Origin of the sequence: Streptococcus sp. HMSC061E03 (assembly GCF_001813505.1) — a bacterium.
GTDB lineage: Bacteria > Bacillota > Bacilli > Lactobacillales > Streptococcaceae > Streptococcus.
The window spans coordinates 1,112,212-1,156,508 of sequence record NZ_KV812784.1; the positions used below are offsets into that span (position 1 = coordinate 1,112,212).

Consider the following 44,297-nt stretch of genomic DNA (forward strand, 5'->3'; position numbering starts at 1 on the left):
CTAGGACTTTTGTCCCAGCCTCTTTTTTATATGGTGGCTAAGCGTTGAATGGCTTCTCGATAGATTTCCATCGCAGCATAGAGATCTTCAATTTTTGCACGTTCATTGGCTTGGTGCTCGGTCTGTTCTGCACCTGGGAAAAGAGCCCCAAAGGCAACACAATTTTCCATGGTCCGCGCAAATGTCGCACCACCAGAAGACATAGCTGGCGTCTTATCCCCAGTTTCTTCCTGATAAACGGCCATCAAAGAGCTGACTAAAGGACTATCCAAAGGAACATATAAAGGAGCCAGATAATCAAACTCTTCATATTCCAACTGATAACTAGCTGCAATTTCTCGCAAACGAGCTACTAAGGCCTCCTTATCTGCTAAGACGGGGATCCGGATATCAATCCCGATTTCCGATTGTTCTTGATCGATCACAAGGGTCGCAAGATTAAAGGAAAGATCGCCACTTGGTTCATCTGTAATTTTACCAAATAGCGCTTCTCCCGTTGCATCCTCACCAACAGCATCTGCGATAAAGAGCAAAGCTGGATGGGGTTGGATGAGGGATAAACTTTCCGATAAACCGACAATGGCATTCACTCCTTCAGCTGCATCTTTGGAGTGCTTGGAAACACCCAAAACCGTTACAGAATCTTCAGTTTGGCTATACTGAACCCCACTTTGATCCAAAACAGGAAGCAACTCTTCCAAACGATGACCAGCATAGGTCGCCTTATCCGGAACAACATTGAGGGCCTGACCAGCCTGTAAGGGAAGATCATCCCAACCTGGACCATGCAATTTCACTTGTAATAAGCCTTTTTCAGCATAGGTTAATGGGAAAGAAGAATCCGGTGCAAATCCAAGATCTGCTTGCTCTTCGATTTGATTGTAGCGGTTCATACAGCGCCACAAGGTTTCTTCATCCGTCCCAAAAATAAAGCGGATTCGTTTGGTAAACTGGATGCCATCATCCAGTAAACTCTTAACTGCATAGAGGGCAGCGAGTGACGGCCCCTTATCATCCTGCACACCACGACCTACTAGATAGTCACCGACAATGGTCGATTCAAAAGGTGGCGTTTGCCAATCTTTTAGATCACCGGCTGGAACAACATCCAAGTGACAAAGAACGGCCAGGAGTTCTTCCCCCTGACCGATCTCTGCATATCCATAGTATCCTTCAGGATCTATATATGTTTGAAAACCTAATTCTCGAGCAAGCTCTAAGGTTTTTTCTAGGACATCTTGGATAGCTTGTCCAAACGGTGTTCCATTTTCCCCTTCATTTAATACAGAAGGGTAAGAAATGATAGTTTGAAGCGAGTTTAAAAACTGCTCTTTTACATCGTTCTTTATTCTATTTTTCATGAAACACCTACTTTATTCTATTGCAAGAATGGAACCACAGTTCCTAGTAGAAGAAGGGCAATGGTGATCACAACAATCGCTACGACCAATTTACCCATGAATTTCCACCATGCACTCAAGTCAACACGTCCAAGAGCAAGAGCTCCCATTACGATACCTGAAGTTGGTGCGATCAAGTTCAAGACACCAGATGCAGATTGGTAAGCTGTGACAATCAAGCTACCTGGTACATTGACGAATTTACCAAGAGGTGCCATGATACCCATTGTTGCACTGGCAAGACCAGATGATGATGGGATCAAGAATGACATTGGCAAGTAGAAAATGTAAGTCAAGACAATGAACAATTGAGATGAAAGACCTTTAAGTCCTTCTTCACCCCAGTGAAGAATTGTCGCAGTGATCATACCGTCGTTCATGATGACTTGGATACCACGTGCTACCGCTACGATAAGAGCAACACTCAAGAGGTCAGCTGCACCATTCATGAAAGATGAAATGATTTTATCTTCTTTCAAGCCATAAATGATACCAACGAGGATTCCCATGAAGGCAAAGAGCATAGCTGTTTGTGGGAAGTACCATGTACCAAGAGCATCTGTGTTACCGATCAATTGACCAAGTACTGGAATTTTATGGAGAGATTCGTTAAAGTTGTTAAAGAATGTAATACCCAAATCTTTGAATGGGATAAATCCAGCAACCATGATAACGAATGTTGAGATGAAGACGACCAAGACACGTTTTTGTTTCTTGTTCATTTGTGAAGGAATTTCTTCGCCACTATCAACATTGAAGTGTTTCAAATCTTCTTCACGAGTTGCATAGGTGAGAGATTTGGTTGGGTCTTTTTGAACCTTATCTGCATAACGGTATACATAGTATGTGCTAAGTCCTGTCAATACGATCCAGAAGATCACACGAAGTAAGAGACCTGAAGCACTTGAGATACCTGCAGTATCAGATGCGATAACTGTCGCAAATGGGTTCAATGTTGACGCCAAACATCCGATTTGTGATCCTAAAAGGATAATGGCTACCCCTGTCAAGCTGTCAAAACCAACGGACATCATAACAGGTACAAGAAGTGGATAGAAGGCCATGGTTTCTTCACCCATACCATAAGTTGTACCACCAAGGGCAAACAATGGCATCAAGATCAAAATCAACATTTTTTCGCGGCCTTTGTATTTACGAACGATAGAAGCAATCCCTACATCAAGGGTACCTGTTTCGTTCACAACACCAAGGAAACCACCGACCATTAAGATGAAGAAGGCTACGTCAATCGCTGCACTAGTTGGTGCTTTACCAAGCATGGCATTGATTGGGGCCATCAAGACATCCCAAATCCCTTGAGGATGTGCTTTTACAGATTCATAACTACCTGCAATGATAGCACCTGCATCGTCAACCTTGTATTGACCAGCTGGAATAATCCAAGTTAACACTGCCATAATAGCAATGATAATTAACAATACGGAAAAAGATGAAGGCATCTTAAATCCTTTTTTCGTTTTTTCACTCATTTGTCTTCCTCCTAACGCAACAAAGTGTGAGTGATGTTTTACAAGAGTCTCTTGTAAAACGCTTACCTATAGATTTATTCTATCACAATAAGCTTTAAAATACTAGTTTTTTCCTAATTATTCATTAGTCTTTTTGGATGATTGTTCCACTTTCAGACTCAATCAAAGCTCCAAGGTTTTCAAGTGATGTAATAACTGCTTTTCCTTCTGGGCGACCATTGACGAAGGCAATGGCAGCTTCCACTTTAGGAAGCATGCTTCCTGGTGCAAATTGGTCTTGTTTGATGTATTCTTCCAATTGAGCCACATTAACATGTTCCAATTTTGCTTGGTCTGGTTTGTTGTAGTTCACAAAGACATAATCGACACCAGTCAAGACGATGAAGAGGTCTGCTTCTACTAATTCAGCCAAACGTTGAGATGCAAAGTCTTTATCGATAACCGCTTCAACACCAGATAAGCTACCATCTGCTTCTTTCACAACTGGGATACCACCACCACCGGCTGCCACAACGACTTGACCGTCGTTCAACAAAGTACGGATGGTATTGATTTCTTTGATATCCACTGGTTTTGGTGAAGCCACGACTTTACGCCAGCCACGACCAGCATCTTCTTTGAAAGTTGCTCCTGATTTTTCAGCTTCTGCTTTTGCTTCTTCTTCTGAGTAGAATGGACCGATTGGTTTGCTGAGGTTGACAAAAGCTGGGTCGTTCTTATCAACAATGACTTGTGTCACAACAGAAGCCACATCTTTTTCGATTCCTTCTTCATGAAGAGCATTTTGAAGAGCATTTTGAAGCCAGTAGCCAATACTTCCTTCGGTCATAGCAACTAATGAATCAAGTGGGAAAGCAGGGTTTTTTTCAGAGTTTGCTGCCAAGTGTTGGAGCAAAAGGTTCCCTACTTGAGGACCATTTCCGTGAGTGATGATCAAGTCATCCCCGTTTTTGATTAATTTGACTAAGTGTTTTGCTGTTTCTACAAGTGCTTCTTGTTGAGCTTGAGCAGAAGGATCAGATGAGAGAATAGCATTTCCTCCCAAAGCAACGACGATTTTTCTTGACATAAATTTTCCCTTTCTATAAAAAATAGGGGCAGGACTAAAGCTAGCAGTCCAGCCCCTATAGCTGTTGGTATACGGTTATAAAGTCTTAAACTTTTGGAATGTACAAGTTACCAAGAGTAGCTGCCATAACCGCTTTGATGGTGTGCATACGGTTTTCAGCTTGGTCAAAGTGACGAGCATATTTGCTGCGGAACACTTCGTCAGTAACTTCCATTTCTTCTACGCCGAATTTTTCAGCAACATCTTTACCGTAAACAGTATTTGTATCGTGGAAGGCTGGCAAGCAGTGCAAGAAGATTAAGTCTTCGTTATCAGCTTTCTTAATCAAATCCATGTTTACTTGGTAAGGTTTCAAAAGGGCAACACGTTCTGCAAATTTGTCTTCTTCACCCATAGATACCCAAACGTCAGTGTAAAGTACGTCTGCACCTTTCACAGCTTCATCGGCATCTTCAGTGATCAAGATATGAGCGCCACTTTCTTTTGCATATCCTTCTGCCAATTCAACGATTTCTTTTTCTGGGAAGAGTTCTTTTGGTGAGAAGATGTGTACGTTCACACCAAGGATAGCACCTGTTACAAGAAGGCTGTTCGCAACGTTGTTACGTCCATCACCACAGTATACAAGTGTCAAACCTTCCAAACGTCCAAAGTTTTCTTGAACTGTCAAGTAGTCTGCAAGCATTTGAGTTGGGTGCCATTCGTCAGTCAAACCATTCCATACTGGAACACCTGAGAATTCAGCCAATTCTTCAACCATACGTTGGCTGAAACCACGGAATTCAATACCGTCAAACATACGTCCAAGAACTTTAGCAGTATCTTCTGTAGATTCTTTTTTACCAAGTTGGATGTCGTTTGCACCTAGGTATTCTGGGTGAGCACCAAGGTCGATAGCTGCTGTTGTGAAGGCAGCACGAGTACGAGTTGAAGTTTTTTCAAACAAAAGCGCAATGTTTTTACCAGCAAGATAGTGGTGTTCAATGTTGCGTTTTTTAAGGTCTTTCAAGTGAGCTGAAAGTCCGATAAGGTACTCTAACTCTGCACGTGTAAAGTCTTTTTCTGCCAAGAAGCTACGTCCTTGGAACACTGAATTTGTCATTCTATTTGTCTCCTATTTTCTTTCTAGTATTGATCAGTAAGAAGAAAGAGCTGATCCTCAAAGACCAGCTCTCGGTCTTCTCTATTAGATTTCTTCACGTTCAAATGGCATTGACATACAACGAGGTCCACCACGACCGCGAACCAATTCACTTCCGCGGATCTTAATCAAACGAAGTCCGTATTCTTCTAATTTCTTGTTTGTGACTGTGTTACGATCGTATACAACTACCACACCAGGTGCGATTGTAAGAGTATTTGATCCGTCGTTCCATTGTTCACGAGCAGCTGCAACCACATTGCCATCACCACAAGGGATCAATGTAACTTTTTCAACACCAAGGTTTTCAGCAAGTAATTCAGCCAAATCACCTTTTTCTTCAACAATCTTCAATGCTTCATTTTCATATGTTACAGAGAAGACGCGAAGGTTGCCTTGGATTTCTGGGTGGATGGTGAATTTATCGTAGTCCACCATTGTGAATACTGTATCCAAGTGCATGAATTTACGGTTGTTCGCAAATTCGAAGGCCAATACTTTCTTGAAGCCAACGTTCTTCTTGAAGATGTTTACCAACAATTTTTCAATTGATGCAGCGTCTGTACGTTGTGAGATACCAACTGCCAAGACATCTTTAGAAAGGACCAATTCGTCCCCACCTTCGATACGAGTATCTTCTTCACGGTTGTATACCAAATCTACATTACCACCATATACTGGGTGGTATTTGAAGATGTATTTACCATACAAAGTTTCACGGTTACGTGTATCTGCGTACATGTGGTTCAATGATACTGCATTACCAATTGTAGCAAATGGGTCACGTGTGAAGTACAAGTTTGGCATTGGGTCGATTGCAAATGGATAGTCAGATTCAACAAGGTCTGTCAATCCTTTTGCTTCTTCAGGAATTTCTGGAAGTTCAGCTTTTTGGAAACCAGCCATTGTTTTTTCAACCAATTCTTGGTTGTCTTCAATACCACGAAGGATTTCACGAATAGCGTTTTTAGTTTGGCGTCCACGAATGTTTGCTTCATCAAGATATTCTTCGATGAATTGTTCGCGAATTTCTGGAGTAGTCAATGACTCAGCTGCCAATTTTTCAAGATAAAGTACTTCGATTCCTTCGTTACGAAGCGCTTGAGCAAAATTGTCGTGTTCTTTTTGTGCATCTTCCAAGAATGGAATATCATCAAAAAGAAGACGCTCTAGATAGTCAGGCATCAAGTTTTCCAACTCTTTACCTGGACGGTGCAACATTACTTTTTTCAGTTTTCCAATTTCTGAGAAAACATGAATTGGTTTAGTTGACATCTGTCATCCTCCTTTTTTCTTTGAGCTTGTTCACAAGCTTATTACAATTGTTATTATATTCTTTATTGGTACCGCTTTCACAAAGGATTCTGCTTTTTGAATGTAAAGAATTTGGCGTTTTTTTGAATCCTTCCTATTTTTTAGTTAATATGAAGCGTTTTCTTTGCATATTTTGTCTTTTATATTATTTTTATGAATATATATTTTTTTGTAAAAAATAAAAAAAGATCAACAAATTAGTTGATCTCTTCAAAACTTTTTAAAAAGTAGGCTGTATCTAGAAAAGTTAGTTGTTTTCTCTCATACTGGATCTTATGAGAATCGATGAGTTTCTTTAAAACTTGATTGACAGTTTCTCGAGTTGTGGCTGCTAATTTGGCCATTTCCTTCATACTAATTGGAAATGGAAGTTGATTTCCAAGACTTTCATAGTCCTTGCACAGAATGGCTAAGGATTGAATCACACGCTCACTGGCACTAGCTGTCACGACATTGCGCAAGCGCAACTCTTGAAATTCTAGGATGGAGGAGAGCTTTCTCATAATAAAGAGCAACTGCTCCTTGCTCTCTTGGGCATATAATTCATAGAGATTGACGGGAATCACGAAACAACGCAAATCCGTCACCGCACTAGCTGTATAATGGTAACGCTCATCCTGGAACATCCCACCATAAGGGAACAGAGCCCCCTTCTTTATATAATCCATATAGGAGAATTGGTCCGACGAATCAAATTGCTCAATACGAGCAAAGCCTTTTGCCAGAAGAAAAATGCGCTCCCGCCTATCTCCTGCATAAAACAAAATTTGTCCTTTAGGGATATCCCTGGCATGAATTTCAACAGCTAATTTATCAAATAGCTCCACTGGTAGCGCAGAAAAGGCTGGATGAGAGCGGAGCAATTGGTAATCTTCCTTTGTAATCATGTCTATACTTCCTCTTATTACTATTATTAGTATAACATACTTTTTATAGAAAAGGGAAAGAAGTCTCTTTAGAACAGAAAACTAATTCGAAACACCAAGTCATTTTCATGATACTTTGTTAGAAGAAAAGGTCTGAGCAAAACTCAGACCTTTTGTCGATTATTCATTCATATTGACACGATGCCATTCATTGATAACATAAGCCAATTGTCCCAATTGATAAAGACCAACGCCACTGATTTCAGAACTTTCTGGAGTCGTACCTCCAAGTCCTGCAGTGTAAATGGCAACCAAATAAGGAGTCGATTCACGAACAATCGCATCCACATTAAGTGCTTCAGCAACATACCCTGGTTTTTGTTGAATCACCAAATCTGGCAAGAATTTCTTATAGTACTCACCTGGGAAAGACTCCCCGATCAGTTCTAGTAAATCTGCATATTTTTCTTGATGATTCCAAAGATATTCCAAGACATGGATGTAATAATCCGTTGTCGTTTTATTATCTTCGCTAAAGGTTTTGACTTCTGGTGAACGGGATTGACCATAACGACTGAATAACTTGCGCGCTTGCTCCATCCCCCCTAAACGATCTGCCAAAGCATAGGCTGGGGTATTTTCAGAGTAAACCAATGAATAGCGCTGCATATCAGGGATAGACATAGCTCCATCAAAGGCAGCAACGTAATTGTCATGCTCCCCTACATATTCATAGTAGGTGTTGGTAATGTCAAACCGGTCTGTTAAATTCAGTTTGCCCTTTGCGACTTCATCCACCACCAACATGTTCAACGGTAGCTTATAGGTACTACCTGCCGTCATTGGTTGAAGATCATTCATGGCAAATTGCTCTCCAGTAATGGCATTGCGATACGTGAAGGCAACTTGTGACGGATCAATTCCACTTTCCGCTAGGAAATCCTGGACAACCTCTACCAAACCTTTATTAGCATAATCATAGACAAGGCCATAAGCACTCATCGTTTCCATGTCTGCATCTACTACTGCTTGCTTAGCTTCAGGAGATTTGACACGTGGTTTTTTCGTCTCAGGGGTAGACTTTTCGATATCTTGTTCTTTTACTTCTTTTGTTTTCTTTGCTTTTTTTTCAATTGCTGATGCTGTTGGTTGCGTAACATGCAAGTAGCCCAGTGCGCTTGTTCCCACTAAGCACAATAAAATACTGACCGCAATCATGATCGAGCGTAGATTAAAATATTTTTTCATACGAGATTAATTATAAAAGATTCTACTGAAAATAACAAGAATTATCAGAAAGAGAAAACGGTTTCTTTTTAAAAAGTTTTTTTCTTTTCATAAAAGGGTTATTTCCGTTTAAAGGAGCCCATAATTAGCTTAGCGATCTCACGCGCAATCGTCCGGAATAAGGAACTTAAGAAGGAATCTTTTGCCTTTTCAAGACTAGATTTTCTTGGACGACCCGGACTGCGTTTTTGCTCTGCTTTTTCCGCCGCAGCTCGTTCTTTTGCTGCTTCTTTTTGCTCTTCTTCTTGTGCTTCCTTGCTTGCTTTAGCTGCTAATTTTTCATAGGCAGATTCCCGATCAATCGTCGTCGCATACTTTTGATGGAAAGGCGATGTCGTGATCAAGGCCAATTGTTCACTTTCATTTAAGAGGTCAAAACTCGATTGAGGAGAGAGAATATAAGCACGCTCAACCACACTAGGCTGTCCCTTTTCATTGAGGAAAGAAACTAAGGCTTCCCCTGTCCCTAACTCTGTGATCACTGTTTCTGTATCAAAATCTGGATTCGGACGAAAACTTTGGGCAGCCACCTTAATCGCCTTCATTTCTTTTGGTGTATAAGCTCGAAGTGCATGCTGAACACGATTTCCAAGCTGTGCCAAAACAGATTCTGGAAGGTCTTGAGGATTTTGGGTAATAAAGTAAATCCCTACACCCTTCGAACGAATTAGGCGTACCACTTGCTCAACCTTCTCAAGAAAGAGCTTGCTTGCATCCTTAAAGAGGAGATGCGCTTCATCAAAGAAGAAGACCAATTTTGGCTTTTCAGGATCCCCAACCTCTGGAAGTGTTTCAAAAAGACGAGACAGCATCCAAATCAAAAAGGTTGAGTACAATTTTGGTGAATGAAAGAGCTTTGTAGCCGAAAGAATATTGATATAACCACGACCAGATGCATCGAGTTGCATGAAATCATTTAAATCAAGTGCTGGCTCTCCGAAAAACTGATCTGCTCCTTCTTCTTCAAGAACCAAGAGACTTCTTTGGATGGCTCCGACAGATTGTTTGGTGATATTGCCATATTGGGCTGAATAGTCTGAACTGTGCTCATAGACTTCCTTTAAAAGGCTTTGCAGGTCCTTCAAATCAATTAAAGGCCAATCTTTCTCTTGGGCTACTTTAAAGACAATTGCGAGAATTCCTGATTGGGTTTCATTCAAATCAAGCAGACGAGAAAGAAGCAATGACCCCATCCCTTCGACAGTCGCCCGAACAGGATGACCAGCTTGGCCGAAAACATCCCACAATCGAACTGGGAATGCTTGTGGCTCAAACGGTTCTGTGATCCCAAGAAGCTTATAGCGTTCTTCCAGTTTTGGCGTCCATTGCCCGGCTTTGGCTAAGCCAGATAAATCTCCCTTGATATCGGCTAGAAAGACCGGAATGCCTTCTTTGCTTAATTTTTCTGTTAGGACCTTGAGAGTAACCGTTTTTCCTGTTCCTGTTGCACCTGCAATCAAGCCATGACGATTCAACATCCGCAAATAGATAGGCGTCTCAACGGCTCCTTTGGTAATAGTAATACTAGTCATTTCATTTCTCCCTGAATGTTTCAGTTTTCATTTTAAGGTTTATCTTTTCCTTGCCTAGGCCCTTCAAACCAGGCTTCAGACAAGTAAGACACACTCCTACTAGTGTATCATTTTCCTGACCAAACGCAAGAAATTATACTCCGATTTTCCGGATGCACATAAAAAAATCTATAAGAGCCAATACATGCTCTTATAGATTCCTTCATTTTATTATTTTGCTGCTGCAAACAATTCATTAACTTTATTCCAGTTGATCACTGAGAAGAAAGCTTTGATGTAGTCAGGACGTACGTTACGGTATTTCACGTAGTAGGCATGTTCCCAAACATCCAAACCAAGGATTGGTGTTTTACCTTCAGAGATTGGTGTATCTTGGTTTGCTGTTGAAGTTACTTCGAGTTTGCCTTCTTTGTTAACAACCAACCATGCCCAGCCAGAACCAAAACGTGTCGTTGCTGCTGCTGTGAAGGCTGCTTTGAAGTCTTCAAATGAACCAAATGTAGCATCAATCGCTGCAGCAAGTTCTGCTGAAGGAGCTGTTTGTTCTGGAGTCATCAATTCCCAGAAAAGAGCGTGGTTCAAATGACCACCACCATTGTTGATCACAGCTTGGCGAATATCAGCTGGAATGGATTCAACATCAGCTAACAAGCTTTCAAGGTCTTCTCCAATTTCAGGATGTTTTTCAAGAGCTGCATTCACATTGTTTACATATGTTTGATGGTGTTTATCATGGTGCAAATGCATGGTTTCTTCATCGATATAAGGTTCCAATGCATCATAAGCATATGGTAATTCTGGTAAAATGATAGCCATTTTATGGTCCTCTTTTCTTTATTACTGACTTGATGATAACGTAAACAGCTAAATTATTCAACTAATCTGCTTGCGATTTCATTCATCGTTAGACGCTATTAGCTACTTTCAACAGGGCCAAATCAAATAAGTAGTCTTTTTCATATGTTCCACTTTTAATCGCATAATCCGTCTCGATGAAGGTCATCATAGCTTGCTTCAAAAAGGACAAGGAAAGCCTGCGGCTATCCCGTAAGGCAAACTTCACCTGATAAGGATTGACCTTGCGTCCTGACAACTCCGACAAGCTCGCTACAATTTGGCTTTCGGATTGACCTTCTTCTGAGAAAATTTTAACTTGAGAAAACATTCGGAATTGTCCCAACAAAATAGCGATCAATTTTATTTCATCTTCTCCTTGTAAGCGGAGATCCTTAACCAAATTCCGGGCTTGATCGATTTGGCGTTTGAGAATCATCTGTGTCAGATCAAAAATATTATCTTGCAAGGACTTTGGAACAACCTCCTCAATATCTTGGAGGGTAATCTGACCATCTTCTTTATAAGCCTGCAACAGAGCGAGATTCTTCTGTAACTCTCCAAAATCATAGCCAGATTTTAAGAGTAGCTGGTCCAAGGAATCGCCCACAAACTGTATGCCCAATTCTTGTGCCTGACTTGCAAAATAACGCTTTAAATCTTGCTCTTTAGGTGTTGTTGCTTCAATGATCTGGGCATCCCGTTTTAGGAGTTTGACTAAGCGACGCTTACTATCTAATTTTCCTTCTGCAAATATCACCAAACGGGTTGATTCAGAAGGATTTTCCAGATAGTTTTCAAATTGCTTCAGATCTTCATCGGTTAAATTGCGTTTCTTGGCAGTGGTAAGATCCAATAAGTGATCCAAAATCACGATTTTTTCATCTGCAAAAAAAGGAAGACTGACCAAATCCAGCTCGACTTCAGCATAGGAGGCTTCCTTCATATCAAAATAAGAATAATTCAAATCTGAGGGATCATAGCCTATTTTTTTTAAAATGTCTTTTTTTAACCATTCAAATTGACCTACATCCTCCCCTGTCAAGACAAGAATAGGAGGCAGAGTTTGAACCGTCAGATGTTTAGTGTCGGTAATTGCTTGCATGAAACTCTCTTATCTTTTATCAGTTTAGTGGATTTCGTGTTCAGCAGCCATTCTTTGTTCCAATGGTGGTTTTTCATCAGACAAATCAGGTGCTGCTACAAAATTAGGGATTTGCTCAAACGAGTTGCCTCCAAAGCTCCCCCCTGTCGCTGTGACCTGTGGTTCAGAAGCCACTCCCATAGGAGTTTCTACTGGTTGTGGGAAGGTGTTTTTCCCTGGAAGCATCATGAGAATCAAGAGAGAAATAACTGTAATCCCCCAAAGAAATAGGAAAATATCTAGCCCCGTCAACAAATAGAGCAGAACCGGACCAAGGTTCAAAAAGATCCAAGACCAATGGATTCCCGCATCCCGCAAGCGACGTACACAAATGGCTTGACTGGGTACCAAAATGAGGAAGTAAAAGAATGCTAAGAAAGCGAGCGCCCATAAACCTGTCTTAGAATGAACAGTTGAAAAATTGAGCGTTTCTTGAGCATTTTGATGGGATAAAGAGGTCACGATGTAAAAAACCCAAAGAGGCAAAGAAATCAGGGAATTCCAGAAAAAAGCTAGCCAAAAATGGGCCCGACTGGTCTTACTTGAAAAATCTGCATACTGTATCCAAAATTGCTTAAATGCGTTCATACGATTCTACCTTTACATTGATTTCACTTTCTATAATAGCAATTTTCAGCATAGAAAGCAAACCTCTCCTCGTCTCTAGTGGACCGTTTCTACCCTCCAATGGTCCCACCCAATCAAGCGAATTGCTCCCCTTTCATCGGTACGAAGATAAGAAATAGAGCGTTCCTCTAGACGATCGAGCAATTCTTTATGGGGATGTTGGTAGCGATTTTTCTTTCCAACAGAGATCAAGGCCAACTGAGGATGTAACTGATCTAAAAACACATCACTAGAGGAACCTTTAGAACCGTGGTGGCCTACTTTCAAGACATCTACTTGTAATTGTGGATCGTTTTTCAATAGTTTTTTCTCTCCAGCTTCTTCCAAATCACCCGTGAACAAAAATCGTTTCTGAAAGAACTGCCCATAGAGGACAATCGAATCATCATTTTTACCATCCCCCACTTCATCAGGGGATAAGACTTCTAGATGATGATCAAAAATAGGTAGTTGATCTCCTCTCTGGACTACTTTAATCGGACTATGAAGCTGTTGCAATTTCTCTCGAAATTGAGAATTAGTTAGACTACCTGGACTGACATACACTTTTTTAACTGGGATTTGTTTGGCAACCTCCACCATATCACCCATATGGTCCTGGTCTGTATGAGTCAAGACCAAAGCATCAAGTTTTCCAACACCTCGACTCTTGAGATAGGGAATCAAGGTTTGATCCGCATTGGCAGATTGACTGCGCTCTTGCCACTTTTCTCCACTTTTAAAAGTGACACGTCCACCGACATCAATCAATATGGTTCTTCCTTTCCAATCGCGTAAAAAGATACTGTCTCCTTGACCGATATCCACCATGGTAATCTCATTTTCTAAGGGATGCTTGGTCCAACAAAAGATGAGTAGAATCATGACTATTAACAGGAAACGACGTTTTTTTTGCTTTCGAAGATCATACAAGATCCCTAAAAGAAGGAAGAGAGCGATCAGAGCTGGTCCCGTCGGCTGACCAAATACCAAAGGTAGCGACGTGAGCTTTGAAATCCAACGAATACACTCCTCTATAAGAAGAAAGAAACTGTTAAAAATTGTAAGGGGCTTTAGAATCGATAAGATAAATAGCACCGTTAAACCTGGAAGAAGGACAAGATCAAATAAGAAAGAAAAGAGGAAGGTTAAAGGGAGTGACCACGGTTGAAAGACACTAAAGTAATAGGTCAAAAGGGGCAAAATCCCCAGGCTAATCCAGAAACTTTCCACTAGTACCTTTTTCAGTCCTGAATAAGAACTGGTATCTACCAAGGTCAAAATAAAGGCATAGGCACAACTCAAGACCCCTCCAGCTGTCAGGAGAAACTTGGGCATGAGCAACATTAAGAGCAGCAAGGTCATCGCCATATTCTCCATCCCTCGGACCCCCTTTTGAGAGAGGATCTTCTGCAAGAGACTGCGAACCACTGAAACTGAAAAACCGGTCAAGCCAGCATAGACCAAAGAAATTGGAACCATCCAGATATCAACTGTTTCTTGCAAGATTCCTAGACGTAAGAGACCTTTCCGGATCCCATTGATGAAAAAGCCGACCTGCATCCCAGATAAGGCGAATAAATGGATGATTCCTAAACTCGTGTAAAGCTGATCCATCTCTTCAAAATCCGTATCTAAATAGCCAAAAAGAAGGCCGGTCATATACTGGTTCATCGGTTGCGGAAAGTGCTCCTTGCTCCAAACAATGGCTTGGCGCCTCCATTGAGATAGGCAATCGAAAACATTCCAAGTCTGTCTAGGAAGTGCGGATTGGATCGCTTCAATTTTTATTTGATAGTGAATCCCCTGTGTTTCCAAATAAGACCGATAGTCAAATCCTCTAAAATTTCGCTGCCCTTCTGGCTCTTCTATAGCACCTTTATACGTCAACTCCAACAAATGAGTTTGACTTTGCCACTGCTGTTTTTCTTTTTCTGATTTTAAAGTGTAGAAGACTTGGTAGGTCCTTCCCTGGTTTTTAGCACGAAAAGACAGGGCGTCCCCATTGATCTTGATGGTATCTGGAATCAGACGTAAGTGGGATGGAGGCTGACTTTCTGCTTGTACTGGATGATCCTGTATTCGCTGAAAGACAAAGAAGGCTGCAAAACAAAGGGTTGCTAAAGCAAGCCCTAGCAAACTTGAGCGCTCCCCTTTATAGTGATGAAGCGCTAAAACTCCCACTACTACTAGACCGCTGATCGAAAGCCAAGATGGTTGATAGATACTAAAATACAGCCATAGGAGCACAAAGGCGAGATGGACAAGCGAAAAAGGAAGGTCTTTAATCCACCGTGAAAGCATCTCTTAGTTTCTCCAGTGTTTTCTCTCCGATTCCTGAAACATTCTTCAGATCATCCACTGATCGAAAAGGACCATTTGCTTCGCGATAGGCGATAATGTCCTGGGCACGTTTCTGGCCAATGCCTGATACTGTCTGGAGATCTGATTCGGTTGCTCGATTTAAATGGACCTTGCCTGTTTTTTCTGCTGGCGCTGACGAAGTTGCAGGACTTTCTGAACTTCCAAGTACTGGAACATCCTCTCCTTCTTTAGCAACATAGATCACTGCTTCATCGGTGAGTTTTTGCGCCAAGTTGACCGATTGGCTATTGGCATCTGCTGTCATCCCGCCTGCCTTATAAATAGCATCGTGGACTCTGCTATTGGAGCGCAACTCATAGACCCCTGGTTGTTTGACGGCTCCTTTGACATCGACCGTAATGATCTCGGATGCGTCAGACACAGAAGTCGCCGTCTTTTCTTCTTTGAAACTATTAGTCTGCACCTTTTCTTTGCTCGAAGTTGAACTAGAAGACTGATAAAGATCCGGTATGGTGGATGCACTTGACTGAGGTCGATGAAAAAGAAAATACCCTCCAAGTAAGAGTCCGATAGCAGTAAGAGCTAAAAAGAGCTTATATTCTTTGATTTTTTCGATGATATCCTCCATAAAAAACCTCCTCTCACTTTTATTATTCGTAAAAATAAAAAAAAACTGAGAAAAACTCTCAGCTTTTTTACTTATTTTTCCGATGTTTGTCTGGATCCCATACAAAGCTGGCTAGGTAACTAAAGAGCAAGGTCAAGATGCCAACGACTAAGACAAGGGGAATCAAAAGGATTTTTAACAAACGAATCAAGATAAAAGGTTTTGTTGGGGTGTTGATCGCTTGTGCTTCCGCATCCAAGCGGTCAAACTCCTCTTGGATACGGCGGGCAACTTCTGCCACTCCTTCGTCATTCATCTTTTTAATATCCGAGATATCAATGGGATGTCCAAAGTTCATATCAATGCGTTCACCCGTTGCCAACCCTTTCAAGTCTCTTGGACCAGTATAAGTCACTGGCATGATTCGGACCTTAGCCATTTTGGCAATGATGGCAACACCGCCTTTGACGTCTTGAGAATGACGGCTTCCACTTGGGAACATAATCAAGGAACGGTTGCTCTTTTTCAGCATATTGACAGGATACTTAATGGCTTCTGCTCCTGGATTTTCACGGTCGATCGGAAAAGCCCCACACATGCGAATCCACCAGCCAAAAATACGATTGGTGAAGAGTTCTTTTTTCGCCATAAAAATAAACTGCTTTGGCTTGGTCGCGAAGGCCATATAGACCGGATCCCACCAAGTCCGGTGAGGGGATACCAAGATGTAGTTCTCTTCTTGATCTGGAATATTGTCCTTATGATGGTAATGGGCATTCCCATTTAAAACCCAAAGAATAAAGGCAACAAGGCCACGTAAATAGGTATAAAACATAGTTGTTCCTCAAATCCATTTCATTCGTCTCTCTACAAGATATTCCATCCTGTAAAAGGTTCTTTCTTATTATACCGTATCCTGATTTTGACCGCAAACCTTTTTTAGATAAAAAATGTCTCAGCGGACCGATTCTAGATAGTCTTTTTCTCAAAAAAATGATATCATATTGTCTATGGAAACTATTGATTTAAAGGGCTTGTCCCTCAGTGAAGTCCGCAAGAAAATGGATCGCGGACAAACCAATGATTTTACAACGAATACAAGTACCAGTACCTGGCAAATTATCAAGCGCAACGTCTTCACCTTGTTTAATACCTTAAACTTTGTGATTGCCGTGGCCTTGGCTGCTGTACAGGCCTGGAGCAATATGATCTTTTTTGCAGTCATTTGCTTCAATGCCATTACAGGGATCATGACCGAGATGCGCGCCAAGCGGATGATTGATAAGCTCAACCTCATGAGTCGTGAGCTAGTGACTGTCATTCGAGACGGGGAAAAAGATGCGATTCCACCAGAAAAGCTTGTTCTGGGTGATTTAATGCTCTTATCTTCGGGTGAGCAGATCCCTAGTGATGCCGAAGTCATGTCTGGTATCGCTGAAGCCAATGAGGCTATGCTGACTGGTGAGAGTGATCTGGTCTTAAAAGAAGTTGGCGATGAACTGCTTTCTGGTAGTTATATTGCCAGTGGTCAAGTCTATGCCCGTGTCAAGCGAGTTGGAGCAAACAACTATGCCAACAAACTGATGATGGAAGCTAAAACCTTGAAGCCTATCAATTCGCGTATTCTTTATAACTTAGCGAAAATTTCAAGCTTCACTGGTAAAATTATCATTCCATTTGGCCTTGCCCTCTTCTTTGAAGCATTGTTGATCAAGATGCTGCCAATCAAGGATTCTGTCGTGAATTCTTCCACAGCTCTCCTGGGAATGTTGCCAAAAGGAATCGCTTTACTGACAGTTACGTCTCTTTTGACAGCGGTTATTAAGCTCGGTATGCGCAAGGTTCTTGTCCAAGAAATGTACTCAGTAGAAACCCTGGCGCGTGTGGATACCTTGTGCCTTGATAAGACCGGTACCATCACCCAAGGGAAGATGACAGTTGAAACTCTCCATAGCTTATCTGATCATTTTTCTGAACAGACGATCCAAGTCATCCTCTCTGCTTACATGCAATATAGCGAGGACACCAATCCTACTGCTCAAGCTATTCGCAAGGCTTATGGGGAGTTGGAGCATGCTTATACTGCGGAAAACATTATTCCTTTCTCAAGTGATCGGAAATGGGGAGCCATGCACCTATCCAACCTTGGAACCGTCTTTCTCGGTGCTCCTGAAATGCTCCTTCAAGAAAATCCAGCTCCTGTCGTCGAAGCACAAGCTCGTGGATCGCGCGTGCTCGTCTTGGCTCACAGTTCAGAACTAATCAGCATGCAGGAATTGAATCTACCTGAAAATCTTGAAGGGATTGCGGTTATTGAGATTACAGACCCCATTCGGGAAGGGGCTTCAGATACTCTTGAGTATTTGCGCTCTCAAGGAGTGGATCTCAAAATCATCTCCGGTGACAACCCTGTGACGGTCTCTTATATCGCTCAACAAGCTGGCTTCACAAATTATGAGAACTACATCGATTGTTCAAAAATTTCTGATGATCAATTAGTGGATCAAGCAGAAGAAACAGCTATCTTTGGGCGTGTGTCTCCTCACCAGAAAAAACTACTCATCCAAACCCTGAAAGCAGCTGGTCGGACGACTGCTATGACAGGAGATGGTGTCAATGATATCCTTGCTCTTCGCGAAGCAGACTGCTCCATCGTGATGGCTGAGGGAGATCCAGCAACCCGTCAAATTGCCAATATTGTTCTTTTGAACTCTGACTTTAATGACGTTCCAGAAATTCTTTTTGAAGGCCGTCGTGTGGTGAATAACATTGGACGAATCGCCCCAATCTTCTTTATCAAAACGATCTATTCCTTCCTCTTGGCTATCATCTGTATTGCCAGTGCTCTCTTCTTTAACGTCAACTATTTGCTGATTTTCCCTTTCATCCCTATTCAAATCACCCTGATCGACCAATTCGTCGAAGGATTCCCACCATTTGTGTTGACCTTTGAACGCAATATCAAACCGGTTGAAAAACACTTCTTGAGACGTTCCCTTCTGTTAGCCTTACCAAGCGCCTTGATGGTCGTCTTTAGTGTCTTGTTTATTCGCCTTTGGGGAGCAAGCCATGGTTGGTCTGCAGCCGATATGTCTACTGTATCCTACTACTTACTTGGATCCATCGGTTTCCTATCCGTTATCCGTGCTTGCCTGCCACTAAATATCTGGCGGGCCCTCCTCATCGTCTTCTCTGTAGTAGGATTCTATGCATCTGCGGTCGTGTTGAAAAACTTAATCGAGATTTCCCTCCTTACAGCCACTACTTTCCCAGTTTATCTGGCATTGATGGCTATCTTTACAGGAGTCTTTATCCTCACTACGATTCTCCAAAAATATGAATTTGATTAAAAAAAGTTGAGAGAAAAAACTCTCAACTTTTTTTACGGTGCATCAAAAGCAACAATCGCAGGTTTTTCATTAAATGCAGCAAATGGTTTTATTTCAAGTTCTAATTTGCCATCCCCTTTTACACCAAAATGTTGTACAGCACCTTCCATTGATCGACCCGGTGAAATTGACCCCATTGTATTTGTATTAGGATAAGTCTCCATTTTATTTCCACCAACAAATAGATCAATGTCAACCCCAACTGCTAGATCACTATCTGATAGATTTTTTACATTATAAGTTACTTTTAATACTTTATCGGGATTTGTTTCATCAAAATCATTCCGTTCATCAGTCCATTCAACATTTGTAATAGTATACTCAGCTTGTTTCTCAAAAACAATCTTATCACCAATAGCATAGGTTGATTTCTTTTCACTACTCTTCTCAGTAGATGCCTTTTTCTCTGTTTTAGCTTCTTTTGAAGTATCATCAGACTTACTACTAGTATTTCCACAGGCTACTAGTATACTTGCTGAAAGCAATGTTACCCCCAAGCCAAACCATTTTTTCGTTTTGTTCATTTACAAAACCTCCCACTTTTTTAATATATAGTAACATATTTAAATAAGAAAAGAAAGCGTTTTTACAAAAAAATATTATTTTAATATATTAAAAATTATCATCTTTCCCCAGGCCTCTTTTCATGCTATAATAGAGCCATGACAGATATCGAATTAAAAGACGGCGAGCGCGTCAATCAACTTTTTTCAAGTGATGTGAAAATCATACAAAATCGGGAAGTCTTTAGTTACTCCGTGGATAGCGTCCTGCTCTCGCGCTTTCCAAAATTGCCCAAGCGGGGCTTGATCGTAGATCTCTGCGCTGGAAATGGGGCCGTGGGACTTTTTGCGAGTACTCGTACAGAGGCCCAGATCATTGGTGTCGAAATACAGGAACGTCTAGCGGATATGGCAACCCGCTCCATTGATCTCAATGGCTTGAACCAGCAAATGTCCATGATCACCGATGACCTCAAGCATCTCCCTCGACATATCAAGGGGAGTAAGGTGGATATTATCCTTTGCAATCCCCCTTATTTCAAGGTTGATGAGCATTCCAATCTCAATGAGAGTGAACACTACCTCTTAGCCCGGCATGAAATTACCACTAATTTAGATGAGATTTGCCATGTGGCCCAGCGGGTTCTCAAATCAAATGGTCGCTTAGCGATGGTCCATCGTCCAGATCGCTTTTTAGATATCATCGAAACCATGAAGCGTTACAATCTTGCACCTAAGCGGATCCAGTTTGTCTATCCAAAAGTGACCAAAGAGGCGAATATGTTATTGATTGAGGCGATCAAGGATGGCTCACTGGATGGTTTAAAAATTCTTCCTCCTCTCTTTATTCACAATGAAGATGGCAGCTATACAGACGAGATTCATGAGATCTACTATGGAAACTAAGGCTTACATGTATGTTTTAGAGTGTGCGGATGGCTCTCTCTACACTGGCTATACCACTGATGTCGAAAAACGCCTGAAGACTCACAATGCTGGAAAAGGGGCCAAATACACACGGGCTCGCCTCCCCGTTAAACTTCTTTACAAAGAATCCTATCCAGATAAACCCTCTGCGATGTCTGCCGAAGCTCTCTTTAAAAAGAAATCGCGCCAGGCAAAACTAAACTATATCAAAAAAAACCGTCGGACTCCATAGTCCAACGGTTTTTCATTTACAAAATGGTGATACGGTATTGGTGACTCTGTGTCTCTTGAGGAGCCAACTGGATCACACCTTTTTTATCTTCGAAGAAATCCCCCTCTTCTGCAGATGTAGAAATACCTGTCCAAGGCTCTAAGGCAATGAAGGGGCCCTTGTTATTGGTAGACCAAAGGACGAGATTCTCAAAATCTGCAAAGGCAAATTCCAAACCTTTACCGGATTTTTTCGAGAGGAGCTGCACAGATTTAGAGGCTAACTGATCTAAAATAATGGCATCTTTTTCAAATAGTTCATGTCGCAAAGGTAGGCTACGCTTATGATCGAAAAATGGCGTCCGCTGCAGGCGATCGACCAATCCAGTTTCTGTGAACAAGAGAGGAACGCTACAGCTTTCTTTTTTTTCAAAAATCAACTCGTAGTCTTCATAGTCTTCATCTGCTAAAAGAGGACAATTGAAGGCTGGATGCCCTCCAATGAAATAAGGCATGACTTGATCAGACTCTAGATTTTGTATACGATAGGTGATAGTGATTTCTTTCCCTTGTAATTCATAAACGATTTCAACTCGAAAATGGTAGGGATAATTTTGCAGGCTCTCTTCGTTAGAGGTGATTTCAAAGACAAGACGATTGTCTGTTTGTTCTTTAAGTTCAAACTCTCTCTTCCTAATGAGACCGTGTCTTGGCAGCTGACCTGTCTTCACTCCATCTTTTAGATGATACTGTACTTGGCCATTACGAACGCTGCCGCAAATTGGAAACAAAATAGGCGCTTGTCCCGACCAATACTCTGGATCCCCTTGCCAGAGATATTCTACGCCTTCTTTATTACGAATGGAGCTCAATTCCCCTCCAAATGTCTTACATTGTACTTCTAAATCATCGTTTTTTAATGCAATCACCATGGACGCCACCTCTTTATGATTAATATAGTTATTATATTCATTATAACCTTTTAGCTAAGATTGTCAATTTTTATTTTTGGTGAAATTTTTTTAAAAAATAAGAAAAAATTCTTGACAAAGCTTAGAAATAATTGTAGACTTAATATGTTAACAGAAACATTCCGTTTTAGGAATCCATTCTTTCTGTTTTCTGACTTTTTTAGGATGCTCCTTATCATGATACATTTTTTCTAAAAGAGTCAGTTATCATTTAGGTCTCCTTATAAATATACAAGGGTTAACAGCTAGTTAACCCTTGTATATTTGATTTTCATTAAAAAGACGGCCTATTGCTAGACCGTCTTTAGAATTTATTTATCCCCTTTATTGCGGATGACAAAGCCATTTTTCTTTTCATTGGAAGTGCGATGAGGACGTTTATTACCTTTGCCCTCAAAGTCTCGGCTATTTTTATTCGACTTGCGTTTGAAATCACGGCGTCCACCTTCACGGTCATCTCTGCGATTGCGGTCACGACGTTGGTCTCCACGACGGCCATTTCCACGGCCACCTTTGCCTTTTCCACCAAAGCCACCACCGGATGGTTTGAATGGCAATGGTTTTTCACGCGCAATTTCAACTTCTGGAAGGCTGTCTGGATCTTGAACGGTCAAGCTCAAAATATACATAGCCAATTCTTCAGGAGTGAATTCTGCAGCCAATTTGCGAGCATCCTTACCAAACTTCTCAAAGTTGGTCCGGATTTTTTCATCTTCAAAGTCTCGCTCAATTTTCTTCAGCGCTACTTGTTTTTTCGCTTGGAAGGCTTCTTCTGCTGTTGCAGGTTTCATTCCCTTCATCCGCTTTTTGGTCAAGTTCTCAATGATTTGCAAATAGCCCATTTCATTTGGCGAAACAAAGGTAATGGATTGCCCTGTTTTCCCAGCACGACCTGTCCGTCCGATCCGGTGAACATAGCTTTCTGGATCTTGTGGGATATCGTAGTTGTAGACATGGGTAACACCTGAAATATCCAAGCCACGTGCCGCAACGTCTGTTGCTACCAAGACGTCCAAGTTTCCATTTTTAAAGTCACGAAGGACTCGAAGACGCTTGTTTTGATCCAAATCTCCGTGAATTCCTTCTGCACGGAAACCACGAATCTTCAAGCCACGAGTCAATTCATCGACCCGGCGTTTCGTCCGACCAAAGACAATGGCAAGTTCAGGTTGCTCGACATCCATCAATCGAGTCATGGTATCAAACTTTTCGCCTTCTTTGACACGAATATAGTATTGATCGACCAAATCAGTTGTCAATTCTTTGGCCGCAATCTTAACGTGTTCGGGTTCTTTCATAAACTGAACACCAATGCGTTTGATGGCTTCTGGCATCGTTGCTGAAAAGAGAAGAGTTTGACGTGTTTCTGGAACACGGCTAATGATAGCTTCGATATCTTCCAAAAAGCCCATGTTGAGCATTTCATCTGCTTCGTCCAAGATCAAGGTTTCAATATGATTAAGTTTCAAGGCCTTGCGCTTGATCAAATCTAGCAAGCGTCCAGGGGTTCCCACAACGATATGAGCACCTGACTTCAAGGCTTTGATTTGCTTTTCAATGCTTGATCCACCATAGACAGAGCGGACTTTAACACCCTTGCTGCGTCCAAAACGGAAGAGTTCTTCCTGACTTTGAACCGCCAACTCACGCGTTGGGGCAATAACAAGAGCTTGGATCACAGTATTATCGACATCAATCTTCTCCAAAGTTGGAAGACCAAAAGCAGCCGTTTTACCGGTCCCTGTTTGCGCTTGGCCGATGACATCTTTTCCTTCAAGGGCCAAAGGAATAGTTTGTTCTTGGATGGGGCTTGCTTCTACAAAGCCAGCTTTTTCGATTTCTGCTAATAATTCAGCAGATAAGTTAAATTCATTGAATTTCAATTCTTTCTTCTTTCTAAAAAGTGGTGCGAAGCCACTTTATCAAACTTCTTTCAATGCGAATACGCACTGATTGCATAGGAAGTCATCTTCCCGGTTACCTGTCGCAAGACTCATCTAAAGAAAAACTAGTCCGTCTGTTTAAGACTACATTTTCTTTAGAGAAAAATGTTTTGCGTCCTAACGGATGTTGTTGACTAGAATCGTTTTTTCAAACAAATAGGCAACATGATCCTATTTGCGGGAGTCTTCTTTCGAACAGAAGCCTTCCATCTGTTCAGTCTCCCCACCATTTCTCTCATACAAGTTTGCAACTTATCTAGTATAACATAATGAAGAGGCAAATGATAGTCAAAGGAGATTAATTTTATTTTTTAGGAAAAAATCCTGGATCGCTTGAAATCAGAAAAGTGACGCAAAGCCAGGCCAGGACTGCTTTTCTTCTTGCGACCATCTAATATACTTCATCATAGGAGCATAAAAAATTCGGGAAAACTTTTATTTTTTTGGTAGCTCTTATCTTGCGTTTTTACAAATAAATATGTATAATACAGTTAGTATCTAAAATATTTCTGTATAAAGAAATAGGATCATTTTATCTGATTCAACGATTTATTCTAAGTTCTGATTTATTTAGAACCACTCAGTACTATTAAATCTACTCCTACTATTTCCAAGAAGATTTGTACAGTCGATGAACTATTCACACTGCCCCTTCTTTGGAGAGGAGGGCAGGTGTCTAGATGGTTCCTATTTCTCAGATTATTCTAGATACGAAGAGGCTCGGATTTCTCCAAGCCTCTTTTTTTTTATCTTTTTTTCACAATCCACCGCATGACCTTTGCCAAAATGAGCCATAATATAAAGCTACATACGGATACATAGATCCAAGCATTGGGATCCTCTGTCATCGGAAGAGGGATATTCATTCCAAAGAAACCGGTGATAACGGCTAAGACCGCCAACAAGGCTTCAAAGATGGTTAGGGTTGTCAAGTTGTCATTCAAGTTGTTGTTTAGGATATTGTTGTATGATCCAGACAACTGCTGTAAGACATTGGAAATCAACTCGGTCATTGAAACCAACTGACGCGCTTCGATCATGGCATCATCAAACTGCTCTTTTTCAACATCATTCATCCTGCGATAAATGACATGTGCTTTGATATGTTCTAGCAACATCCGATTTTGCTTGGCTGCCGCGACCAGATACACCATACCGGTCTCAAGGTCAGACAGGGCATAAAGATTCTTGGTCGTCGTTGTCTTTCGAAGCAAACGATTGAGTTCATCTTTGTGCTTATCTAAGCGATCAATAATCGGATAATAAGCATTACTGATCATTTCAAGACCTGCAAAAAGCAACTTATAGATCGACAGCTCCTCATGGCTTTCCAAATAACGAACCATTTGTTCAATGATATAGGCATTGTCCTGGTTACTGATGGTCACGAGTCGCGTATCTTGAACGATAAAGGTCATGGGGATGGTTTCGTAGTATTCCTTGTCCTTTTCTAAATCCAATACATTGTAGATAAAGGTGATCGTTCCGTTTTCTCGATTATAATCCATATGGGCACGTTCGTTCTTATCCATCGCGTACTCAATGGTTTCTTTGTCAATATCGTATTTTTTATAAAGATATGAATTTTCAGCAATCAAATCCGAGTCGATATTGATCCATTTCCGATCTTGACCCAATTGTTTATCGATAAACATTCCGTCTCCTTTCTCAACTGTTCTCTATCAAAATGATTTTTTTATTTAAAGACTGCACTGGCTAATGCTTGCTGGATTTCGATGACGCTGTTGTCACTCTTGAATTGTAACACTTCTGAAGGCTCCACTGCAGAAGAGACCCAGATTTTTAATTCAGCATCCAAATCAAAATGACCGGAAGTTTCCACTGAAAAACGAGAGATCGAGCGATAAGGAAGGGATTTGTAGGATGTTTTCTTTCCTGTTACTCCTTGCTTATCCACCAAAATCAAACGAAACTCTGTAAAGACGATTAAATCACGAATCAGGCTAAAAGCGAGAGTAACTTGCTCTCCAGGCACCAAGATATCTTCTAGATCTCTTTCTACTTTGTCAACATTTTTTTGAGAGGCATTGCCCATCAAACCACTTAATAATCCCATCATTTCTCCTTTAAAAGCGAAAACGGATCTTATCCGTTTTCTTATTCTATTGTTATGGATCGGTTTTGAAAACGTTCCTTATCCCATCTTTTCTTCCAACTCAACGTCTGGATACTTGTCCGCAAACCAGCGGAGGGCAAAGTCATTTTCAAAGAGGAAGACTGGCTGATCAAAGCGGTCCTTGGCCAAGATGTTTCGGCTGGAAGACATGCGCTCATCTAAGTCTTCTGGTTTGATCCAGCGAACGGTCTTTTTACCCATTGGGCTCATGACCACTTCTGCATTGTATTCATTTTCCATCCGGTGTTTGAAGACTTCAAGCTGAAGTTGCCCGACGGCACCCAACATGTATTCACCTGTTTGGTAGTTGGTATAGAGCTGGATAGCTCCTTCTTGCACCAATTGCTCAATCCCTTTGTGGAAGGACTTTTGCTTCATGACATTCTTGGCAGATACCTTCATGAAGATTTCAGGTGTAAAGGTTGGCAGTGGTTCAAATTCAAACTTGTTTTTGCCCACTGTCAAAGTATCTCCAACCTGATAAGTCCCGGTATCGTAAACCCCGATGATGTCTCCTGCTACAGCATTGCTGACATTTTCACGGCTTTCGGCCATAAATTGAGTCACGTTAGATAACTTAGCGCCCTTACCAGTACGAGGCAGGTTGACGCTCATCCCACGCTCAAATTCGCCAGATACGATCCGCACAAAGGCGATCCGGTCGCGGTGACGAGGATCCATGTTGGCCTGAATCTTAAAGACAAATCCTGAGAAATCCTTATCATAAGGATCGACAAGTTCCCCATCTGTCTTCTTGTGGCCGTGTGGCTCTGGAGCAAACTTGAGGAAGGTTTCCAAGAAAGTCTGCACCCCAAAGTTAGTCAAAGCTGAACCAAAGAAGACAGGAGTTAATTCACCAGCTAAAATCGCTTCTTCTGAAAAGTCATTTCCAGCTTCTTGCAAGAGTTCGATATCATCTTTTACTTGCTCATAGAATGGGTTGTTAGCAAAGAGCTTGTCTCCATCTTCTAGACTCGCAAAGCGTTCATCCCCTTTGTAGAGTTCCAAACGTTGGTTATAAAGATCGTAAAGTCCCTCAAAGGCTTTTCCCATTCCGATCGGCCAGTTCATTGGGTAACTGGCGATTCCCAAGACTTCTTCCAATTCTTGTAAGAGATCCAGTGGCTCACGACCGTCACGGTCCAGCTTATTCATAAAGGTAAAGACGGGAATGCCACGGTGTTTCACAACCTCAAATAATTTCTTGGTTTGAGCCTCGATCCCTTTGGCAGAGTCTACGACCATAACCGCCGCATCCACCGCCATCAAGGTCCGGTAAGTATCTTCTGAGAAGTCCTCGTGCCCTGGGGTATCAAGGATATTAACGCGTTTTCCATCATAGTCAAACTGCATGACAGATGAGGTTACCGAAATCCCACGTTGTTTCTCAATGTCCATCCAGTCGGATTTAGCAAAGTTTCCTGTTTTCTTCCCTTTGACAGTACCGGCTTCCCGAATCTCTCCCCCAAAGTAGAGCAACTGCTCTGTAATCGTCGTTTTACCAGCATCCGGGTGGGAGATGATGGCAAAGGTACGGCGTTTTTTGATTTCTTCTTGTACGTTCATGTTCCTAATTCTTTCTCTTCTTATTTTTTGATAAATTTACAAATTCATCTCTACATCGGATTTCTCCTCAATTTCTCTATCTGTCCTATTATAGCGAAAATAGGCACTTTTTTCAACGATGATTCTTCTTTGAGAGCAAAAAGAAAGACTAAAATCCGTAGATTCTAGTCTAATTCAATCATTTTTATTTTCTCACTTTCACCCGCTCACTTCTGCGACTGAAGAACTGATTAAAGAGTAATAAAGCAAGGGCTAAAATACTGGATACAACCAGATAATTGAGCCACACCTTATCCCCTCTCATAATCGGAGGGCGGGCCATCAAGCCGTAATTTCCTCCCGTCAATTGATTGACTCCAACCAGGAATAAATCTAAGGCAAAGGTATAGAGAACAATCTGACTATTTTTTAAGAGGTTTCGATCATACCATCTCATGAGATAAATCAAGGAATTGATGAGGAGACAGTAATGTCCGAGGAGGAAAGAAAAACTTGTAATATGAGGGAAAGTATAGGGATCAAAGACTGGATAGCCCAAAGCAAAGATGGCTCCACTCACTCCCATCAAGGCAAAGAACTGTTTGCTTTTCCATCTGTCTGGCAAAAACAAGACCGCAAACATAGCCAAGCGACAGTGATAAAAAGGCAGGCTATTGGACCAAGGAATGTGGTAGGCAAAATACCAAAGATACAAGCAAATTAACTGGAAGCCTTGTAAGTATTGAAAGCATTTGCGAAATTGCTCATTCTGATAATAGCGAAGTGACATCATGATCGCTGTCACAATTAACAAGACCATCACACTATACCAAAGTGCTGAGATTGCTGGTGGTGCTGTTGATTCTGTAGTGAAAAAATGATGCATAAAGTCTCCTTATTTAAACAGATTCAGGTATTCTTCTTTTCTTACTGTACTGAACGATAGTATTGATGAGGATCAGTGTCCCCGTCATGAGTACTGTCACGATCAAATAGTTGAGAACAAGACCATGGTCACCTAGCACAGGAGGACGACGCATAAAGCCATAATTTCCACCTGTTGCGAGATTAGCGAGCTGAATAATGGCATTGACCCCAAAGGTCATCTGACAAATCTTCCAAACGGCCCCTTCTTCCACCTGGTAGGATTGAACCAGATAGATCAAGCAATTGGCCAAGAGGGCCCAATGACCAAAGACATTGTTAATCGAGGATACATGAGGAAAAGGATAGGGATAAAAGACGGGATGAACCAAGGCCATGATGGAGCCAAAGACTCCCACGAGGGCAAAATATTGCTTGAAGCTTCCCTTGGGGGCCAAAAGGATAATCCACATGGCCATCCGGCTATGATAGAAGGGCAGGCTCTCTGAAAAAGGCAAATGTGCTGCAATATACCACGAGTTTATAATGAGCAACTGAATCAATTGCCCCCAATACCAAAAGGTTTGATAACCTTTGGAAGAAGCAAATCGAACGGACAGAACTCCCACTACTACCAATGAAGTCGGCAATAAGAAATACCAAGCCCCCAATTGAGGAGGGGATGTTGGTTGACTAGTGAAAAATAAGTCCCAAAGTGCCATGATTTCTTTCCCTCATCTACTCTTTTTTTCTATTCCGAACGCGAAACGACAGTCTCTTCAACCATCTTGTATTTGTAGCGCTGGTTGACCAAGCAAATACCAGCCACCATCACGATGCTGACCAAGAGGTAGTTCAAAAGAGCACCGTGGTCTCCAATGATTGGTGGACGTCGTAAGAAGCCGTAATCTCCTCTGGTCAAAAGATTAACCAAAAAGATGACTGCATTCATACCAAAGGTGATCTTAACAATCCGTAAGGTGTCCTGTTTTTCCGACTGATAAAAATCCTGTAGGTAAATCAAACTATTGGCAAACAAGGCCCAGTGACTAAAAATCAGGTTGAGTACAGTAATATGGGGGAATGGGAAGGGGTCAAAGGCCGGATAAACCAAAGCCGCAATGGATCCTAGAACACCCAACAAGGCAAAATATTGCTTGATATAGGTCCCTCTAGGAGCAAAGAGGATCGCAAGCATAGCCAAGCGACAATGATAAAAGGGTAAATTATCTGTCAAAGGCATGTGGGCGAGAATATACCAAGCATTAATAGTCAAGACTTGGATCAACTGCGCCCAATACCAAAAGCGTTGGTAGCTTTTAGACTGTGCATATTTGATGGAAAAGTAGCCAACCACCAACAAAGAAGCTGGCAGAATGAAATACCAGAGCCCAAACTCAGGCGGGGCTGATTTTTGGTTCGTAATCAATAAATCCCAAAATGTCATTTTTCTATTCCTTTAGTTTATAGTAGCCTATTTTTGTATAACTTCCTTCACATTTGCTAGGCTTTTTCTAATTCCTCTACCAATTTGGCTAAATGCATGGAATTGCTTCCCTTGATGAGGATTTGGTCCTGCTCTTTTAAGCTTTCCTTGACTTGTTTGACCATGTCCTCAAACTGGTCTTCCTCAGCTGTTTTTTTGAAATAATAGACATGTCCAAGTGGGAACATCTGACTCGCTAATTGAGCCAAGCCCGCAATGTCTTGCCCATAGAAAATAACGGTATCCAAGACATCCGGCGAGAGGCTGAGGATCATTTGGTTGTGCAGATCTACAGATTGCTCCCCTAGTTCTTTCATATCTGCAAGGACGGCTAATTTTCGGCCATTTGGATTCGCAGGAATAGTCGAGAAGGTTTCTAAAATCAAGCGCATAGCCGTCGGATTAGCATTGTAGACATCGGATAAGATATCTGCTCCGTTACTGGCCTTTTTCCATTCCGTGCGGTTGCGCGTCAATTGCAAGGTAGCAAAACTATCACGAATCGCCGCTTCGCTCACTCCTTCTTGCAGGGCAACATAAGCTGCAATCATGGCATTGGTCGCATTGTATTTTCCTGTTACTGGTAGATCAATGGCTTCTTCTAAGAAATTAGCACGGAAAGTTAAGCTATCCTTTCGCTCGATTAACTCGGTAATAAAAATCTCCTCGTCTGGACCAAAGCGGACCACTTTTTGTTTTTCAGGGAGGTAGGCATTCACGATCGGATCAGCTGGAACCACCAGAAGGCCACCTTCTGGCATGCCATCCGCAATTTGGAGTTTTCCTTTTGCGATCTCGCTTCGATCTTTGAAAAATTCCAAATGGGCTTCCCCAATTAAGGTGACAATAGCAGCCTTGGGATGCGCCAGTTCTGACAAGAGATGGATATCTCCTAGATGGTCTTGCCCCATTTCAAGGACGAGTTTGTCCGTCCCTTCTGGCATATGCAAAACCGTATAAGGAAGACCAATTTCGTTATTATAGTTTCCTTGTGTTTTATAGGTCAGGTAGGTGGTGGACAAAAGCTGTGCCAACATATCTTTTGTGGTGGTTTTACCATTTGACCCCGTTACTGCAAAAACATCTACTTTTGTCTTTTGAAGATAGGTTGCAGCTAGTGTTTGAAAAGCGCTCAGCACATCTTCCACCAAAATATAAGGGTGGCCTTCGATCACTTTCTCTGAAAAAGTGGCTACGGCTCCATTTTCAAAAGCAGTCTCAATAAAGTCATGACCATCACGCGCTCCCTTTAAAGGAACAAACAGGTCTCCAGGCCCAATCAAACGACTGTCAAATTCCGGCTTGACGAGGGTCACATCTTCAAATTGGCTGATATCATTTTTTGCACGTACTAGATGAGCAACTTCATGTAATGTGAGATTCATATCCGACTCCTCAGTTCTCCGTAACGTCCTCAAAGATTTGGACGCTCCTATCAAATTCTTCTCATTATACCATATTCTAGACCACAAAAAAAGTGGCTGGGACAGAAGTCCTAGCCTCTTGATTGTTTTTGGATTGTCGAGCAAGACGCAGTGGTTGAGTGGGCTCTAATACGCTGATTTCATCAGCTTATACAGGCCTACTCAACTGTGCGGAGGTGGAACGACGAAATCGAATTCTAACGAATGACCGATTTCTGTCCCACTCTCTCTTTTCTTACAACAAATGCGCTTCGTGTTTTTGGAAGACTTCTTTTCCAAGCTCTACTAACTTGGTAATCAAATCTGTATAGTTGAGTCCCATATTGTCCCAAAGCAAGGGATACATAGACCATTGAGTAAATCCTGGCATGGTATTGAGTTCGTTTAAGAAGATCTCTCCTTTATCGGTATAGAAGAAATCACAACGCGCTAAACCTAGACCACCGATCGCACGAAAGGCTTTTTCTGCGTTGGTCCGCATGGTTTTCACAACCTCAGGGTCCAATTGAGCCGGAATCGCCATGGTAATTTTGTTGTCGATGTATTTGGCATCATAATCATAGAAGGCCACATCTTTCACAACTTCACCTGGCAAGGTACTCTTCACATCATAGTTTCCAAGCAGTCCAACTTCGATCTCACGCGCATTGACTCCTTGCTCTACCAAGACACGGCTATCGTATTTGAAGGCCAATTCGAGAGCAGTCCGAAGCTCTGTTTGGTTTTCAGATTTTGAAATCCCAACACTAGAGCCCATATTGGATGGTTTGGTAAAGACAGGATAAGAGAGAGTCGCTTCAATTGTAGCAATTTTCTCAACCACGTCATCGCCTTCCACTACAGCTACATAAGGAACTTGAGGAATTCCAGCAGACTCCAAGACCCGTTTGGTCGTGATCTTGTCCATCGCAACACTGGAAGCTAGGATGCCACAGCCGACATAAGGCATCTTCAAGACTTCTAAGAAGCCTTGAATGGAACCATCTTCTCCCATTGGTCCATGAAGAACTGGAAAGACTACTGCTCCTTCCTTGTAAATCGCAGATGGTGCCACTTTTTTAGACCAGTCCACTGTCTCATTGGTCATCAATTTCTCATCATCCGCTGGTTTCTCTTCAAAAGCTTGCGTCTGGATGAAATCTCCTGACTGCGTAATAAAGTAGGTTTGAACCGAAAATGCTTGGTAATCAATTGCGCGCATCACGCTTTCTGCTGAAAGAACAGAAACTTCACGTTCTGCACTACGTCCGCCATACAACAGGATTAAGTCTTGTTTACTCATAGTTTCTCCCTAATTGTTCCCTTGATTTCTTACTTGATAGTATACCACAATGATAGCCCTTTCGAAAGAACTTCTCTTATAATTCTGTCCGATTTTCGATCGCACGAAGCAAGGTCACTTCGTCCGCATACTCGATATCGGCTCCAACTGCTAGACCACGTGCCAAACGTGTTACTTTGATCCCTGCAGGTTTGAGCACGCGCGAGATATACATAGATGTCGCTTCCCCGTCTGCTGTTGCATTGGTCGCAATAATGACCTCTGTGACTGTTCCATCCATCAAGCGACTAATCAAACTCTTGAGATTGATGTCATCAGGTCCCACGCCATTCATGGGCGAGATCAAGCCATGTAAGACATGATAGCGGCCATGGTATTCCTGGATATTTTCCATAGCAGATACATCCCGGCTATCTTCTACAACAAGAATGAGGGATGGATCCCGCGTTTCATCTCGACAAATCTCGCAGGTTTCTTCATCGGTTAAATTGCCACAAATACTGCAATACCCCAGCTCACGCTTGGCATTGAGTAAGTTTTTGGCAAATTCATTGACATCATCATCTGACATACCAATGGTGTAAAAAGCCAGACGAGTCGCTGTTTTGATCCCAATTCCTGGCAACTTCGAATAGCTGTCAATTAATTTTGCAATAGGTGCTGGATAAAGCATAGTTTCCTTTCTAATTCATGGGGTGTTTCTGATTGTATAAGTTAATAATGTCACGCGTAATGGAATGACTAACCGTCGCTTGTAGATTGGTATTATGTGGAAAGACTACTGCTACCGCAATCTTTGGATTGTTTGACGGTGCATAAGCCACCACATTGGTATTAATGGCTTGTTTGCCTCCATCGACTGTGGTTTCGGCCGTACCGGTCTTGGCACTAATGGAGACACTAGCACCTTGTCCGACGGTTTTCCCTGTCGTCAACCCACTCGTACCATTCGCAACCTGGTAGAACCCTTGCTTGATCAAAGCCATGTCCTCCGCTGAGATATGGACCTGATTGAGCTCCTTGGTTTCGATCGCTTTTTTCAACTGACCAAGGCCCCCTTGATCATTATTGTCATAGATGCCTTCGACGACATGAGGACTCACCCGCTTCCCATCATTTGCAACGGTTGCCGCATACTGGGCCAATTGCATCGGTGTATAGTTATCAAACTGACCAAAGGCATTGGTCAAATAATTACCGACTGTATAGTCTTTTGGAATAAAACCGGTCGATTCATTGGGAAGGTCAATCCCCGTTGACGTTCCAAGACCATATTCCGCAAAAGTAGAGCGCAGTTTTTTCATAGCAGGTTCAACCTGATCCACTTGTAAGGTCATGTTTGGAGTGTAAGGCTGCCCCATCATCTTAAGGGCAATTTGGACCATATAGGTATTAGAAGAGTATTCCAAAGCTTCTACCGCATTGATGGAACGACTACCGTATTGGGTAAACCAAGAATTGATAGGAGCGGATCCTGCAAAAACAATCGGCTGATCGGTCAGAACCTGATTCCCAGAAATGGCTCCATTTTCCCATCCAGAAGTCAAGGTTGCTCCTTTGACCACAGATCCTGGAACGAAGACGTTGGTCACTGTTCCCAACGCATCTGCTGATAGATCTTGACTACCAGCCTGGTGTTTAATCCCTGCCATGGCAAGGACCTTCCCTGTATCGGGCTCCAGAGCTACGGCATAAACACCTTCAGAGTAGGTCGCATTTCCAGCTTGCAACTCTGCGCTAAAGGCGGAGCGAAGGATATCTTCCACTCCTTTTTGGAAATCCAAATCAATCGAGAGCTTGAGGTTTTCTCCTTTGGCCCCTTTTGAAACGTCGACCACTTTCTCCATGTTGCCATTTTTATCTAGGAGAATTTCTTTTTCACTGCGTTTGCCTTGAAGGACGTTTTCGTATTCCTTTTCGAGATAAGACGTACCAACCCGGTCATTGAGAGCATAACCTTTTTTGACATAGTCCTCAACCTCTTCTGCTGGAAGCCCCGCCTGCTCGGTCGATACGTTTCCAATAATAGAAGCTAAAGGAGTGTCCAAAACCTTGCGGTCCCAGCTAGTCGTGATGGCAATTCCCGGAAGGTCCTGACTGTCCGCAGCGATGGTCGCAATCTGCTCAGCTCCTAGTGCCTGTGTCGTAATGATCCCCGTCGCAAAATTCTCTACCGCATTCATCTGGCTATAGAGATAAATAATCTTTTTCTCATCATCTGTATAGCCGAGCTTTGAAGGATCAATACTATCCACTGCTGCTTGATAAATCTTGGCTTCCGGCAGGCGGTTGCCATCGGTATCAAATTTCTTTTTCTCAGGTAGGTGTTCCACGACCTCTTGGTAGACCTTGGTATTAGCTAGATAGTAATCCACTTCTTGTCGTTCAGTCACTTGAGGATTTTCTACGTCGACATACTGTAAGAGTTTCCCAGCTGTCTCTCGCATTTCTTGTGCCGTCATTTTACGATCGCGCGTAAAGGTCAGGACTTGTTTTCCCACATTTTCCACCAAGGGCTTACCAGAAGCATCATAGATTTGCCCTCGCACACTTCCTTGTTTGACCGTCTTTTTCGTAGCTTTTGCCAATTTATCCGTATAGTAGGCTTGGTGAGAGATCTGCATATAGCCAAGTCGGGCAATCAGAACCAAAAAAAGAAGGCAAATCAAACTAAACAGCAGATAGAGTCTGCGTGTTATCGAATGATTCTCAAACTTCCGTATTTTCTTCTTCATGAAATGTTCTATCCTTCTTTTCTAATCAACACTTACTTTACATTTTACTATTTTTCCAAGAGTATCTCAAGAAAAGGAAGGGACCTTTCCTGGAATTTTATGAAGAAAAAAGATTGGACATGCTCGCCCAATCTTTTTTTCTAATAAGTCACAACATTGATTTTTCCTTTGTCATACTCAGCAATGAAAATATCCAAAACGTTGTCATAGCCTTCTTTTTCCAATTCAGCTAGCAACCACTCTTCACTTTTCCCAATTGTTTCCAAAATTTCAAGCTGAACCACACCATCCGTAATGATTGGGTATTTAGGATTTTCATCCCCCGCACGGACAACGATCATTTGACCGTTTTGTTCAATGACAGCTCGTTTCACTCCCTTTAATTGGAAAATTCCTTGTGAACGCAATTTCAAGGCAACGTCTGAAGCAGAAAGTCCCTTGGATCGACAAGCTTCCGGATCAAGCTTCCCATTTTTGATAATGACAGTTGGTTTGCCATCGATCAAGTGCTTCATAAAACGGACATTGGTATTGAGCCATTTTAAGAGTAAGATCAAAATAGTCCACATCAAGAGAATCACAATGTATTGAAGAATGGTAATGGAGCTATTGTAGATGACCCCACCAATAATTCCCCCAAGAACAAAGTTCTGTATCTGGTCTACTGCAGAACTTGGTGCTAAGTTTCCTTTCCCGGTCACATTGATTACAAATACCAAGGAAATCAAGCCGATAGCTAATTTAATCAAAATGGCTAAAAAATCTACTGTCATTTGTTCACCTCCACAAGTTCCACGTCTGTTTTATACAGATCCATCTTTTCTAATAGGTAGCTATCTGGGTCAGAGCCTGCGATAGCTCGGTAATAAACCTCTCCAACCTTCAGGATCGCCCCATCTGTGGCTGCTGAAGTATTGACATAGACATCTTCTTTTTTGACATCCAACTCCTTTGAGATGACCTCAATAAAATGGAGTGAGAGTTGGAACTGATCATTATTACTTTGGCTATTTTGGAAATTGCTGATACTGATCAAGACCACTGCCACCAGAGTTAAAATGGAGATAATAGATAATTCGCGGAATTTGCTATCGTGCTTCTCCCGATAGGCTTTCACCGCAAAAAAACCAGTCAGAAGAACAAGCAAGCCAGATATCCCAATGGTCACCCAGTTTTGCTGACTGATCTGACTCAATACATAGTCATAAGAGTAAAATTTCATAATGAACTCCCTTTCTCCAAATGAATTCAAACTATTATAATGTATTTCAGGGGAGAATTCAAGGCATTCTAATCAGAAAAAAATATATTTTTTGTTATAATAAAATTATCTATCATGTCAAGAAAAGGAAATACAATGAAACTCATTTCATGGAATATCGACTCGCTTAATGCTGCATTAACTAGTGATTCAGCACGCGCCAAACTCTCTCAAGAAGTCCTCCAAACCTTGGTTTCTGAGGATGCAGATATCATTGCCATTCAAGAAACCAAGTTATCCGCCAAAGGTCCTACTAAAAAACACCTCGAAATCCTTGAGGAGCTCTTCCCTGGCTACGAAAACACCTGGCGCTCTTCTCAAGAACCGGCTCGTAAAGGCTACGCTGGAACCATGTTCCTCTATAAAAAAGAGCTCACACCAGTTGTGACTTTCCCAGAAATCGGAGCTCCTTCGACCATGGACTTGGAAGGTCGGATCATTACTTTGGAATTTGATGAATTTTTCGTGACTCAGGTCTACACACCTAACGCTGGTGATGGACTCAAACGTTTGGAAGAACGTCAAATTTGGGACGTTAAGTATGCGGAGTACTTGGCTGAACTTGATAAGCAAAAACCTGTCCTTGCTACAGGTGACTACAACGTTGCCCACAAGGAAATCGACCTTGCTAATCCAGCCAGCAACCGTCGTTCACCAGGTTTCACAGACGAAGAACGTGAAGGATTTACAAATCTTTTGGCCAAAGGATTTACAGATACCTTCCGCCATGTCCATGGTGATGTCCCAGAACGCTACACTTGGTGGGCACAACGTAGCAAGACATCAAAAATCAACAACACAGGCTGGAGAATCGACTACTGGCTCACAAGTAACCGTGTGGCAGACAAAGTTACCAAGTCAGATATGATTGACTCAGGCGCTCGCCAAGACCATACACCAATTGTATTAGAAATTGATTTGTAAGGATGGTCTTTATGAATTTCAATGCAGTTATTCCCGAGTTTATTGTATCGAATTTAGAGCAGTCCCGTTCCTTCTACTGTGATTTACTGGGTTTTACCATCGAATACGGGCGACCAGAAGAGAACTTCCTTTTCCTTTCTCTCGAAGATTGCCAGCTAATGCTAGAGGAGGGGACAGATAAAGAATTAGCTGAACTGAGCTACCCATTTGGCCAAGGAATTAACATCTCCTTTGGTATAGAGGATGTCCCTAGGCTCTATCGGAAATTGTTAGAAGCCAACTATCCTATTCATCGCCCATTAATTAAAAGAAAATTTCGTGTTGGTGAACAATATATCTATCCCCATGAATTTGCAGTTTTAGACCCAGATGGCTATTTTTTAAGATTTAGTGAATAGAATGATCATCACCCGTCTATGAGCTATACCCAAAAATCTATTTTTTTGAGTCCAGTTCAATAGCGGGTGATTGATTTATCTTTCATCTTAAAGAATGAGACAAACTAACATTCGAAACCTAAAAAAGCCGAACCCTTCTTACAGGGGCCGGCTTTTTTTGCTCATCTTCAATGAAAGATCAATTTTATTTTTTCTTCTCAATATGATCTTTGAGATCTTCTTGAGCTTTTTTATTGGATTCTGCTTTTTTCTTCAACCAATCTTCTTTGGCCTTGTTAAAGTCTTTTGCAGTAACAACATCTTTGGACATTTCAAGGTATTTGTAGAATGTTCCTGTTCCTTTTGTACCAACCCATGAAGCAGCACGGCTGTATGGCACAGTACGTTGGAGCATTGGAGCACCACCGTTTGAAACAGTTGGAAGCGTAATAGCGCTATCTGTCAGCCAAGCTTGCGCCGCTGCATATTTTTCATAGCGTTTTGCTTGATCCAACAACTCAGCATCTGCGTCTTTCAACATGTTGGCGTATTGATCCAAACCAACTGCTGCAATCGCAGGGTTGTTTGAACCAGCATCAATACCAAGGTAGTAGAAGACAGAACCATTTACAGGGCTGATACTTTCGAGGTAAGTCGATGGGTCTTGGTAGTCAGGGGCCCAACCACCGCCTGAGATATCGTAATCTCTCGCAGCAGCTGTATCACTGAAGTAGGTAATATTTTGGAAATCGTCATCCGATACCTTTTGAAGATCTACAACGACATTATCTGCACCAAGCGCTGACTCTACAGATTGTTTGAAGGAGCTTGCTTGTTGGACCATACTATTGTCCACTTGGCTGACAATGTAGTCCAAATGAATTGGGAATTGAACCCCTTGTTTTTGCAATTCAACTTTGGCTTTCGCAAATGAAGCTTTAGCTTTTTCAGGATTGTAGAGGCTTGTTTGACCGTCGTCCAAGCTTACATCCTTCCATTGATCGCCATAAGTGACCAATTGTTTTTCAACGACTTTACCAAAATCTTCTCCATTGACTTGGACATAAGTTGGTGGCACCAAGGTACTCCGAAGGGTCTTCTCAGCCGCATCAGAACCTGAGACTTGTGCCGCATAGGATTTGCGGTCAAAGGCGAAGTTCACTGCTTGACGGAAGTCCTTGTTCAAGATTGCTTTCTTGGTAGAGGCCTTTTGTTCGTCTGTTGTTTTAGCGGTATGATCATACTTCTGACGGTCCAAGTTGAATCCAAGATAGTAGGATGTTCCCAACTGCAAACCATAGACAATGTTGTCGCCAAAGTTTTTCTTGACGCTCTTATACGTTGAGCTATTTGGCATAACAGATGCAAAGGAATATTGACCTTTTTCAAAGTTCTTAATGATTGCATCTGGGTTTGATCCGTCATTAAAGGTCAATTTGACATTATCAATATGGACATTTTCCGCATCATAATAATCTTTGTTCTTGACTAATTCAATTTCAGATTTTGAGGTCAAAGATTTCAAGTAGAATGGACCATTGTATAAGATGCTGCTAGGTTTCAAAGAACCAAAGTCTTTTCCTTGAGATTTCAAGAAATCAGCGTTGACCGGGAAAAGAACACCAGAGGTTGTTTTTGAGTTCCAGAAGCTTTCTGGACGGACCAAAGTATATTGGATGGTGTAGTCATCTAAGGCTTTAACCCCAACTGTATTAAAGTCTTTGGTTTCCCCTTTTACATAGGCATCCAAACCTTTGATCGAATTTTGAATCAAGAAGAGACCTTCTGATTTCGATTCAACAGCGTGTTTGATCCCTGTCACAAAGTCTTGAGCCGTAACAGCCCCATATTCTTCTCCTTCGCTCGTATACCATTTGGCATCCTTACGAAGTTTGTAAGTATAGGTTAATCCATCTTCAGAGACAGTCCAATCTTCTGCTAGACTTGGTACAAAGTTTCCGTATCGGTCATTTTCAAGAAGACCATCGACTAGGTTACTTGTGATATCTGAAGTTGTTGTACGAGTTGCAGCGATATAATCCAAGGTATTTGGGTCGGCTGAATAGACAAATGAGTAGGTTGCTTGATTGCTACTACCACCGCTACATGCTGCTAAAAGAAAGGCACCTGCAACAGAAACTCCTGCAAGAGCTAACAGTTTTTTTGCTTTCATCACTATCTCCTTATGTTAGATTTTCTATCATTATACACTATTTCTAAAAAAAAACCAAATTTATTTTAAAAAGTTCGCTATTTCTGAATGAATATAATAAGATGTCAAGAAAAAGCATCTTGAAATCGATCTCAAAGAAGCTAGATAGGCGAGTCTAGGCGCCTACCACCACAGATTTGCAAAATTTCATCTTTCAATCCTTTTAATAAATATACGTTTACGTAAAAAAAGACCCCCGCTGGTCTGTGCGGAGGATCTCCTCTTTAATCAAAATGATAGAGCTGTGGGTACTGATCACATTCTGGATTTTTAGGATGGCAAATAGCCCGTCCAAAATAGATCATGGCCTGATGAGCTGGTAACCAGCGTTCAGGAGGCAGTACGTCCATGACCCGTTTTTCCACTTCTAATGGGGTTGCGGATTTCTTGACGATGTCATGGTGCTTGCAGATGCGCTCCACATGCGTATCGACAGCAAAGGCTGGAATCCCAAATCCTACACTCATGACGACATTTGCTGTCTTACGTCCTACTCCTGCCAGGCTTTCTAACTCTTCACGAGTCTGAGGCACCTGCCCATCAAAGTTGTCTAGCAATTGTTGGGCACATTTTTTGAGAAATTTGGCCTTATTTCGATAGAGGCCTAATTTGGAAATGTGCTTAGCGATAGCTGCTTCACTAGCTGCTGCCATGGCTTGTGGGGTTGGAAAAGCCGCAAACAAAGCTGGTGTTGCCTTATTAACTGCCGCATCTGTCGTTTGAGCAGATAGCATCACCGCTACTAATAATTCAAAATGGTTGCGAAAATCCAGACTTGGCTTGGCATCTGGAAAGAGGGCAATAATTTCTTCAATCACATGACGTGCTCGTTTTTTTGATAAGACCATAACTTCTCCTTTACGTTACTAAAATCTATTATAGCATGAAGGACCGATAGAGGTTAAAGAAATGGCTTCACAAAAAGGACTCGTCCTTGGACAAGTCCTTTTCGATTAGTCTATAAAATGAGTATGTTTGGTAACCCATTGGGTAACCTTGATATTTAACCAGAACACATAGATTCCAAATGTAATGATGGTAAAGAACCACCATTTAATCCAATTTCCAAACAACTGCATGGCTGTGCCGTCAAAGTACTGACGACGACCATCAATCACGGTATGCTTGATCTTCCAGTTATACAGTATGCACATGCCCCAAGGAGCACAAATACCAAAAGTAAATACCGTAATGAAGGTTGCTAATAAAACATGGCCAATATAGGAAAATAGGCCTCCATCAAAATACGATTCACGATACATGTTCCATCTCCCTATATTTTTTCTACACCAATCTCTTCAAGAAAGTAATCAAGGTTTGAGCAGAGCGCTCGCCAGCCTGAATGATAAATTCATCAAAAGAGATATTGGCTTCGTGATCGGCCGTATCACTCATAGCCCGAATAACCATGAAGGGACGCCCAGCTGCATGAGCGGCCTGAGCAATGGCTGCCCCTTCCATCTCAACTGCCAAAACTTCTGGGAAATGCTCCCGAATCCTTGCGACTTTTTCCTCACTCGCGATAAAGCTATCTCCAGTCGTAATGAGACCTACGTGCGTTGCAGTAGCTTCTTCTTCCAGTACTTTTTTCATTTCTGATACGAAATAGCGACTGGATTCAAAGTAAAGTGGTTGACCTGCCATTTGACCATACTTGTAACCAAAGGCTGTCACATCCACATCATGATAGGCCAATTTGTCCGCAAGGACGATATCCCCAACAGCCATTCCTGGGGCAACGGCACCTGCAGAACCCGTGTTGATAATGGCTTCCACTTTAAAATCATTGGCCAAGACTGCTACACTCATAGCAGACATGACTTTTCCAATACCACTTTCCACCAAAACGACCTCATGGCGACCAATCGATCCTGTATAGTAGACTTTTCCAAGACGCAGATGCTTTTCCCCATTTTCAAGGGCTTCAACCAGGATCTTCAACTCCTGGGGCATGGCTGCGATAATTCCAATTTTCATGTCGTTTCTCTCCTTGTGACGACCTTATAAACGCCAAATAGCAATGATCAAGGCAATGAGGAGCACAATGATCCAGAACAAAATCTTATTGAGTTTGGATTGGACCACACTTTGTTTGCGTTCTTCAATGCGACGACTCTTGGTCACTGTGGGCTCCACTTGGATCTGCACAGTATCCTGAGAATAACGCTCTTGTGGACGTTCCCTACGACTCTCTCTCATAGGACGTTCATAGCCAAATCCTCTGTGGTCTGTCCGAATAATTTTCGTCTCTTCCGCATCGACCATTTTAGGACCGGTGATGTCCTCCCCTCGCCTTGCTCGTTCAATCATTTCATCGGTTAATAAAGGTTTTCCCATCGGATCCTCCTCTATTTATTGATTAAGTCCCAATATTGGATCGCCATGATGGTCTTGGCATCACAGATTTCACCAGCTTGGATCAAATCTTTCGCTTCCTTCAAGGTCACTTCTAATAACTCCAAGGTCTCATCCGCATCTTGTGGACGTGGATTTTCCACCTTTTTCAAGTTGGTCGCACCATAAAGTTTGATCCGCTCATTACAAAATCCAATGGCTGAATAAAAATCATACAACAACTCTAGATCCGCTGTGTAACCAATTTCTTCTTCCAATTCGCGCAGAGCAGCCGCTTTAGGGTCTGCATTTTCTCCCTTTTCTAACTTCCCTGCTGGAATCTCCACCGAGGTCCGTTCAATCGCCTTGCGGTACTGCTTGACCAAGATCGTCTTTCCATCTTCTGTGATCGGCAAAACCGCTACTGCTCCGTTATGGAAGATTAAATCACGCTGCGCTTGGCCTTTTCCAGCGGGTAGTTCTACTTGATCAGTGACCACTTGGAAAATAGGTCCCTGATAAATCTCCTTGCGCTCAATGGTTTTTTCTTCAAATTGCATGAGAATCTCCTATTTATTTTTAGGATGGTGTGGCAAGCGAAGGGCATACTCTTCTTTATTCACTTGACGGCCACGACCAATCGCAATCGCATCAGCTGGTACATCCTTGGTAATGGTTGATCCAGCACCGACTAAGGAATTGTCGCCTAATTCAACTGGCGCAATAATCGTCGAATTGGAGCCGACAAAGACATTGTTTCCAATCGTTGTTTTAAACTTGTGTTGACCATCATAATTCACCGTGATGGTTCCTGCACCAAAGTTGACGTTGCTGCCGACTTGGCAGTTACCGATGTAAGTCAAATGACCAGCTTTGGTATTTTCGCCAATAGACGAACCTTTGACTTCGACAAAGTTTCCAATATGGACATCTTTGGCGAGGCTAGAACCTGGACGAATATGAGCATATGGTCCTACCGTTACGCCATCAGCTACCGTGCTCTCTTCAATCATAGAGTTAGTGATGACAGCACCTGCCCCAATTTCACTATCCACAATATAGGTACCATTGGTTAAAACTGTCTCATCCCCAATTTTTGTGTGCCCTTTTAGGGTAACATTGGCTTCGATTTGCACTTCTGGTGCGATCTCAACATCGACATCGATATAGGCCGCATCTGGATTAACGAAGCTCACTCCATTGACCATGTGGGCTTGGTTAATGCGACGACGCATGATGCCTTCTGCTGTTGCAAGGGCCACGCGGTCGTTAACCCCGAGACTTTCATCAAAATCTTTGAGCGTATAGGCCCCGACTTTTTCACCAGCCTCACGGAAAATACCGATGACATCCGTAATATAGTATTCACCTTGGGCATTGTTTGTGTTGATATTTTTCAAAGCTTCAAAGAGGCGTGCATTGTCAAAAACATACGTCCCTGTATTGATTTCCTTGATTTGCTTTTCAAAATCTGTCGCATCCTTTTGCTCGACGATTCGAAGTACTTCCGCATTGTCATTACGGACAATCCGACCATAGCCAAACGGATTAGCTGCTTCTGCTGTCAAAATGGTTGCCACATTTTTGTGGTTGATATGAAAGTCAATCAAGTGTTTGAGACTTTCACCCGTAATCAAAGGAGTATCACCTGCGATGACAAGAGTATGCCCTTCAAGACCTTCCAAGACTGGCTCTGCCATCATGACCGCATGTCCAGTTCCCAATTGTTCGGTTTGTTTGACAAACTCTGTTTGTCCAGCTAATACTTGCTCCACCAATTCCGCCTTGTGGCCCACAACCGTTACCGTCTTCTCAGGTGAGATAGCTCCAACACTACGGAAGACATGCTCCAACATAGAGATCCCAGCAACCTTGTGAAGAACCTTGGGCAGATCTGATTTCATACGGGTACCTTTCCCCGCTGCTAAAATAATGGCATAATTTGGCATAACATTTCTCTTTTCTGTACAATATCGTACTTATTATACCATTTTTCACCCCTTTTGGAAAATAAGACCCAAACCAAAAAACTCTCCAAAAAGGAGAGTCCGATTAAGATCAAATCTTCGTTGAGACTTTCCTTGGGTGAGTACGGACATCAGCGAACTTCTTCGAAGTTCCATGATTTAGTTTTGAACCTAAAGTTTCAAAACTCCCG

General features: G+C 42.0%; 41 protein-coding genes. 5 read left to right on the forward strand and 36 right to left on the reverse strand.

What is annotated here, in order from left to right; translation table 11 throughout:
- Positions 1–26 precede the first annotated feature (26 nt).
- From HMPREF2917_RS05660 to HMPREF2917_RS05725, 14 genes are all read right to left on the reverse strand, one after another.
- Entirely contained in the window at positions 27–1,361 is a 1,335-nt protein-coding gene (locus HMPREF2917_RS05660) for a dipeptidase (protein WP_070589457.1), read from the reverse strand.
- Positions 1,362–1,378: 17 nt separating this feature from the next.
- Positions 1,379–2,890, reverse strand: a complete 1,512-nt coding sequence (locus HMPREF2917_RS05665; protein ID WP_049486413.1) for a YfcC family protein — start codon at positions 2,888–2,890, stop codon at positions 1,379–1,381.
- A 124-nt stretch (positions 2,891–3,014) separates the two neighbouring features.
- Positions 3,015–3,959, reverse strand: a complete 945-nt coding sequence (gene arcC / locus HMPREF2917_RS05670) for a carbamate kinase (protein ID WP_024055214.1) — start codon at positions 3,957–3,959, stop codon at positions 3,015–3,017.
- 85 nt (positions 3,960–4,044) lie between these two features.
- Positions 4,045–5,061 carry an ornithine carbamoyltransferase gene (gene argF, locus HMPREF2917_RS05675; protein ID WP_070589459.1) on the reverse strand — a complete coding sequence of 339 codons (1,017 nt, stop codon included), beginning with the start codon at positions 5,059–5,061 and terminating at the stop codon, positions 4,045–4,047.
- Between the two features lie 84 nt (positions 5,062–5,145).
- A complete protein-coding gene (gene arcA, locus HMPREF2917_RS05680) occupies positions 5,146–6,375 on the reverse strand; it encodes an arginine deiminase (RefSeq protein ID WP_070589462.1) in 1,230 nt (409 codons plus the stop codon).
- Positions 6,376–6,611: 236 nt separating this feature from the next.
- Positions 6,612–7,301, reverse strand: coding sequence for a Crp/Fnr family transcriptional regulator (locus tag HMPREF2917_RS05685; RefSeq protein WP_070589464.1), 690 nt, complete (start codon positions 7,299–7,301; stop codon positions 6,612–6,614).
- A 159-nt stretch (positions 7,302–7,460) separates the two neighbouring features.
- Positions 7,461–8,528, reverse strand: coding sequence for a serine hydrolase (locus HMPREF2917_RS05690; RefSeq protein ID WP_070589465.1), 1,068 nt, complete (start codon positions 8,526–8,528; stop codon positions 7,461–7,463).
- 98 nt (positions 8,529–8,626) lie between these two features.
- Complete coding sequence (locus tag HMPREF2917_RS05695; protein ID WP_070589468.1) at positions 8,627–10,099, reverse strand: helicase HerA-like domain-containing protein; 1,473 nt, start codon at positions 10,097–10,099, stop codon at positions 8,627–8,629.
- 210 nt (positions 10,100–10,309) lie between these two features.
- A complete protein-coding gene (sodA, locus tag HMPREF2917_RS05700) occupies positions 10,310–10,915 on the reverse strand; it encodes a superoxide dismutase SodA (RefSeq protein ID WP_003006336.1) in 606 nt (201 codons plus the stop codon).
- A gap of 88 nt (positions 10,916–11,003) precedes the next feature.
- Entirely contained in the window at positions 11,004–12,038 is a 1,035-nt protein-coding gene (gene holA, locus HMPREF2917_RS05705; protein WP_070589470.1) for a DNA polymerase III subunit delta, read from the reverse strand.
- Between the two features lie 24 nt (positions 12,039–12,062).
- Positions 12,063–12,665, reverse strand: a complete 603-nt coding sequence (locus HMPREF2917_RS05710; RefSeq protein WP_003006331.1) for a DUF805 domain-containing protein — start codon at positions 12,663–12,665, stop codon at positions 12,063–12,065.
- Between the two features lie 75 nt (positions 12,666–12,740).
- The gene (locus HMPREF2917_RS05715; RefSeq protein WP_070589472.1) at positions 12,741–14,987 is read right to left on the reverse strand and encodes a DNA internalization-related competence protein ComEC/Rec2; all 2,247 of its coding nucleotides are present in this window, start codon (positions 14,985–14,987) and stop codon (positions 12,741–12,743) included.
- Complete coding sequence (locus tag HMPREF2917_RS05720) at positions 14,968–15,636, reverse strand: helix-hairpin-helix domain-containing protein (protein ID WP_070589474.1); 669 nt, start codon at positions 15,634–15,636, stop codon at positions 14,968–14,970. Before HMPREF2917_RS05720 ends, HMPREF2917_RS05715 begins: the two co-directional genes overlap by 20 nt.
- A gap of 67 nt (positions 15,637–15,703) precedes the next feature.
- Positions 15,704–16,450 (reverse strand): lysophospholipid acyltransferase family protein, encoded by a 747-nt coding sequence (locus HMPREF2917_RS05725; RefSeq protein ID WP_049472129.1) that lies wholly within the window; start codon positions 16,448–16,450, stop codon positions 15,704–15,706.
- A 175-nt stretch (positions 16,451–16,625) separates the two neighbouring features.
- Here HMPREF2917_RS05725 and HMPREF2917_RS05730 point away from each other — a divergent pair, with 175 nt between their 5' ends.
- Positions 16,626–18,965, forward strand: coding sequence for a cation-translocating P-type ATPase (locus HMPREF2917_RS05730; RefSeq protein ID WP_070589476.1), 2,340 nt, complete (start codon positions 16,626–16,628; stop codon positions 18,963–18,965).
- A 32-nt stretch (positions 18,966–18,997) separates the two neighbouring features.
- On the opposite strand, the gene HMPREF2917_RS05735 is transcribed toward HMPREF2917_RS05730, so the two are convergent.
- Complete coding sequence (locus HMPREF2917_RS05735; protein WP_070589478.1) at positions 18,998–19,528, reverse strand: DUF4352 domain-containing protein; 531 nt, start codon at positions 19,526–19,528, stop codon at positions 18,998–19,000.
- Between the two features lie 138 nt (positions 19,529–19,666).
- On the opposite strand from HMPREF2917_RS05735, the gene HMPREF2917_RS05740 reads away from it, so the two are divergent.
- Positions 19,667–20,413, forward strand: coding sequence for a tRNA1(Val) (adenine(37)-N6)-methyltransferase (locus HMPREF2917_RS05740; RefSeq protein WP_070589480.1), 747 nt, complete (start codon positions 19,667–19,669; stop codon positions 20,411–20,413).
- On the forward strand, positions 20,403–20,666 hold the full coding sequence (locus HMPREF2917_RS05745) for a GIY-YIG nuclease family protein (RefSeq protein ID WP_049472126.1): 264 nt from the start codon (positions 20,403–20,405) through the stop codon (positions 20,664–20,666). Before HMPREF2917_RS05740 ends, HMPREF2917_RS05745 begins: the two co-directional genes overlap by 11 nt.
- 16 nt (positions 20,667–20,682) lie before the next feature.
- Here HMPREF2917_RS05745 and HMPREF2917_RS05750 read toward each other — a convergent pair whose 3' ends face one another.
- From HMPREF2917_RS05750 to HMPREF2917_RS05815, 14 genes are all read right to left on the reverse strand, one after another.
- Positions 20,683–21,576, reverse strand: a complete 894-nt coding sequence (locus tag HMPREF2917_RS05750) for an aldose 1-epimerase family protein (RefSeq protein ID WP_070589482.1) — start codon at positions 21,574–21,576, stop codon at positions 20,683–20,685.
- A 350-nt stretch (positions 21,577–21,926) separates the two neighbouring features.
- Positions 21,927–23,498: a degradosome RNA helicase CshA gene (locus HMPREF2917_RS05755; RefSeq protein ID WP_070589484.1), complete on the reverse strand. Its 1,572-nt coding sequence runs from the start codon at positions 23,496–23,498 to the stop codon at positions 21,927–21,929.
- 806 nt (positions 23,499–24,304) lie between these two features.
- Positions 24,305–25,213, reverse strand: coding sequence for a magnesium transporter CorA family protein (locus HMPREF2917_RS05760; protein WP_013903291.1), 909 nt, complete (start codon positions 25,211–25,213; stop codon positions 24,305–24,307).
- A 41-nt stretch (positions 25,214–25,254) separates the two neighbouring features.
- The gene (locus HMPREF2917_RS05765; protein ID WP_003015210.1) at positions 25,255–25,635 is read right to left on the reverse strand and encodes a PH domain-containing protein; all 381 of its coding nucleotides are present in this window, start codon (positions 25,633–25,635) and stop codon (positions 25,255–25,257) included.
- Between the two features lie 78 nt (positions 25,636–25,713).
- Entirely contained in the window at positions 25,714–27,261 is a 1,548-nt protein-coding gene (locus tag HMPREF2917_RS05770) for a peptide chain release factor 3 (RefSeq protein ID WP_070589486.1), read from the reverse strand.
- A 184-nt stretch (positions 27,262–27,445) separates the two neighbouring features.
- Positions 27,446–28,126: a YwaF family protein gene (locus HMPREF2917_RS05775; RefSeq protein WP_070589488.1), complete on the reverse strand. Its 681-nt coding sequence runs from the start codon at positions 28,124–28,126 to the stop codon at positions 27,446–27,448.
- A 13-nt stretch (positions 28,127–28,139) separates the two neighbouring features.
- On the reverse strand, positions 28,140–28,826 hold the full coding sequence (locus HMPREF2917_RS05780; RefSeq protein WP_070589490.1) for a YwaF family protein: 687 nt from the start codon (positions 28,824–28,826) through the stop codon (positions 28,140–28,142).
- A 29-nt stretch (positions 28,827–28,855) separates the two neighbouring features.
- The gene (locus tag HMPREF2917_RS05785; RefSeq protein WP_021152856.1) at positions 28,856–29,551 is read right to left on the reverse strand and encodes a YwaF family protein; all 696 of its coding nucleotides are present in this window, start codon (positions 29,549–29,551) and stop codon (positions 28,856–28,858) included.
- A 56-nt stretch (positions 29,552–29,607) separates the two neighbouring features.
- Complete coding sequence (murF, locus tag HMPREF2917_RS05790; protein ID WP_070589492.1) at positions 29,608–30,975, reverse strand: UDP-N-acetylmuramoyl-tripeptide--D-alanyl-D-alanine ligase; 1,368 nt, start codon at positions 30,973–30,975, stop codon at positions 29,608–29,610.
- 274 nt (positions 30,976–31,249) lie between these two features.
- Positions 31,250–32,296 carry a D-alanine--D-alanine ligase gene (locus tag HMPREF2917_RS05795; protein WP_070589494.1) on the reverse strand — a complete coding sequence of 349 codons (1,047 nt, stop codon included), beginning with the start codon at positions 32,294–32,296 and terminating at the stop codon, positions 31,250–31,252.
- 76 nt (positions 32,297–32,372) lie between these two features.
- A complete protein-coding gene (recR, locus tag HMPREF2917_RS05800; RefSeq protein WP_049506633.1) occupies positions 32,373–32,969 on the reverse strand; it encodes a recombination mediator RecR in 597 nt (198 codons plus the stop codon).
- Positions 32,970–32,979: 10 nt separating this feature from the next.
- Positions 32,980–35,031 (reverse strand): penicillin-binding protein PBP2B, encoded by a 2,052-nt coding sequence (pbp2b, locus tag HMPREF2917_RS05805; protein ID WP_070589496.1) that lies wholly within the window; start codon positions 35,029–35,031, stop codon positions 32,980–32,982.
- Positions 35,032–35,171: 140 nt separating this feature from the next.
- The gene (locus HMPREF2917_RS05810) at positions 35,172–35,804 is read right to left on the reverse strand and encodes a DUF421 domain-containing protein (protein ID WP_049515494.1); all 633 of its coding nucleotides are present in this window, start codon (positions 35,802–35,804) and stop codon (positions 35,172–35,174) included.
- Positions 35,801–36,253: a DUF3290 family protein gene (locus HMPREF2917_RS05815; RefSeq protein WP_070589498.1), complete on the reverse strand. Its 453-nt coding sequence runs from the start codon at positions 36,251–36,253 to the stop codon at positions 35,801–35,803. The genes HMPREF2917_RS05810 and HMPREF2917_RS05815 overlap by 4 nt, the downstream gene beginning before the upstream one ends.
- Before the next feature lie 135 nt (positions 36,254–36,388).
- Here HMPREF2917_RS05815 and HMPREF2917_RS05820 point away from each other — a divergent pair, with 135 nt between their 5' ends.
- Together HMPREF2917_RS05820 and HMPREF2917_RS05825 are read left to right on the forward strand one after the other, a co-directional pair.
- Positions 36,389–37,216 (forward strand): exodeoxyribonuclease III, encoded by an 828-nt coding sequence (locus HMPREF2917_RS05820; RefSeq protein ID WP_070589500.1) that lies wholly within the window; start codon positions 36,389–36,391, stop codon positions 37,214–37,216.
- Between the two features lie 11 nt (positions 37,217–37,227).
- Positions 37,228–37,614, forward strand: coding sequence for a bleomycin resistance protein (locus HMPREF2917_RS05825; protein ID WP_070589735.1), 387 nt, complete (start codon positions 37,228–37,230; stop codon positions 37,612–37,614).
- A 184-nt stretch (positions 37,615–37,798) separates the two neighbouring features.
- On the opposite strand, the gene HMPREF2917_RS05830 is transcribed toward HMPREF2917_RS05825, so the two are convergent.
- The 7 genes from HMPREF2917_RS05830 to glmU form a co-directional block, all read right to left on the reverse strand.
- Positions 37,799–39,766: a peptide ABC transporter substrate-binding protein gene (locus HMPREF2917_RS05830; RefSeq protein WP_070589503.1), complete on the reverse strand. Its 1,968-nt coding sequence runs from the start codon at positions 39,764–39,766 to the stop codon at positions 37,799–37,801.
- A 263-nt stretch (positions 39,767–40,029) separates the two neighbouring features.
- Entirely contained in the window at positions 40,030–40,653 is a 624-nt protein-coding gene (gene nth / locus HMPREF2917_RS05835) for an endonuclease III (RefSeq protein ID WP_070589506.1), read from the reverse strand.
- Between the two features lie 105 nt (positions 40,654–40,758).
- Positions 40,759–41,067 (reverse strand): YjgN family protein, encoded by a 309-nt coding sequence (locus tag HMPREF2917_RS05840; RefSeq protein WP_070589507.1) that lies wholly within the window; start codon positions 41,065–41,067, stop codon positions 40,759–40,761.
- Between the two features lie 22 nt (positions 41,068–41,089).
- Positions 41,090–41,782 (reverse strand): 5'-methylthioadenosine/adenosylhomocysteine nucleosidase, encoded by a 693-nt coding sequence (locus HMPREF2917_RS05845; RefSeq protein WP_070589509.1) that lies wholly within the window; start codon positions 41,780–41,782, stop codon positions 41,090–41,092.
- A 24-nt stretch (positions 41,783–41,806) separates the two neighbouring features.
- On the reverse strand, positions 41,807–42,142 hold the full coding sequence (gene macP / locus HMPREF2917_RS05850) for a cell wall synthase accessory phosphoprotein MacP (RefSeq protein ID WP_070589511.1): 336 nt from the start codon (positions 42,140–42,142) through the stop codon (positions 41,807–41,809).
- Between the two features lie 11 nt (positions 42,143–42,153).
- Positions 42,154–42,699 carry an NUDIX hydrolase gene (locus HMPREF2917_RS05855; protein WP_070589513.1) on the reverse strand — a complete coding sequence of 182 codons (546 nt, stop codon included), beginning with the start codon at positions 42,697–42,699 and terminating at the stop codon, positions 42,154–42,156.
- A 9-nt stretch (positions 42,700–42,708) separates the two neighbouring features.
- The gene (glmU, locus tag HMPREF2917_RS05860; RefSeq protein ID WP_070589515.1) at positions 42,709–44,088 is read right to left on the reverse strand and encodes a bifunctional UDP-N-acetylglucosamine diphosphorylase/glucosamine-1-phosphate N-acetyltransferase GlmU; all 1,380 of its coding nucleotides are present in this window, start codon (positions 44,086–44,088) and stop codon (positions 42,709–42,711) included.
- Positions 44,089–44,297: the final 209 nt, after the last annotated feature.

What these genes read in the sequence shown, in the direction of transcription:
- HMPREF2917_RS05660 (WP_070589457.1), bottom strand. Translation starts at nt 1,361, where the DNA reads ATGAAAAATAGAATAAAGAACGATGTAAAAGAGCAGTTTTTAAACTCG.
- nth (WP_070589506.1), bottom strand. Translation starts at nt 40,653, where the DNA reads ATGGTCTTATCAAAAAAACGAGCACGTCATGTGATTGAAGAAATTATT.
- HMPREF2917_RS05750 (WP_070589482.1), bottom strand. Translation starts at nt 21,576, where the DNA reads ATGGTGATTGCATTAAAAAACGATGATTTAGAAGTACAATGTAAGACA.
- HMPREF2917_RS05690 (WP_070589465.1), bottom strand. Translation starts at nt 8,528, where the DNA reads ATGAAAAAATATTTTAATCTACGCTCGATCATGATTGCGGTCAGTATT.
- HMPREF2917_RS05720 (WP_070589474.1), bottom strand. Translation starts at nt 15,636, where the DNA reads ATGGAGGATATCATCGAAAAAATCAAAGAATATAAGCTCTTTTTAGCT.
- HMPREF2917_RS05765 (WP_003015210.1), bottom strand. Translation starts at nt 25,635, where the DNA reads ATGGGATTATTAAGTGGTTTGATGGGCAATGCCTCTCAAAAAAATGTT.
- HMPREF2917_RS05710 (WP_003006331.1), bottom strand. Translation starts at nt 12,665, where the DNA reads ATGAACGCATTTAAGCAATTTTGGATACAGTATGCAGATTTTTCAAGT.
- HMPREF2917_RS05770 (WP_070589486.1), bottom strand. Translation starts at nt 27,261, where the DNA reads ATGAACGTACAAGAAGAAATCAAAAAACGCCGTACCTTTGCCATCATC.
- HMPREF2917_RS05725 (WP_049472129.1), bottom strand. Translation starts at nt 16,450, where the DNA reads ATGTTTTATACCTATTTACGTGGCCTTGTTGCCTTTATTCTTTGGGTT.
- HMPREF2917_RS05685 (WP_070589464.1), bottom strand. Translation starts at nt 7,301, where the DNA reads ATGATTACAAAGGAAGATTACCAATTGCTCCGCTCTCATCCAGCCTTT.
- murF (WP_070589492.1), bottom strand. Translation starts at nt 30,975, where the DNA reads ATGAATCTCACATTACATGAAGTTGCTCATCTAGTACGTGCAAAAAAT.
- HMPREF2917_RS05825 (WP_070589735.1), top strand. Translation starts at nt 37,228, where the DNA reads ATGAATTTCAATGCAGTTATTCCCGAGTTTATTGTATCGAATTTAGAG.
- argF (WP_070589459.1), bottom strand. Translation starts at nt 5,061, where the DNA reads ATGACAAATTCAGTGTTCCAAGGACGTAGCTTCTTGGCAGAAAAAGAC.
- HMPREF2917_RS05780 (WP_070589490.1), bottom strand. Translation starts at nt 28,826, where the DNA reads ATGGCACTTTGGGACTTATTTTTCACTAGTCAACCAACATCCCCTCCT.
- HMPREF2917_RS05785 (WP_021152856.1), bottom strand. Translation starts at nt 29,551, where the DNA reads ATGACATTTTGGGATTTATTGATTACGAACCAAAAATCAGCCCCGCCT.
- arcA (WP_070589462.1), bottom strand. Translation starts at nt 6,375, where the DNA reads ATGTCAACTAAACCAATTCATGTTTTCTCAGAAATTGGAAAACTGAAA.
- HMPREF2917_RS05795 (WP_070589494.1), bottom strand. Translation starts at nt 32,296, where the DNA reads ATGAGTAAACAAGACTTAATCCTGTTGTATGGCGGACGTAGTGCAGAA.
- HMPREF2917_RS05840 (WP_070589507.1), bottom strand. Translation starts at nt 41,067, where the DNA reads ATGTATCGTGAATCGTATTTTGATGGAGGCCTATTTTCCTATATTGGC.
- arcC (WP_024055214.1), bottom strand. Translation starts at nt 3,959, where the DNA reads ATGTCAAGAAAAATCGTCGTTGCTTTGGGAGGAAATGCTATTCTCTCA.
- HMPREF2917_RS05830 (WP_070589503.1), bottom strand. Translation starts at nt 39,766, where the DNA reads ATGAAAGCAAAAAAACTGTTAGCTCTTGCAGGAGTTTCTGTTGCAGGT.
- pbp2b (WP_070589496.1), bottom strand. Translation starts at nt 35,031, where the DNA reads ATGAAGAAGAAAATACGGAAGTTTGAGAATCATTCGATAACACGCAGA.
- HMPREF2917_RS05810 (WP_049515494.1), bottom strand. Translation starts at nt 35,804, where the DNA reads ATGACAGTAGATTTTTTAGCCATTTTGATTAAATTAGCTATCGGCTTG.
- HMPREF2917_RS05730 (WP_070589476.1), top strand. Translation starts at nt 16,626, where the DNA reads ATGGAAACTATTGATTTAAAGGGCTTGTCCCTCAGTGAAGTCCGCAAG.
- HMPREF2917_RS05855 (WP_070589513.1), bottom strand. Translation starts at nt 42,699, where the DNA reads ATGCAATTTGAAGAAAAAACCATTGAGCGCAAGGAGATTTATCAGGGA.
- HMPREF2917_RS05715 (WP_070589472.1), bottom strand. Translation starts at nt 14,987, where the DNA reads ATGCTTTCACGGTGGATTAAAGACCTTCCTTTTTCGCTTGTCCATCTC.
- HMPREF2917_RS05695 (WP_070589468.1), bottom strand. Translation starts at nt 10,099, where the DNA reads ATGACTAGTATTACTATTACCAAAGGAGCCGTTGAGACGCCTATCTAT.
- HMPREF2917_RS05775 (WP_070589488.1), bottom strand. Translation starts at nt 28,126, where the DNA reads ATGCATCATTTTTTCACTACAGAATCAACAGCACCACCAGCAATCTCA.
- recR (WP_049506633.1), bottom strand. Translation starts at nt 32,969, where the DNA reads ATGCTTTATCCAGCACCTATTGCAAAATTAATTGACAGCTATTCGAAG.
- glmU (WP_070589515.1), bottom strand. Translation starts at nt 44,088, where the DNA reads ATGCCAAATTATGCCATTATTTTAGCAGCGGGGAAAGGTACCCGTATG.
- HMPREF2917_RS05845 (WP_070589509.1), bottom strand. Translation starts at nt 41,782, where the DNA reads ATGAAAATTGGAATTATCGCAGCCATGCCCCAGGAGTTGAAGATCCTG.
- macP (WP_070589511.1), bottom strand. Translation starts at nt 42,142, where the DNA reads ATGGGAAAACCTTTATTAACCGATGAAATGATTGAACGAGCAAGGCGA.
- HMPREF2917_RS05740 (WP_070589480.1), top strand. Translation starts at nt 19,667, where the DNA reads ATGACAGATATCGAATTAAAAGACGGCGAGCGCGTCAATCAACTTTTT.
- holA (WP_070589470.1), bottom strand. Translation starts at nt 12,038, where the DNA reads ATGCAAGCAATTACCGACACTAAACATCTGACGGTTCAAACTCTGCCT.
- HMPREF2917_RS05760 (WP_013903291.1), bottom strand. Translation starts at nt 25,213, where the DNA reads ATGTTTATCGATAAACAATTGGGTCAAGATCGGAAATGGATCAATATC.
- HMPREF2917_RS05745 (WP_049472126.1), top strand. Translation starts at nt 20,403, where the DNA reads ATGGAAACTAAGGCTTACATGTATGTTTTAGAGTGTGCGGATGGCTCT.
- sodA (WP_003006336.1), bottom strand. Translation starts at nt 10,915, where the DNA reads ATGGCTATCATTTTACCAGAATTACCATATGCTTATGATGCATTGGAA.
- HMPREF2917_RS05735 (WP_070589478.1), bottom strand. Translation starts at nt 19,528, where the DNA reads ATGAACAAAACGAAAAAATGGTTTGGCTTGGGGGTAACATTGCTTTCA.
- HMPREF2917_RS05665 (WP_049486413.1), bottom strand. Translation starts at nt 2,890, where the DNA reads ATGAGTGAAAAAACGAAAAAAGGATTTAAGATGCCTTCATCTTTTTCC.
- HMPREF2917_RS05815 (WP_070589498.1), bottom strand. Translation starts at nt 36,253, where the DNA reads ATGAAATTTTACTCTTATGACTATGTATTGAGTCAGATCAGTCAGCAA.
- HMPREF2917_RS05820 (WP_070589500.1), top strand. Translation starts at nt 36,389, where the DNA reads ATGAAACTCATTTCATGGAATATCGACTCGCTTAATGCTGCATTAACT.